General features: G+C 71.3%; 52 protein-coding genes, 1 tRNA gene and 2 pseudogenes (1 of these 55 only partly in view). 21 read left to right on the forward strand and 34 right to left on the reverse strand.

The features are described from left to right. Nucleotides 1-31: 31 nt before the first annotated feature. Together ACFYL6_RS12515 and ACFYL6_RS12520 are read left to right on the forward strand one after the other, a co-directional pair. Complete coding sequence (locus ACFYL6_RS12515; RefSeq protein WP_387170618.1) at nt 32-2914, forward strand: discoidin domain-containing protein; 2883 nt, start codon at nt 32-34, stop codon at nt 2912-2914. 189 nt (nt 2915-3103) lie between these two features. Continuing rightward, on the forward strand, nt 3104-6799 hold the full coding sequence (locus tag ACFYL6_RS12520; RefSeq protein ID WP_387170620.1) for a discoidin domain-containing protein: 3696 nt from the start codon (nt 3104-3106) through the stop codon (nt 6797-6799). 1 nt (nt 6800) lies between these two features. On the opposite strand, the gene ACFYL6_RS12525 is transcribed toward ACFYL6_RS12520, so the two are convergent. Beyond that, nucleotides 6801-7601, reverse strand: a complete 801-nt coding sequence (locus ACFYL6_RS12525) for a crotonase/enoyl-CoA hydratase family protein (protein ID WP_387170622.1) — start codon at nt 7599-7601, stop codon at nt 6801-6803. 185 nt (nt 7602-7786) lie between these two features. On the opposite strand from ACFYL6_RS12525, the gene ACFYL6_RS12530 reads away from it, so the two are divergent. After that, a complete protein-coding gene (locus ACFYL6_RS12530) occupies nt 7787-8641 on the forward strand; it encodes a DUF2231 domain-containing protein (protein ID WP_387170624.1) in 855 nt (284 codons plus the stop codon). 965 nt (nt 8642-9606) lie between these two features. Here ACFYL6_RS12530 and ACFYL6_RS12535 read toward each other — a convergent pair. The 12 genes and pseudogenes from ACFYL6_RS12535 to ACFYL6_RS12590 form a co-directional block, all read right to left on the reverse strand. Continuing rightward, nucleotides 9607-10674, reverse strand: a pseudogene (locus tag ACFYL6_RS12535) (LysM peptidoglycan-binding domain-containing protein); the annotation flags it as partial. Nucleotides 10675-10688: 14 nt separating this feature from the next. Beyond that, nucleotides 10689-11138, reverse strand: coding sequence for a pilus assembly protein TadG-related protein (locus tag ACFYL6_RS12540; protein WP_387170626.1), 450 nt, complete (start codon nt 11136-11138; stop codon nt 10689-10691). Further along, on the reverse strand, nt 11135-11602 hold the full coding sequence (locus ACFYL6_RS12545) for a TadE/TadG family type IV pilus assembly protein (RefSeq protein WP_387170628.1): 468 nt from the start codon (nt 11600-11602) through the stop codon (nt 11135-11137). Before ACFYL6_RS12545 ends, ACFYL6_RS12540 begins: the two co-directional genes overlap by 4 nt. Beyond that, nucleotides 11599-12042 (reverse strand): TadE family protein, encoded by a 444-nt coding sequence (locus ACFYL6_RS12550; protein ID WP_387170630.1) that lies wholly within the window; start codon nt 12040-12042, stop codon nt 11599-11601. Before ACFYL6_RS12550 ends, ACFYL6_RS12545 begins: the two co-directional genes overlap by 4 nt. A gap of 5 nt (nt 12043-12047) precedes the next feature. After that, nucleotides 12048-12251: a hypothetical protein gene (locus ACFYL6_RS12555; RefSeq protein WP_387170632.1), complete on the reverse strand. Its 204-nt coding sequence runs from the start codon at nt 12249-12251 to the stop codon at nt 12048-12050. Nucleotides 12252-12274: 23 nt separating this feature from the next. Further along, nucleotides 12275-13144: a type II secretion system F family protein gene (locus tag ACFYL6_RS12560; RefSeq protein WP_387171159.1), complete on the reverse strand. Its 870-nt coding sequence runs from the start codon at nt 13142-13144 to the stop codon at nt 12275-12277. A gap of 58 nt (nt 13145-13202) precedes the next feature. Continuing rightward, nucleotides 13203-14149 (reverse strand): annotated as a pseudogene (locus ACFYL6_RS12565) (type II secretion system F family protein). Then, nucleotides 14110-15651 carry a CpaF family protein gene (locus ACFYL6_RS12570; RefSeq protein ID WP_387170634.1) on the reverse strand — a complete coding sequence of 514 codons (1542 nt, stop codon included), beginning with the start codon at nt 15649-15651 and terminating at the stop codon, nt 14110-14112. Before ACFYL6_RS12570 ends, ACFYL6_RS12565 begins: the two are co-directional and overlap by 40 nt. Further along, entirely contained in the window at nt 15641-16441 is an 801-nt protein-coding gene (locus ACFYL6_RS12575; protein ID WP_387170636.1) for a ParA family protein, read from the reverse strand. Before ACFYL6_RS12575 ends, ACFYL6_RS12570 begins: the two co-directional genes overlap by 11 nt. A 2-nt stretch (nt 16442-16443) precedes the next feature. Next, a complete protein-coding gene (locus ACFYL6_RS12580; protein ID WP_387170638.1) occupies nt 16444-17106 on the reverse strand; it encodes an SAF domain-containing protein in 663 nt (220 codons plus the stop codon). After that, nucleotides 17103-18035 carry a hypothetical protein gene (locus ACFYL6_RS12585; RefSeq protein ID WP_387170640.1) on the reverse strand — a complete coding sequence of 311 codons (933 nt, stop codon included), beginning with the start codon at nt 18033-18035 and terminating at the stop codon, nt 17103-17105. Before ACFYL6_RS12585 ends, ACFYL6_RS12580 begins: the two co-directional genes overlap by 4 nt. After that, entirely contained in the window at nt 18029-18538 is a 510-nt protein-coding gene (locus ACFYL6_RS12590; RefSeq protein ID WP_387171161.1) for a hypothetical protein, read from the reverse strand. The genes ACFYL6_RS12585 and ACFYL6_RS12590 overlap by 7 nt, the downstream gene beginning before the upstream one ends. A gap of 788 nt (nt 18539-19326) precedes the next feature. Between ACFYL6_RS12590 and ACFYL6_RS12595 the strand changes: the two genes are divergently transcribed. Next, on the forward strand, nt 19327-20058 hold the full coding sequence (locus tag ACFYL6_RS12595; protein WP_387170642.1) for a prepilin peptidase: 732 nt from the start codon (nt 19327-19329) through the stop codon (nt 20056-20058). 40 nt (nt 20059-20098) lie between these two features. Here ACFYL6_RS12595 and ACFYL6_RS12600 read toward each other — a convergent pair whose 3' ends face one another. After that, nucleotides 20099-20728: a phosphatase PAP2 family protein gene (locus tag ACFYL6_RS12600; protein ID WP_387170644.1), complete on the reverse strand. Its 630-nt coding sequence runs from the start codon at nt 20726-20728 to the stop codon at nt 20099-20101. 173 nt (nt 20729-20901) lie between these two features. Here ACFYL6_RS12600 and ACFYL6_RS12605 point away from each other — a divergent pair, with 173 nt between their 5' ends. Next, nucleotides 20902-23301 carry a glycoside hydrolase family 65 protein gene (locus ACFYL6_RS12605; RefSeq protein WP_387170646.1) on the forward strand — a complete coding sequence of 800 codons (2400 nt, stop codon included), beginning with the start codon at nt 20902-20904 and terminating at the stop codon, nt 23299-23301. 99 nt (nt 23302-23400) lie between these two features. Here the strand turns inward: ACFYL6_RS12605 and ACFYL6_RS12610 are convergent, their stop codons facing one another. Next, nucleotides 23401-23865, reverse strand: a complete 465-nt coding sequence (locus tag ACFYL6_RS12610; protein ID WP_387170648.1) for a hypothetical protein — start codon at nt 23863-23865, stop codon at nt 23401-23403. Nucleotides 23866-24010: 145 nt separating this feature from the next. Between ACFYL6_RS12610 and ACFYL6_RS12615 the strand changes: the two genes are divergently transcribed. From ACFYL6_RS12615 to ACFYL6_RS12625, 3 genes are all read left to right on the forward strand, one after another. Next, the gene (locus tag ACFYL6_RS12615; protein WP_387170650.1) at nt 24011-24799 is read left to right on the forward strand and encodes an SAM-dependent methyltransferase; all 789 of its coding nucleotides are present in this window, start codon (nt 24011-24013) and stop codon (nt 24797-24799) included. A gap of 75 nt (nt 24800-24874) precedes the next feature. Further along, nucleotides 24875-26035 (forward strand): low temperature requirement protein A, encoded by a 1161-nt coding sequence (locus ACFYL6_RS12620; protein WP_387170652.1) that lies wholly within the window; start codon nt 24875-24877, stop codon nt 26033-26035. Nucleotides 26036-26062: 27 nt separating this feature from the next. Next, nucleotides 26063-26962, forward strand: a complete 900-nt coding sequence (locus tag ACFYL6_RS12625; RefSeq protein ID WP_387170654.1) for a GNAT family N-acetyltransferase — start codon at nt 26063-26065, stop codon at nt 26960-26962. Nucleotides 26963-27791: 829 nt separating this feature from the next. On the opposite strand, the gene ACFYL6_RS12630 is transcribed toward ACFYL6_RS12625, so the two are convergent. Continuing rightward, nucleotides 27792-28670 carry a LysR family transcriptional regulator gene (locus ACFYL6_RS12630; protein WP_387170656.1) on the reverse strand — a complete coding sequence of 293 codons (879 nt, stop codon included), beginning with the start codon at nt 28668-28670 and terminating at the stop codon, nt 27792-27794. 137 nt (nt 28671-28807) lie between these two features. Between ACFYL6_RS12630 and ACFYL6_RS12635 the strand changes: the two genes are divergently transcribed. Then, nucleotides 28808-29419, forward strand: coding sequence for a dihydrofolate reductase family protein (locus ACFYL6_RS12635; RefSeq protein WP_387170658.1), 612 nt, complete (start codon nt 28808-28810; stop codon nt 29417-29419). After that, complete coding sequence (locus ACFYL6_RS12640; RefSeq protein WP_387170660.1) at nt 29416-30357, forward strand: GNAT family N-acetyltransferase; 942 nt, start codon at nt 29416-29418, stop codon at nt 30355-30357. Before ACFYL6_RS12635 ends, ACFYL6_RS12640 begins: the two co-directional genes overlap by 4 nt. A gap of 24 nt (nt 30358-30381) precedes the next feature. On the opposite strand, the gene ACFYL6_RS12645 is transcribed toward ACFYL6_RS12640, so the two are convergent. The 4 genes from ACFYL6_RS12645 to ACFYL6_RS12660 form a co-directional block, all read right to left on the reverse strand. After that, nucleotides 30382-32418, reverse strand: coding sequence for an ABC transporter permease subunit (locus tag ACFYL6_RS12645; RefSeq protein ID WP_387170662.1), 2037 nt, complete (start codon nt 32416-32418; stop codon nt 30382-30384). Continuing rightward, complete coding sequence (locus ACFYL6_RS12650) at nt 32415-33845, reverse strand: extracellular solute-binding protein (protein ID WP_387171163.1); 1431 nt, start codon at nt 33843-33845, stop codon at nt 32415-32417. The genes ACFYL6_RS12645 and ACFYL6_RS12650 overlap by 4 nt, the downstream gene beginning before the upstream one ends. Nucleotides 33846-34282: 437 nt before the next feature. After that, nucleotides 34283-35089, reverse strand: a complete 807-nt coding sequence (locus ACFYL6_RS12655; RefSeq protein ID WP_387170664.1) for an IclR family transcriptional regulator — start codon at nt 35087-35089, stop codon at nt 34283-34285. A gap of 242 nt (nt 35090-35331) precedes the next feature. Beyond that, on the reverse strand, nt 35332-36180 hold the full coding sequence (locus tag ACFYL6_RS12660) for an SdrD B-like domain-containing protein (protein ID WP_387170666.1): 849 nt from the start codon (nt 36178-36180) through the stop codon (nt 35332-35334). Nucleotides 36181-36529: 349 nt separating this feature from the next. Here ACFYL6_RS12660 and ACFYL6_RS12665 point away from each other — a divergent pair, with 349 nt between their 5' ends. Further along, complete coding sequence (locus ACFYL6_RS12665) at nt 36530-36949, forward strand: hypothetical protein (protein ID WP_387170668.1); 420 nt, start codon at nt 36530-36532, stop codon at nt 36947-36949. Between the two features lie 147 nt (nt 36950-37096). Here ACFYL6_RS12665 and ACFYL6_RS12670 read toward each other — a convergent pair. Further along, a tRNA-Lys gene (locus tag ACFYL6_RS12670) sits at nt 37097-37168 on the reverse strand. A 207-nt stretch (nt 37169-37375) separates the two neighbouring features. Here ACFYL6_RS12670 and ACFYL6_RS12675 point away from each other — a divergent pair. Together ACFYL6_RS12675 and ACFYL6_RS12680 are read left to right on the forward strand one after the other, a co-directional pair. Next, nucleotides 37376-37678, forward strand: coding sequence for a hypothetical protein (locus tag ACFYL6_RS12675; protein ID WP_387170670.1), 303 nt, complete (start codon nt 37376-37378; stop codon nt 37676-37678). Nucleotides 37679-37826: 148 nt separating this feature from the next. Then, on the forward strand, nt 37827-38909 hold the full coding sequence (locus tag ACFYL6_RS12680) for an NAD-dependent epimerase/dehydratase family protein (RefSeq protein ID WP_387170672.1): 1083 nt from the start codon (nt 37827-37829) through the stop codon (nt 38907-38909). 132 nt (nt 38910-39041) lie between these two features. Here ACFYL6_RS12680 and ACFYL6_RS12685 read toward each other — a convergent pair whose 3' ends face one another. From ACFYL6_RS12685 to ACFYL6_RS12720, 8 genes are all read right to left on the reverse strand, one after another. After that, nucleotides 39042-40226 carry a hypothetical protein gene (locus tag ACFYL6_RS12685; protein WP_387171165.1) on the reverse strand — a complete coding sequence of 395 codons (1185 nt, stop codon included), beginning with the start codon at nt 40224-40226 and terminating at the stop codon, nt 39042-39044. Nucleotides 40227-40477: 251 nt separating this feature from the next. Further along, nucleotides 40478-41227: a ZIP family metal transporter gene (locus ACFYL6_RS12690; RefSeq protein ID WP_387170674.1), complete on the reverse strand. Its 750-nt coding sequence runs from the start codon at nt 41225-41227 to the stop codon at nt 40478-40480. Between the two features lie 54 nt (nt 41228-41281). Further along, complete coding sequence (gene eis / locus ACFYL6_RS12695) at nt 41282-42472, reverse strand: enhanced intracellular survival protein Eis (protein WP_387170676.1); 1191 nt, start codon at nt 42470-42472, stop codon at nt 41282-41284. A 68-nt stretch (nt 42473-42540) separates the two neighbouring features. Next, nucleotides 42541-43233, reverse strand: coding sequence for a hypothetical protein (locus ACFYL6_RS12700; protein ID WP_112637984.1), 693 nt, complete (start codon nt 43231-43233; stop codon nt 42541-42543). Then, the gene (locus tag ACFYL6_RS12705) at nt 43230-44075 is read right to left on the reverse strand and encodes an ATP-binding cassette domain-containing protein (protein ID WP_387170678.1); all 846 of its coding nucleotides are present in this window, start codon (nt 44073-44075) and stop codon (nt 43230-43232) included. Before ACFYL6_RS12705 ends, ACFYL6_RS12700 begins: the two co-directional genes overlap by 4 nt. After that, the gene (locus tag ACFYL6_RS12710; protein ID WP_387170680.1) at nt 44072-44410 is read right to left on the reverse strand and encodes a PadR family transcriptional regulator; all 339 of its coding nucleotides are present in this window, start codon (nt 44408-44410) and stop codon (nt 44072-44074) included. Before ACFYL6_RS12710 ends, ACFYL6_RS12705 begins: the two co-directional genes overlap by 4 nt. Before the next feature lie 102 nt (nt 44411-44512). Next, nucleotides 44513-45232 carry a PP2C family serine/threonine-protein phosphatase gene (locus ACFYL6_RS12715; RefSeq protein WP_238661850.1) on the reverse strand — a complete coding sequence of 240 codons (720 nt, stop codon included), beginning with the start codon at nt 45230-45232 and terminating at the stop codon, nt 44513-44515. A gap of 115 nt (nt 45233-45347) precedes the next feature. Further along, a complete protein-coding gene (locus ACFYL6_RS12720; protein WP_387170682.1) occupies nt 45348-45908 on the reverse strand; it encodes a helix-turn-helix domain-containing protein in 561 nt (186 codons plus the stop codon). Between the two features lie 55 nt (nt 45909-45963). On the opposite strand from ACFYL6_RS12720, the gene ACFYL6_RS12725 reads away from it, so the two are divergent. Further along, nucleotides 45964-47301 (forward strand): benzoate/H(+) symporter BenE family transporter, encoded by a 1338-nt coding sequence (locus ACFYL6_RS12725; RefSeq protein WP_387170684.1) that lies wholly within the window; start codon nt 45964-45966, stop codon nt 47299-47301. Between the two features lie 67 nt (nt 47302-47368). Here ACFYL6_RS12725 and ACFYL6_RS12730 read toward each other — a convergent pair whose 3' ends face one another. From ACFYL6_RS12730 to ACFYL6_RS12745, 4 genes are all read right to left on the reverse strand, one after another. After that, nucleotides 47369-47740 carry a hypothetical protein gene (locus ACFYL6_RS12730; RefSeq protein ID WP_387170686.1) on the reverse strand — a complete coding sequence of 124 codons (372 nt, stop codon included), beginning with the start codon at nt 47738-47740 and terminating at the stop codon, nt 47369-47371. Nucleotides 47741-48116: 376 nt separating this feature from the next. Further along, a complete protein-coding gene (locus ACFYL6_RS12735; protein ID WP_030486188.1) occupies nt 48117-48368 on the reverse strand; it encodes a hypothetical protein in 252 nt (83 codons plus the stop codon). Between the two features lie 81 nt (nt 48369-48449). Then, a complete protein-coding gene (gene mscL / locus ACFYL6_RS12740) occupies nt 48450-48923 on the reverse strand; it encodes a large conductance mechanosensitive channel protein MscL (RefSeq protein WP_387170688.1) in 474 nt (157 codons plus the stop codon). 39 nt (nt 48924-48962) lie between these two features. Next, nucleotides 48963-49679, reverse strand: a complete 717-nt coding sequence (locus tag ACFYL6_RS12745; RefSeq protein ID WP_387170690.1) for a FadR/GntR family transcriptional regulator — start codon at nt 49677-49679, stop codon at nt 48963-48965. Nucleotides 49680-49858: 179 nt separating this feature from the next. On the opposite strand from ACFYL6_RS12745, the gene ACFYL6_RS12750 reads away from it, so the two are divergent. Continuing rightward, nucleotides 49859-51010 (forward strand): MFS transporter, encoded by a 1152-nt coding sequence (locus tag ACFYL6_RS12750; RefSeq protein ID WP_387171167.1) that lies wholly within the window; start codon nt 49859-49861, stop codon nt 51008-51010. Between the two features lie 13 nt (nt 51011-51023). Here the strand turns inward: ACFYL6_RS12750 and ACFYL6_RS12755 are convergent, their stop codons facing one another. Then, nucleotides 51024-51380 (reverse strand): STAS domain-containing protein, encoded by a 357-nt coding sequence (locus ACFYL6_RS12755; protein WP_091395791.1) that lies wholly within the window; start codon nt 51378-51380, stop codon nt 51024-51026. Nucleotides 51381-51543: 163 nt separating this feature from the next. On the opposite strand from ACFYL6_RS12755, the gene ACFYL6_RS12760 reads away from it, so the two are divergent. The 6 genes in view from ACFYL6_RS12760 to ACFYL6_RS12785 are tightly spaced (at most 13 nt apart) and all read left to right on the forward strand, a layout consistent with a single transcriptional unit that may run on beyond the window. Then, nucleotides 51544-52404 carry an STAS domain-containing protein gene (locus ACFYL6_RS12760; protein WP_387170692.1) on the forward strand — a complete coding sequence of 287 codons (861 nt, stop codon included), beginning with the start codon at nt 51544-51546 and terminating at the stop codon, nt 52402-52404. After that, nucleotides 52404-52814: an STAS domain-containing protein gene (locus ACFYL6_RS12765; RefSeq protein ID WP_112586344.1), complete on the forward strand. Its 411-nt coding sequence runs from the start codon at nt 52404-52406 to the stop codon at nt 52812-52814. Before ACFYL6_RS12760 ends, ACFYL6_RS12765 begins: the two co-directional genes overlap by 1 nt. Further along, nucleotides 52811-53230, forward strand: a complete 420-nt coding sequence (locus ACFYL6_RS12770) for an anti-sigma regulatory factor (RefSeq protein WP_387170694.1) — start codon at nt 52811-52813, stop codon at nt 53228-53230. The genes ACFYL6_RS12765 and ACFYL6_RS12770 overlap by 4 nt, the downstream gene beginning before the upstream one ends. Beyond that, on the forward strand, nt 53227-54240 hold the full coding sequence (locus ACFYL6_RS12775; protein WP_387171169.1) for a SpoIIE family protein phosphatase: 1014 nt from the start codon (nt 53227-53229) through the stop codon (nt 54238-54240). The genes ACFYL6_RS12770 and ACFYL6_RS12775 overlap by 4 nt, the downstream gene beginning before the upstream one ends. Continuing rightward, complete coding sequence (locus tag ACFYL6_RS12780) at nt 54237-55598, forward strand: sensor histidine kinase (protein ID WP_387170696.1); 1362 nt, start codon at nt 54237-54239, stop codon at nt 55596-55598. Before ACFYL6_RS12775 ends, ACFYL6_RS12780 begins: the two co-directional genes overlap by 4 nt. Before the next feature lie 13 nt (nt 55599-55611). Then, nucleotides 55612-56762 carry the 5' portion of a SpoIIE family protein phosphatase gene (locus tag ACFYL6_RS12785; protein WP_387170698.1) on the forward strand. 379 nt of this gene lie beyond the right edge of the window, so the window shows 1151 of its 1530 coding nt (coding positions 1-1151); the start codon lies at nt 55612-55614; the stop codon falls past the right edge of the window.

The following is a 56762-nucleotide window of genomic DNA, read 5'->3' on the forward strand; positions in this document are numbered from 1 at the left end:
GGCCTGCCTGACGAAAGGGAGAGCGCAGCTCATGGCCAACCACACCACCGGCACCCCGCACCACCTTCGACACCCGGCCCGGACAGGGTTGGCCGCCATCGCCGCCACCCTGCTCGCCGCCACAACGGTGACCGCCCTCGCGGTCACCGGCACCGCGACCCCGGCCTCGGCGGCGGGGTTGTCCCCCTTCGACATCCCCAACCGGGGCGCCACCGTTCCGTTCGTCGAGCAGGAGGCGGAGGAGACCGCCCACAACGGCACGAAGATCGGCCCGGACCGGCGTTACGGCACGCTGCCGTCCGAGGCGTCCGGCCGGGAGGCGGTCACCCTGGACGCCGTCGGCGAGTACGTCGAGTTCACCCTCACCGCCCCGGCCAACGCGGTCACCTTCCGCTACAGCCTGCCGGACAGCCCGGCCGGCACCGGCCGCGACGCCGCCATCGACCTGCGGGCCAACGGGGCGCTGCTGAAGTCGGTCCCGGTGACGTCGAGGTACGGCTGGTACTACGGCGGATACCCGTTCAACAACAACCCGGGCGACACCAACCCGCACCACTTCTACGACGAGACCCGGGCGCTGTTCGGCAGCACCCAGCCGGCCGGCACGAAGATCCGGCTCCAGGTCTCCTCTACCGCGCAGTCGCCCACGTTCACCATCGACCTGGCCGACTTCGAGCTGGTCGCCCCGGCGATCACGAAGCCCTCCGGTGTGCTCGACGTGGTCACCGACTTCGGCGCCGACCCGAGCGGCGCGACCGACTCCACGGCCAAGTTCCAGGCCGCGGTCGACGCCGGCAAGGCTCAGGGCCGGGCGGTCTGGATCCCGACCGGCACCTTCACCCTCTGGGACCACGTGGTGGTCGACGGGGTGACCCTGCGCGGGGCGGGCCCCTGGTATTCGGTGCTCGGCGGGCGGCACCCCACCGAACGGAACAGGTCCGTCGGCATCTACGGCAAGTACGTCCCCGGTGGCGGCTACACCGGCCCGGTCCGCGCGCACGAGGCGAACGGGCCCAGCCGTAACGTCACGCTTCGGGACTTCGCCATCATCGGCGACATCCGCGAGCGGGTCGACGACGACCAGGTCAACGCCCTGGGCGGGGCGATGACCAACTCGGTGGTCGACAACCTGTGGTTGGAGAACACCAAGGTCGGGGCGTGGATGGACGGCCCGATGGACAACTTCACCATCCGCAACAGCCGCATCCTCGACCAGACCGCGGACGGGGTGAACTTCCATACCGGCGTGACCAACTCGACGGTGACCAACACGTTCGTCCGCAACACCGGCGACGACGCGTTGGCGATGTGGGCGCAGAGCGTGCCGAACGTCAACAACTCCTTCACCCACAACACCATCGGGGTGACCCTGCTGGCCAACCATCTGGTCAGCTACGGCGGTCGAGACATCAAGATCACCGACAACGTGACGGCCGACTCGCTGACCAACGGCGGCGGCATCCACGTCGCGAACCGCTACCCCGGCGTGCAGGGCGCCACCGGGGTCCAGGGCACCTGGACGATCGCCCGGAACACGTTGATCCGTAACGGCAACTCGGACTACAACTGGAACTTCGGGGTCGGCGCGATCTGGTTCTCCGCGCTCAACGAGGCGTTCCAGAACCCCACCATCAACATCACCGACACCGACATCCTGGACAGCTCCTACGCGGCGCTGCACTGGATCGAGGGCCAGACCAACGGGATCAACCTCAACAACGTACGGATCGACGGCGCCGGCACGTACGCGCTCCAGGTGCAGGCGAACAGCCAGGTGTCCTTCACCAACGTGCGGGCCACCAACATCGCGCAGAGCAACCCGATGCACAACTGCGTCGGCGCCGGGTTCCAGATCACCCAGGGCTCCGGCAACTCCGGCTGGTACACCCCGACGCCGTACTGCGGCCCGTGGCCGACCCCCCAGTGGGGTGGCGGACCGACCTCGCCGCCGCCGACCACCCCGCCGCCCACCACCCCACCGCCCACCACCCCACCGCCGACCACTCCGCCCCCGACCAGCGGGAACCTGGCGCTGGGCCGGTCGACGACCGCGACCAGCACCAACCAGAGCTACACGGCCGCCAACGTGGTGGACGGCAACGCGTCGACGTACTGGGAGAGCGCCAACAGCGCCTTCCCCCAGTCGGTCACCATCGACCTGGGCGCGTCCCGGTCGGTCGACCGGGTGGCGCTCAAGCTGCCCAGCGGTTGGGAGCAACGCACCCAGACCCTGTCGGTGCTCGGCTCCACCGACGGCTCGTCGTACACCACGCTGGCGTCGTCCGCAGGTCGGGTCTTCGCCCCCGGCACGGGCAACGCGGTGTCGATCGGGCTGCCCTCCGGCGACCGCCGCTACATCCGGGTCACCGTCACCGGCAACACCGGCTGGCCGGCCGCGCAACTCTCCGAGGTCGAGGTGTACGGCGGCACCCAGACCACGCCACCGCCGACCACGCCACCGCCGACCACCCCGCCCCCGACCACCCCGCCGCCCACCGGCAACCTGGCGGCCGGACGGTCGGTCACCGAGACCAGCCACTCCGACGTGTACGCCGCCGCCAACACCGTGGACGGCAACGCGAACACCTACTGGGAGAGCGCCAACAACGCGTTCCCGCAGTCGTTGACTGTGGACCTGGGGGCCGACCGGTCGGTGTCCCGGGTCGTGCTGAAGCTCCCACCGTCATCGGCCTGGCAGACGCGTACGCAGACGTTGGCGGTGCTCGGCTCCACCAACGGCTCGACGTTCACCACGTTGAAGGGGGCCGCCGGCTACAGCTTCAACCCGGCCAGCGGCAACACGGTCACCGTGACGTTCACGGCGACCACCCAGCGGTACCTGCGGCTGACCGTCACCGGCAACAGCGGCTGGCCAGCCGGCCAGCTCAGCGAGTTCGAGGTCTACTCCAGCTAGGTCGGGTGCCCCCGCCCGGACCGGGCGGGGGCACCCGGTCCGGGCGCTCCGGCGCAACGCCGCGCCGGCCGTCCGACCCCGTCCCCAACCCGCACCGTCCCCCACCTGTCGCGGAACGACGGGCGTACCCCTGCACCCGTCACCGGGCAACGCACCCACACCCACCCCCGAAAGAGGTGTAGCGACCCCATGTCCAGGACCGGCACCAGACGAGGCACGCCGCCAACCGGCGTGCCCACCACCGTCCCCCGCACCGCCCGCACGGGCCGCCGTCGGATGCTCGCCGGCGCGCTCGCCGGGATGCTCCTCGCCACCGCCCCGGTCGTCACCCCCATGGCGAGCGCGGCACCGGCGGCCGACCCGTCCGCGGCCGCCGCCCGCGTGGCCATGCTCGCCGGGCTCTCCGCCACCATGACCGCCAGCAGCTTCAACCAGAACTACGTGGCGAGCAACGCCAACGACGGCAACGCGTCGACCTACTGGGAGAGCAACAACAACGCGTTCCCGCAGTGGATCCAGGCGGACCTGGGCGCCACGGTCAGCGTGGACCGGGTGGTGCTCAAGCTGCCGCCCGCGTCGGACTGGCAGACCCGTACGCAGACGCTGTCGGTGCTGGGCTCGACCAACGGCTCGACCTTCACCACCCTGAAGGCGTCCGCCGGCTACACCTTCAACCCGAGCAGCGGCAACACCGCGACGGTCAGCTTCACCGCCGCCAGCACCCGCTACGTACGCGTGCAGGTCACCGGCAACACCGGTTGGCCGGCCGCCCAGCTGTCCGAGGTCGAGGTGTACGGCGCCACCGGCAGCACCGACACCCAGGCGCCAAGCGTCCCGGGCAACCTGGCCTACACCCAGCCGGCCAGCGGACAGATCCGGCTCGCCTGGTCGGCGTCGACCGACAACGTCGGGGTGACCGGCTACGACGTCTACGCCAACGGCGCGCTGCGCGGCAGCGTCAACGGCTCGACCCTCACGTACACCGACAGCCAGGCGGACAGCGCCACGGTGTCCTACTACGTGCGGGCCAAGGACGCGGCCGGCAACCAGTCGGCGAACAGCAACACCGTGACCCGGACCGGCACCGGTAACCCGCCCACCGGTTCCAACCTGGCGATCGGCAAGCCGATCACCGCCTCCGGGTACGTGCACACGTTCGTGGCCACCAACGCCAACGACAACAACGTGGCCACCTACTGGGAGGGCAACGGCAACCCGAGCACGCTGACCGTGCAGCTCGGCGCGAACGCCAGCCTCAGCCAGGTCGTCGTGAAGCTCAACCCGGACTCGGCGTGGGGCGCGCGTACCCAGAACATCACAGTGCTCGGCCGGGACCAGGGCTCGTCGAGCTTCACCACCCTGGTCGGCGCGGCGAACTACACCTTCAACCCGGGCAGCGGCAACACGGTGACCATCCCGGTCTCCGGGGCGGCGGCCGACGTACGGCTCTCGATCGCCTCGAACACCGGCGCTCCGGCCGGTCAGGTGGCCGAGTTCCAGGTCTTCGGCACCCCGGCGCCGAACCCGGACCTGACCGTGACCGGCATGTCGTTCAGCCCGTCCGCACCGGTGGAGACCAGCACCATCACGCTCTCCGCGACCGTGCGGAACGCGGGTTCGGCGGCCTCCGGTGCGACCAACGTCAACTTCTACCTGGGCTCCACCCGGGTCGGCACCGCGTCGGTCGGCGGCCTCGCGGCCGGTGCCTCGACCACGGTCAGCGCCAGCATCGGCACCCGGGACGCGGGCAGCTACCCGCTCAGCGCCAAGGTCGACGAGTCGAACACCGTCGTCGAGCAGGACGACACCAACAACAGCTACTCCAACCCCAGCCCGCTGGTGGTCAGCGCGGTCGCCACGTCGGACCTGGTCGCCTCGTCGGTCGCCTGGTCGCCGGGCAACCCGTCGGCCGGCAACACGGTCACCTTCTCGGTGTCGGTGCGCAACGCCGGCAGTGTGGCCTCGGCGTCCGGCGCGCACGGCATCACGCTCACCGTGCTCAACGAGTCCGGCACCGTGGTCCGTACCCTGACCGGCTCGTACTCCGGCGTGATCAACGCCGGCGCCACGGTCGGCCCGATCAACCTGGGCACCTGGACCGCCGCGAACGGTAAGTACACCGTCCGGGTGGTGCTCGCCGCCGACGGCAACGAGTTGCCGGTCAAGCAGGCCAACAACACCAGTGACCGTCCGCTCTTCGTCGGTCGCGGCGCCAACATGCCGTACGACATGTACGAGGCCGAGGACGGCGCGGTCGGTGGCGGCGCCACCGTCGTCGGGCCGAACCGGGAGGTCGGCGACCTGGCCGGCGAGGCGTCCGGTCGGCGGGCGGTGACCCTCAACTCGACCGGCAGCTACGTCGAGTTCACCACCCGGGCCAGCACCAACACGCTTGTCACCCGCTTCTCCATCCCGGACGCTCCGGGCGGCGGCGGGATCAACTCGACGCTGAACGTCTACGTCAACGGCACGTTCCACAAGGCCATCGACCTGACGTCCCGGTACGCCTGGCTGTACGGCAACGAGACCAGCCCGGGCAACTCGCCGAGCGCGGGCGGACCGCGGCACATCTACGACGAAGCCAACGTCATGCTCAACTCCACCGTCCCGGCCGGCAGCAAGATCCGTCTTCAGAAGGACCCGGCCAACACCACCACGTACGCCATCGACTTCATCAACACGGAGCAGGTGGCGCCGATCGCCAACCCGGACCCGGCCCGCTACACCACGCCGACCGGCTTCACCCACCAGGACGTGCAGAACGCCCTGGACCGGGTGCGGATGGACACCACCGGCAACCTGATCGGGGTCTACCTGCCGGCCGGCAACTACTCCACCTCGTCGAAGTTCCAGGTGTACGGCAAGGCGGTCCAGGTGACCGGCGCCGGCCCCTGGTACACCCGGTTCAACGCCCCGTCGGGCCAGGACAACACCGACATCGGCTTCCGGGCCGAGAACTCGGCGGCGAACTCGTCCTTCAAGAACTTCGCCTACTTCGGCAACTACACCTCGCGCATCGACGGCCCGGGCAAGGTGTTCGACTTCTCCAACGTGTCGAACATCGTGATCGACAACATCTGGAACGAGCACATGGTGTGCCTCTACTGGGGCGCGAACACCGACTACATGACCATCAAGAACTCCCGGATCCGGAACATGTTCGCCGACGGCATCAACATGACCAACGGGAGCACCAACAACCTGGTCAGCAACAACGACGCCCGGGCCACCGGCGACGACAGCTTCGCGCTGTTCTCGGCGATCGACGCGGGCGGCGCCGACATGAGGGACAACGTCTACGAGAACCTGACCTCGACCCTCACCTGGCGGGCCGCCGGTGTCGCCGTCTACGGCGGCTACGGCAACACGTTCCGCAACATCTACATCGCGGACACGCTTGTCTACTCCGGCATCACCATCAGTTCGCTCGACTTCGGCTACCCGATGAACGGCTTCGGTGCCAGCCCGCCCACCCGGTTCGAGAACATCTCGATCGTGCGGGCCGGTGGGCACTTCTGGGGCTCGCAGACCTTCCCGGCGATCTGGGTCTTCTCCGCCTCGAAGGTGTTCCAGGGCATCCGGGTCAGCGACGTCGACATCGTCGACCCCACCTACAGCGGCATCATGTTCCAGACCAACTACGTCGGCGGGCAGCCGCAGAACCCGATCACCGACACGGTCTTCACGAACGTCTCGATCAGCGGTGCCCGCAAGAGTGGTGACGCCTACGACGCGAAGTCCGGCTTCGCCATCTGGGCCAACCCCATGCCGGAGGCCGGGCAGGGGCCGGCCGTCGGGTCGGTGACCTTCAACAACCTCCGGTTGAGCAACAACGCGGTGGACATCCAGAACCCCACGACAACCTTCACCATCAACCGCAACTGAGCTAGCTCGCACCGGGCGCCGCCGGGAGGGTCCCCCCTCCCGGCGGCGTCGTGCCGTGTCGGCCCTCGCCCGCCGCGAACCGGGCCGCGCCGGCTGCCGCGTCCGTGGCCAGCGAGTTCATCCCGTACGCCAACTCTGTCGCCAGCGCCTCCGGCTCTCCTCGCCCCACGCCGGCCAGCAGCGCCGCCCGGTCGTTGCGCAGGCAGGTCTGCGGGTGCCGGGCGATCGCGGCCGCCAACTCCTCGGCCGCGGCCCGCGCCTGGCCGGGTGGCACCAACCGATTGACCAACCCCATCGTGTACGCCTCGTCGGCCGGCACCGGGCGGCCGGTGAGGATCAGGTCCATGGCCCGGCTCTCGCCGATCAACCGGGGCAGCCGAACGGTGCCGCCGTCGATCAACGGCACCCCCCAGCGGCGGCAGAACACCCCGAGGGTCGCATCGGACTCGGCGACCCGCAGGTCACACCAGAGCGCCAGTTCGAGCCCACCTGCCACCGCGTACCCGGAGATCGCCGCGATCACTGGTTTGCTGAGCGTCATCCGGGTCGGACCCATCGGGCCGTCCCCCTCCGGCTCGACCCGGTTGCCGCTCGGCGTGCCGATCGCCTTGAGGTCGGCGCCGGCGCAGAACGTGCCACCGGCACCCCAGAGCACGGCCACCGCCGCGTCCGGATCGGCCTCGAAGGCCTGAAAGGCGTCGGCCAGCGCCCGCGCCGTCGGCCCGTCGACGGCGTTTCGCGCGGCCGCCCGGTCCAGCACCACCGTGGTAACCGCCCCGACCCGCTCCACCCGCACACCCATCCCGCCAGCATGCCCGGCCCGCCCCACCCCCACAATCCCCGTCGATCTTGCACTTCCGGTTGCCGGTTCGCGGCGTGTGTCCCGAATTATCGGAGCAGAAACCGCAAGATCGGCGGCGTGGGCGCTGCGGCAGGTTTGTCGCCACCGACCGGTTTGCGACGACGATCGCCGGGAAGTCGGTACTCGTGCGAGCACTTTTGACGAAAGTTGAGCAGGACTCCCGGCTGGACCGCGCGGGTGACCGGTTGCAGAAGGTCGTGCTGGGGACGCTGCGTCCGCGCCGGCTGCGCGACCTGCTGCACGGGGTGACCCTCGGGCATCCGCTGCACCCGGCGATGGTGCAGGTGCCGGTCGGCGCGTGGATCAGCGCCGCCGTGCTGGACCTCATGCCCGGGCAGCGCCGCCCCGCCACCGTACTGGTCGGTCTGGGCACCGTCAGCGCGCTGCCCGCGGCGGTCGCCGGTCTGAACGACTGGGCGGCACTCGCCCGCGAGCAGCGCCGGGTCGGCCTGGTGCACGCCGCCGCCAACACCGTCGGCCTGACGCTCTACGCCGGCTCGTTGGCCGCCCGACTGTCCGGCCGCCACGGGATGGGCCGCGCCCTCGGTTTCCTCGGGCTCTCCACGGTGAGCCTCGGGGCGTACATCGGGGGCCACCTCGCGTACAAGCAGGGGGCACAGGTCAACCAGAGCATCTCCGAGCTGCGGCGGATGTCCGACGGCTGGCACTCGCTGGCCGACATGGCGACGTTGCCGCAACGCACCCTGATCACCCGCGAGGTGGACGACGACATCTCGGTGATCCTCTACCGGCACGGTGACGAGGTGACCGTGATGTTGGAGCGCTGCCCCCACCAGAGCGGGCCACTCGGCCAGGGCGAAGTGCAGGAGATCGACGGCCACGCCTGCGTGGTATGCCCGTGGCACGGCAGCGCGTTCCGGCTCAACGGCGGCGAGGTCGTGCAGGGACCGTCCGGCAACGACCAGCAGATCCTGCCCACCCGGATCCAGAACGGCGTGCTCCAGACCCGCCTGCCCTGACCCCGCCTGCCCTGACCCCGCCTGCCGTGACCAGCCCCGGGTGCTTCCAGCGTCGCGGTGCGCCCTCCATCGTCGCGGTGTACGACCGGGCGCCGATGCCTTCGGTGCCGCGGAGGCACTGACGCTATCGACGCTTATACCTCTGAGTCATTTCTATGACTCAGAGGTATATCGCTCTCCGACACAATGCCCCCCGGCTCCGGCTCCGGCGGCTGGGACCAGACCGCCGTGGCCGCGATCGGTGCGACCTGGAGGAACCGATCAAGCACGCGGTGGCCAGCCGAGTCGCCGGTCCGGCACACGGCACCCTCTGCCCGAGTGTGCGGAGCCTTCGCAGGGCGGACGGGACAGCAGGTCGTGCGGGCCGCTCAGGTGCGTCGGTGTCGGCCCACCGGCGGACCATCCGGTACGGAGTCCAGACCGTGCCCGCCGTCGAACAATCCGCCCTCGCCACCATCGCCGGCCCAGCCGTCGTGACCACTCCAGCCCCCAGCGGTCGCCATTCCGCCGCCGGGAGGTGCCGTGCCACCAGAGAGAGCCATCCCGCTGCCCGGGAACGCCGTGCTACCGGGGAAAGCCATCCCACTGCCCGCAGGTGCCACCCCATTTCCCGCAGGTGCCGTGCCGTAGCCAGTAGATGCCGACCCGCTGCCCGCAGGTGCCGCCTCGTAGCCGGCAGGTGCCACCCCGCTGCCCGCAGGTGCCACCCCGCTGCTGCGAGGTGTGAAGTTGTTACCGCTGGGCGCGGTGCCGCCGTTCGGTGGCGCGGGGGCTTCGATCGCCGCCGCCGCCCGGTTGGCAGCCCACGCGGCGCCGCTCCCGGCCGCCCCACCACTGGCCCGCCGGGTGGCGCCGCTCCGGCCCGTGCCGCTGCTGCTTCGGCCCGTGCCGCCGCCGCTCTGGCCCGTGCCACTGCTGCTTCGGCCCGTGCCACTGCTTCGGCTCGCGCCACCTCGGGGCGTGCGGGAGGAGGCGGCCAGGCGCGGAGCGCCCCCGGCGGTGGCCGGACGTCGGCGCAGCCCCAGGACTGCGCCGATCTGGGCACCGACGATGCTCGCCACGGCCAGGACGGCGGAGACCGCCAGCGGGCGGTTCACTCGATCGGCGGCACCGGCCCGGGCCGCGCCGACCGTCATCGCGGGCGGCTGGCCCGCTGACTCCGTACCGCTGGGGGGTGCCGGGGCCACCCGCGGCGGTGCGGCCCGCTCGGGCGCCGGCCGGGGCGCGGGCGGCTTCGGCGCCGCCGGCCGGTCGACGAGCCGGCCGGTGGCGTGCTGCCGGGCCCCCTGGTCGGCGGCCTCCGTGGGTAGTCGGAGCAGTTGGCCGGGGCGGATCCGGTCCGGGTCGTCGAGCTTGTTCAGCTTGGCGAGCTGTCGGTAGTCGCCGAACTCGTCCAGGTACCGCTCGGCCACCTCGCCGAGGTAGTCGCCCCGCGCCACCCGGTACACCGGCGCGGCCTCGTCGTTCGCCGCCGAGGCACCGTGTGCGGCGAGCCCGGTCCCGGCCATGCCGAGCAGCCCGCCCCGGGCCACCGGCGCGGCCGTGTCCGGTGTCGTCGCGGTGTGGGCCGGCGCGGCCAGGGTGGTGACGGCCGGCGCGCTGGGACTCGCGTACGCCGGGGCGCCGTAGACGGCGGCGGCGCTGGCGGCGGCCGGGCTGGCGACCAGGATCAGCGCCACCGAGCCGACCAGCGCGGCGGCTGCCTTCTGCTGGCGACCCATCCCGGGCAACTTCGGCGCCGGCCGGCGCAGGGTCTGCGCACCCAACTCGACGAGGACCGAGAAGGCGAACGTGGCCCAACCGAACCAACCGGCCACGGCCAGCGCCCGCAGGAAGAGCTGACCGTCGTCCCGGCTGGTCAGCGCGGTGCCCACCTCGCTGATCGCGGGAAGGTGATCGGGCAGGGGGTTACCGGCGAAGGCGAGCAGCGCGATCGGCGCGCCGACCAGCAGCACCAGGAGCACGGCCAGCGCGCCGATGCCGGTGAGGATCCGTCCGGTCCGCCGTACGACGGACCCACCCGATACGGGCATGGCTGCCTTCCTTCCTACGGTGTTGCGGTGATGGCACGCGCGGTCGCCTCGCCGGTGACGGTGACCGTCTTCTGCTGGACGAACGGTCCGAGCATCGAGCGCTGGTAGGTGATGGAGACGGTCACCCGGATCAGGGTTTCGCCGTCAACGTCGGGGAAGTTCACGGTGTGGCCGGCGGTGTTCACGGCAGCCAGGTAGTTGGCGACCGCCACCCGGGCCTCCGGCTCGTTGATCCGTTTCGGCCCGCCCTCGATGGCGGTGGCCCGGTCGATGGCCTGACCGCCGGCCCGGGCCGCCTCGGCCGCCAGGTTCTGGGCGCGTTGCAGGGTGCGGAGCTGCCCGGCGCCGTCGAAGGAGAGGCCGATGATGGCCAGTACGCCGACCATCGTCACCGCGAGGAAGATGCTCACCCGACCGTGCTCACCTGCCGGCGAGGACCTGACGGCCTTCGGAGTGGCCGTCATTGCCGGCTCCGGTAACGGTCGAGTGGCGAGGTGAACTGCGCGGTGACCAGCCGTTCGCTCATCATCCCGGGCAGGATGTCGAGGGTGATGTCCTGGAAGGACACCACGCAGCTGATCGTCACCGTCACGGTGGCGTCCGTACCGACCGCGCTGCTGAAGGCGTCGTCGAAGCTGGAGTCACTGCCGGCCTTCGAGCCGGTGAACGTCGGGTCCAGGTCGTTGGAGCAGGCCAGGCCGTGCCAGTCCAGTTGCTTCTGGGCGGCCTCCCGCGCGTTCTCCCGCGCGGTGTCGGAGTTTCGGGAGATCGAGGCCGCTCGGGCCGCGTCGTGCGCGGCCGCGTCGAGCGCCTCCGCGGCGACCGCGCTGCGTCCGACCACACCGGCCAGCACCATCAGCGCGATGAACGCGGGCGCGAGCACCGCCACCTCGATGGAGACCGAGCCCCGCTGGGCGGTACGGGTCATGGCGGGGTCACCCTCTCCACCGTTCCGTGGGCGGTCTGCCGTACCGCGAAGTCCACACCCGGCACCACCGACAGGGACCGGCCGCTCACCGTGCAGGTCACATCGGTCGTGGTGGTCACGCAGGTCGGGCCGGACTTGTCCCAGCCCACAAGCCAACCGCCGGCCGCCGTCAGGAAGCGGGAGGCGCTGTCCACCCCGGCGCCGTTGCTCGCCTGGTACGTCCGCTGCGCGTTGACGCCGCTCTGCGCGGCGTTCAACGCGGTGGAACGGGCGAGGAAGACGGCCGCGACCTGGATCGAGGCGAAGAGCAGCACCAGGATCAGCGGCATCATCACGGCGAGTTCCACCGGGTTGGCCCCCCGCTCCCGGTCGCCGGCCGCGAGGCGGCGCCGTGCGGCGGTGACCGCTCGGCTCCACCTCGGGTACGCGGCTCGACGCATGCCGGTTACTGCGGGTTGGTGTGGTTCGGGATGCCGTTCATCCAGTTGTTGGCCTTGGCCAGGGCGAGTGCGGTGACGGCCATGGCCACGGCGACCAGGCCGGCGATGATCACTGCGGTGGGCACCGGGCTGTCGCCGCGCTCACCGTCGTGGCGCAGCTCGGCCAGGCGCGTCGTCAGCACGACGTGCAGGTAGCTGAGGATGGACATGGCGTACTCCTTCAGACGAGGGGTCAGACACGGGCGATGAACGGATAGAGGACGAACCCGAGCAGTACGAAGACGAGCAGTGCGCCCGGAATGTCGAGCTTGCTGGTCACTGCCTCGGCTCGGGCGAGGTTGTCGGTGCGGATCTGGTCGCGCAGCGAGTCGGCACGGCTGCGCAGGGTCTCGTGCACCTGCGCTCCCTCGCTGCCCGAGGAGCGCATGATCGCGCCGACGTCGCCCAACTCCGGAATACCGATCTTGTCGGCGAGGTCGCGCAGCTCGTCCCAGGGCGCGTGCATCTGCATCTGGGCGATCCGCAGCGACTCCTGGAGCCGGTCGAACACCCAACCGTCGCAGACCGCCGCCGCCCGCTCCAGCGACTGCACCGGCCCGTGCGCGGCGGAGAGCTGCAACGCCACCAGATCGAGGTACGTGCAGACGGCCTGGCGGAACTCGTCGCGGGCGGCGTCGGCCTTGGTCAGCACGGCGCGGTGCGCCAGCAGGCCGGCCAGCAGCGCCAGGCCGAGACTGCCCAGCACCGGCACGACCAGCGGGAACGAGATGCCGAGCACCCACAGCGCCGCCCCGAGCAGCGTCGGTGTGGCCAACCCGATCAGCGCGGAGAGCAGCACCGACAGGGCGTACTGCTCGGAGGTCTGGCCGATCAGGGCGAGCTGCATCTGCGGCGGCCGCAACCAGCGGGACATCCCGGTCAGCCAGTCGAGTCGGCGGGACGCGGGCGTGGCGAGACGACCGGTGCCCGGCGGCTGGTGCAGTCGGCGCAGCGCCGGCCCCAGCGCCGGTGTCGCCGGCACCAGCTCCCGGATCACCAGGAACACACCCAGGCCGATCCCGGCACCACCGCAGACCGCGATGGCCAACTGCCAGTTCACGATCACTGGAGCCGCCTTTCGTTCGCGACTGCGGGGCTCCGCTGCGCTGCACTCCTCGCGCTCACGCGATCACCTCGGCCGGGTCGGGCGCCGGCAGGAACCGGGCCGGCCGTTGCGGCTGGCTCATCGACCGCACCCAGGCCAGCAGACCGATGAAGGCGGTGCCGAGGGCGGCCATCACCAGCTGACCCACCGGCGTGCCGTACGGCCTGATGTACTCGGAGTTGACCAGCCCGTACGCCAGGGTCGCCAGCGTCATTCCGGTGAGGAAGCGGACCGCGAACCGCGGCTGGGTGCGCTTGGCCTCGATCTCCCGACGGGTGGCCACCTCCGCGGACGCCGCGCCGGCGATCGAACCAAGCACGTCACCCAGCCGCTCACCCCGGTCGGACAGGTGCAGGATCAGCGCCGCGACCACCTGGTCGCAGACCGGGTCGGCGATCTCGTCGGCGAACGCCAGCAGCGCGGAGCGGGCCATCCAGCCGGCCTGTAGGCGGGCGGCGAGCAGCCGTACCTCGTCCTCGATGCCGGGTGGCACGCTCCCGATCGTCCCGATGATCGCCTGCTGGAGGCCCTGCCCGGTGCCGGAGACGTCCTTGAGTCGGCGGGTCCACTCGCCGACCGCCTCGATCCGGGCGATCGCCCGCTGTTCGGCCTTGCCCACCCCGAACAGCCACGGGGTGCCGGGCACCGCCACCGCCACCAGCAGGCCCACCACCGGCAGCCCGGTCAACAGGAACGCCAACGCGCCGGCGACCAGCGCGGCGACCAGCAGTGCCTGGTAGGCGCGTTGCTCGGCCGGAGTGCTGCCCGGCCCGCGCCACAGTCGGCTCAGCCCCGGCCCGCTGCCCGGGCGCGGCCCGGGGGGTCTACGGGTGCCGACCAGCGCGACCACGGCCAGCAGCAACCCGGCCACACAGGCGGCCCCGGAAACCACCGCGATCAACTCCAGGCTGCCGAGCATCAGGTCACCGCCGGGCCAGTCGGGTCTGCCGAGGCCGCCGCCAGGCACCGGCACCGGCCTCGACCCACCGGGTCAGCAACCGTGCGTCGTAACCCACCCGCAGCAACTGGTCGCGGACCCGCTCCGGCAGGTGCCGGGGGACCGCACGACCGTCCGGGCCGGGACCGAAGACCGTGGTGGTGGTGATCCGCCCGGCTTCGCCGGCCCCGATCACCTCCTCCACGTGGGAGACGAACCTGTGTTTCCGCCCGCCGATCGCGGTCTCGTCCTCGATGGTCACGTAGACGATCAGGTCGAGCGCGTTGCCGGCCATCCTGCGGGCCTGGTCGACGGTCATCTCGCGGCCGTGTGCCAGGGCCAGCTCGACGATCCGTTCACCCACCCCGGCGGCGGTACGGGCGTGGATGGTGCACATCGACCCCCGGCTGGTGGTCATCGCCTGGAGCATCGGCACGATCTCCCGGGACCGCACCTCGCCCACGATGATCCGCAGCACGCCCATCCGCAGCGACAGCGGGATCAGGTCGGCGATGGTCACCTCACCGGCTGGGCGGCCGTCGAAGCCGCGCTCGCCGTGGCCCTCCCGGGCCTCGAAGCTCATCACCGCCCGGTGTCGTTCCCGGCGACGGGCCGGGAGCAGCTCCCGACTCTCCTCCAGCAGCACGTACGGCTCGTCGGGCGGGATCTCGTTCATCAGCGCCCGGATGACAGTGGTCTTTCCGGCGCCGGCCAACCCGGCGACCATGATGTTCAGACCGGCGCGCATCGCCGCGCGGAGGAAGTCACGCAGCAGCGGGTCGATCATCTCGTCCAGGTCACCTCGGGCGCCCGCGAGGTCGTCGAGGCTCACGTCCAGGGTGTTGTGCTTGCGGATCACCGCGTACGGGCGGTGGCTGACCAGGAACACCGCGGCCAGCCGGCTGCCGTCGGGCAGTTGCAGGTCGAGGGTGGGCTTCACGGTGGAGAGGGACCGCTCGGTCGCGCCCGCCCGGCGGGCCGCCGCCTGGAGGATCTCCACCAGCTCGGCGTCGCTGTCGGCGATCGGCTCGGCCCAGTCCACCCCACCGCCGTGCCGGGTGATGCGTACCTGGTCGCAGCCGAGGATGTGCACCTCCTCGATCGTGTCGTCGACCAGCAGCGTCTGTAGCCGGCCGAGCCCGACCAGCTCGGCGGTCACCTGGTCGAGCAGCAGCCGCTCGTCGCCGGCGGCCATCGGCGTGCCGGCGCGGCGTACCGAGTCCGCGTACGCGGCGACCACCGTGACGGCGAGTCGGGCCCGCTCGGTGTCCTCCTCGTCGACGGTGAACTCCCGGCCGCGCTGCCAGAGGGTGAGCCGTTCGGTGAGTTCCCGACGCAGCTCCCGGACCACCTGGAAGTCCATCCGGGGCCGGGGCGGCGACTCCGGCGGCGGGGTGGCCGCGGGCGCCGGCTGCGGTTGTGGCACGGACTGGTGGTGCCGGCCGTTCGGCACGGCCAGAGGCGGCGCGGTCGAGGTCACGGCCGGTGGTTGTTGGCGCGGATCGGTGGAGACCGGCTCAAACCGCATCCGGCACCCCCTGCTGCACGGGCCACGCCAACCGGGCCCGTCGCCGCTCCAGGAGCGCCCCGATCGGGACCTCCAGCGCGGCCGCCGCGCGCATCAGCGGCCGTCCGGCCCGCACCGTCCCGCCCAGGGCGAGCACCCCGGCGGTACGCGGATCGTGCGGCAGCCGGGCGATGACCGGCAGTTTCAGGGCGCGGCTGATCTCGGCCCGCCCGTGCCCGCCGCCGACCAGCAGCAGCCGTAGAGTGCCCGGGGGCACCCGGTGCTCGACGAAGTCCCGTTCGATCGCGGTGACCACCGCGCGGGTGCCGGAGAGGTCCGGCAGGTGTGCCCGGGTCACCAACAGCACCACCGAGGCGGCCCGCAGCACCGGCCAGGGCGGCCCGGTCACGTGCAGTCGGCCGCAGTCGACCAGGACGTCGTAGCCGGGGGTGCCGCGGTCGAGGGCGTCGAAGTAGTCGGCGAAGCGCTGCCAGAGTGGGGTGACGCTGCCGCTCTGAGCCGGGTCGACGAGACCGGGCAGCAACAGCCGTTCCCGGCGGGGTGCGTCCAGGTCGACCAGCTGCGACCAGAACGCGCTCTCCAGGTTGCCGTCGCGCAACTCCCCGACGGCCAGCTCGCCGATGCCGCGCGGGCCGTCCAGCTGACCGCCGAGGTATCCGGCGAGGATCGAGCCGCCGGCCGGGTCACACTCGGCGATCACCAGCCGTCGGTGCCAGGCCAGCGCGCAGGCCAGCGCCGAGGTCGTGACGCCGGGCGAACCCTTCGCGGACACCAGCGCGATGATCGCCATGTTCAGGCCGCCTCGGTCAGCACGACGGCGAGTCGTTCCTGTGCGGCGAGCGCCACCACTGCGGGCACATCACGGGTGAGCAGCGCCAGGTACAGGACCTTGTCGTCGTTGGCCGGGCTGACCATGTCGATGACGGTGGCCGCGAACCGGGTGCCGGCGGCGGCGGCCGCGTCCCCGTTGGCATTGTTGTCCGGGGTGCTGACCAGCAGGACCTTGTCGCCGGGGTGCAGTTCGCGGGCCGGCACCTGGGCGGTCTTCAGGCCGAGCGCGATCTGCTGCTGGCCGGGGCCGAGCAGCGGATCGTCGGTGACCTGTCCGAGGGTCAGCAGCGTGCCCGGAAGCAGCGCGACGGCGGCCCTCTTCCCGACCACCTCGTCGAGCCGTCCGGCGGGCACCGGGCGTAGTCCCTGGCCGCCGGCAACCTGCACGGTGACAAGGTCGGCTGCGCTGATCTCGCGGCCCACCTCCACCGGTCGGGCCACCGCCAGATAGCTACCCGTGGCCCGTACGGAGGTGACCGCGAACGCGGCGCCCAGCCCGCCCAGGGCGATCAGGAGTACGGCGAGACCGAGCAACCCGGGGCGTACCCGGCGCTGCCGGACCACCGTGGGCGGGGTGACGGGCGCGTCCAGCGACGGGGTCCCGTTGCGCGTCGCGAGGCTCATCTGGTGACCACCTGGAGTTCGTTGATCCTGATCTGCACGATGCCGCTTCTCCGGGTCTGCGGGATCACCCGCCTAGTGGCGTCGCTGTTGGTCCACCAGTTCACCGTCCAGTGCGTGGTGGCGGTGACCTTGTAGGTGTCTGCCTTCGAGTAGCCCTCGTCGTAGCCGCAGTCCGGGGAGGCGGCACCCGCCCGCGTGCCCGTGGCCTCGTACTCGGTGCCGGCGTCGTAGCAGGTGACCTTCTTGCCGTTGCCCATGTCCCAGACGATCCGGTCGACCTTCGCTTCGATGTAGACGGTCAAACCCCGGTCGGACTCGTCGGCGTATAGCGGGCCGAAGTAGTTCTTGCCCGCGGTTGCCCACATCCACACGGGCAGGCCGACCAGGCCCGGACCGATGTCCTTACGGGGGGCGACCTTCAGCCGCGCCGGCAGCAGCTTGATCGACGCCAGGGCGCGACGGGCCAACTCCTCGGGGTCCGGCGGCGCGCCGAAGCCGGCCGGCGGATCGGCCAGCGGCACCACCTGCTGGGTACCCAGGTCGCCGCCGTTGCAGGTTTGCAGGTACCACTGGTGACCCTCGGGGGGGTCGGTCGGCATCTCGGTCAGCTTGTAGTAGCACCCGTTGCCGTTGTTGAACCAGCCCAGGTCCTCGTCGTAGCAGGGGATGGTCCGCCCGTTCCACTGGCAGCCGCCGCCACCGCCACCGCCGCCGTCGTCCCCGCCCCCACCGTTGTCCCCGCCCCCGGGATCACCGGGATTGCCGGGCTCGTCGTCCCAGACGCTGCAGTCGGGTTGGTCGGGTGGGCAGCCCGCTCCCGGGTCGGCCCGTAGGGCGGCGGCGGCCGACGGGGTCGCACCGACTACCAGCAGGAGCGTGAGGCCGATCCCGGCGAGCGCCCGTCGGGTTGTCGCGGCCCCGCTCAGCACGGCTGGTCCCGGTGCGTCGCGCCGTAGTTGATCAGCCAGCGGCCGTCGGGATAGCGGGCCGCGGTGGCGGTGGAGAGGTGTCTGCCGCCGCCGCTGCCCGGGACCGGGCGCCTGTCCTTCGCGTAGACCAGCCGGTAGCCGGTCGTGTCCAGGCAGTCCTGGATCTCCACGGTGGCCGGCTTCGCGTCCAGACTGACGGCGGTCACGGTCGGGTCGGACTTGAACGTCCCGGTACGCATAGCGCCGTGCTCCTTAGCCTCGCGAATGGACACGCGAACCCGAGTCAAAAGTGGATCACCGAGGAACCGGGACAGTTCCGGCGAACGCGGATCACTGCGCAGGCCCGCCGTGCGCGAGACCGCGAGATACCCGGAGTACGCGTCAAGTGCCGCCTTTTCGGCAGCGCGTCGTTCGACGTCGGGATCGGTCTGGGGCCTGTTGTCGCGAACTTCCGTCGGCCGTTCGGCCGTTTCCCGTCCGCTGGCGCAGGCGGTGACCGGCATCGCCGCCACGACCGCCAGCAGGCAGATTGCCGCTCTTCTGAGCTGCCGTCCGCGCACCGTCGAGCCTCCTCGTGGTCGCCCGGGGCGGTGACGGTTCACCGCCGTCGGGCATGCGGAAGCGCGCCCGGATCAGCACATCCGGAGCCGTTCATTGCGCTTCTGCATTCACCGTTACGGATCTTTTACGAATTCGGGGTCCTGTGTCGTCCGATGGTGAAGGTGAGGCTTGCGTCACACCCAAGGGGCGAGCATAGGCTGACGCTCGCCGATGCAACAGAGGCAATTCAAGCGAACACTCTGCGTGATGACAGGTGGTGGTGGCGGGTGTCCACACTGCGCCCCGAGCAATGGTCGAGCGAACTGTCGTTATTGATGGGGCGGCACCGGATCGGATGGCCTCACCGGAGTCCCACCACCGGTCCCGGGAGTGGGACATCGTGGCCTCATCCCGGCATTCGAACGGCCTTGTCAGCCGCTCGGCGGACCGCCTCGTCCGACTCGCAAGCGGTCGAGAGCGCCTCCGCAGGCTTCGGTCGGCACGTCGCTTTCTGCGCCATCCGCTACACCGCAGCGAGTGCTCGATCACGATCCGTGTTCGTCAACACGGGGGAGCGTCCGGCCGCACTGGAGGCGATATGGCGCTGACCGGTCCCCCAGCGGCCGTCCCCGGTCGGGAAAACCCGCCCGATCGGAGCCCGGCACCCCCACCGTCCGGCGGTACGACCGAATCCGCCCGTCGGGCAACGTCCTCTCCGCCGCCCGAACGGCCAGCGGGGCTCGTTCCGGGCGTGGCGGGCAACAGGGTGTCGACCGGGCTCGCGATCCTCGCGATCAGCCCGCTGCTGCGGTTGGCCGCGCTGCGCTACGCCGTACCCCCGGGCCTGCCCAGCCGGACCGCCTGCGACGCCTGCGGCGCGCCGGTCGGCCTGACCCGCCCCTGGCCGGCGCTGGGCCCGGCCGCCCGGTGCGTCCGCTGCCGTGCCCGGGTCGGCCCACCGCCGGGCACGGTCGAGCTGGCCGTGCTCGCGGCGGCGGTGCTGCTGGCGGTCGCCGGTCCGTCGGGCGGGACGCTGGCGGCGCTGATCTGGTGGCTCGGCTGGACCATCCCGGCGATCTTCGTCGACCTGGCCGTGCACCGGTTGCCGGACCGGCTCACCCTGCCCGCGGCGGCCGGGACCTGGCTGCTGCTCGGCGTGGCCGCGCTCGACGCCGAGCCCGGGCACTGGCTGCGGGCCGTCATCGGCGGCACCGGGCTGGCGCTCTTCTTCGCCAGCACCGCGCTGCTCCTCGGCCGGCGCGGCTTCGGGTTGGGCGACGCAAAGCTGGCGCTCAGCGTCGGGGCGCTGCTCGGCTGGTACGGCTGGCCGGTGCTGCTGTTCGGGTTGCTGCTCACCTTCGGGCTCTCCGCCCTGGTGAGTCTGGGCCTGCTGGCCACCCGCCGCGCCAACTGGAGCAGCCACCTGCCGTTCGGCCCGTTCCTGCTGCTGGGCACAACGGCTGCCCTCCTGCTGGCAACCTGACCCGTCGCCGCGCCGGCGGGCGGGGAGGGTACGTCGGTGGTCAGGGGCGGGAGCGGCTGGCCAGTTTGGGGACCGGGCTGTCGGAGCGGTTGGCCCGGCGGCGGAGCACCTCGCCGGTCGGGCGGGCCAGCAACGGGGTGACCACCACGGCGACCAGGGCACCGAACAACACGCCCGCGATCACGTCATGCGGGTAGTGCACGCCCACGAAGACCCGGGAGAAGGCGCCGAGCGCGGCCAGGGGCAGCGCGACCAGGCCGAGTCGGCGGGACAGCAGCAGTGTGGTGACCGCCAGCGCGCCGGCGATCGTGGCGTGGTTGCTGGGGAACGACCAGTCGCCCGGGGGTGGGCAGGCGCCCGCGATGATCTCTCGGCCGATGCTCCGGCAGGGACGGTCCTCGTCCACCACGGTCTTGAGGAACTCACTGCCCACGTACGCCAGGATGGCCGGCACCGGCGCGATCAGGGCGAGTGCCCGGTCGTGCGGGCCGCCGGACCGGCGGCTCAGCGCGGCCATCAGCAGCAACGCGCCGAGCAGCAGGATCACCCCCTCGGTGGCGTGTCCGACGAACCACTGCACCGGCTCTGGGCTGCCGGCCGCGGCGTCGACGACGTCGCTGTACCACTCGGCGCTGATCTCCGGAACGTCCATGCTGCCGTTGTCGAGCATGCATCACCTCACTCCACGTTCATACCCTGTTCACCTTGGGCACACCCTATGAACGCGCCAGCGGGCACCGCTCCTGTCGAACGTCGGACGCTCCACACCACCTTCGTCCAGGATTCGCACAGCCGGCTCTGGTTGGCTGGTCCAGGACGACGTCCGCATCCACGGGAGGCTTCGTGCAGACCGGTTCGACCACCGATCAACCGCAGCCCACCGCCGCGACGGCGGACGACGAGACCTGGCGGATCCGGCGTACGGAGGCCGACCTGGACCGGCTCGGCGAGACCGAGTCGATCTTCGCGTTGGGCAACGGGTGGATCGGCTGGCGCGGGGTGCTCGACGAGGGCGCCCCGTGCGGAATGCCGGGCAGTTACGTCAGTGGCTTCCACGAGCGGCGCGAGCTGAGTTATCCCGAGGAGGGGTACGGGTTCCCGTCGGCCAGCGACACCGTCATCAGCGCACCGAACGCCGCACTGATCCGACTCTGGGTCGACGACGAGCCGCTGGACCTCCGGACCGGGACGCTGCGCAGCCACGAACGGGTGCTCGACCTGCGTACCGGCGTGCTGCGCCGGGAGACCGAGTGGATCTCACCGGCCGGGCGGGGCGTACGCATCCGCAGCACCCGGTTGGTGTCCCTGCCGCGTCGCCCGGTGGCCGCCGTCCGGTACGAGGTCGAGCCGTTGGACACCGCCGTCGAGCTGCGGGTCTGCTCGGATCTGCTGGCCAACGAGAAGGTGCCGGAGCGTTCGGACGACCCTCGGGCCGCCTCGGTGCCCACCGACCCGCTGACCGCCGAGACGTACCGTGCGACAGGCCTCGACGGCGTGCTGGTGCACCGCACCGAGCGCAGCGGCCAGCGTGTCGCGGTCGCGGTCAGTCACCTGCTGGAGGGGCCGGGCACGGTGACCACCACAGGTGACTGCACCCCGGACCGGGTCCGGCTGACCGTGACGGGTCGCCTGCACCGGGGGGAGCGGTTGCGGCTGACGAAGTTCGCGGCCTACGAGTGGGCGGCGGTCGACGCGACGCCCGCCGACGAGCTGGCCGCCCTGGTCGCCGCCGAGGCGGACGCGGCCCGCGCGGACGGCTTCGACGCACTGCTCACCGACCAGCGGGCCGCCCTGGGCGCGGCCTGGCAGGTCGCCGACGTGCAGCTCGACGGCGATCCGGAGCTTCAGCAGGCCGTTCGGTTCGCGATGTTCCACCTGATCCAGGCCGGTCGTCCGGACTCCGACCGGACCATCTCGGCGAAGGGGTTGACCGGCAACGGCTACGACGGGCACGTGCTCTGGGACACCGAGAGTTACGTCCTGCCGGTGCTCACCTACCTGGCCCCGGCGGTGGCCCGCTCGGCGCTGAGGTGGCGGCACGCCCACCTACCCGAGGCGCGGGAGCGGGCCGCCGAGCTGCGGTTGACCGGCGCGACCTTCCCGTGGCGCACCATCGGCGGCCGGGAAAGCTCCGGCTACTGGCCGGCGGGCACCGCCGCACTGCACGTCAACGCCGACATCGCCGACGCGGTGTTGCGTTACCTGGCGGCCACCGACGACAAGCGGTTCCTGGCCGAGGCGGGGCTGGAACTGCTTGTGGAGACGGCCCGGCTCTGGCACGGCTTCGGCCACTGGTCGGGCGAGGGCGACTTCCACCTGCACGGCGTGACCGGCCCGGACGAGTACGCCGCGCTTGTCGACGACAACGTCTTCACCAACCTGATGGCGAAGCGCAACCTGCGCGGCGCGGCGGACGCCGCCGAGGGGCATCCCGAGCTGGCCGACCGGCTCGGCGTGGACCGCGACGAGGTGGCCGGTTGGCGGGCCGTCGCCGACGCGATGGCCATCCCGTACGACCCTGAGCGCGGGGTGCACCAGCAGGCCGCCGGCTTCACCGAACAACCCGAGTGGGACTTCGCGAACACCGGCGACAACGACTACCCGTTGCTGCTGCACTTCCCGTACCTGGAGCTGTACCGCAAACAGGTGGTCAAGCAGGCCGATCTGGTGCTGGCCATGCAGCTCTGCCCCGGCGAGTTCACCGCCGACGAGAAGGCCCGCAACCTGGCCTACTACCAGGCCCGCACCGTCCGCGACTCGTCGCTGTCGGCGGCCCCGCAGGCCGTGCTGGCCGCCGAGGTCGGGCACCTGGACCTGGCGTACGACCTGTTCGCCGAGTCGGTCCTACAGGACCTGGCCGACCTGGGCGACAAGACCGCCGACGGGCTGCACCTGGCCTCGCTGGCCGGCGCGTGGCTCGCGCTGGTGCAGGGCTTCGGAGGGTTGCGCGACGACCGGCGGGTGCTCTCCTTCGACCCCCGGCTGCCGCGACGGATCGACCGGCTGGCGTTCAGCCTGCGCTGGCGCGGCCACCGGCTGCGGGTCACGTTGACTCCGGCCGAGGCCCGCTACGAGCTGCCCGACGCCTCCGGAGATGCCGAGGTCGAGCTGTGGCACCACGGCGAGTCGCTGCGGGTCACCGGCACCGAGCCGGTCACCCGGCCGATGCCGCCGGTGCCCGACCCCGGCCCGGAGCCGCCCTCCCCGCCCGGCCGCCGCCCCACCCGCCGCTCGGCCGACTGAGCCGCCTCGGTCGGTCCAGGGCCCGACCACGGCTCGGGCTCAAGCCGACCGCGGCTCCGGGCCCTGGATCGCTGCGGCGTGGGCTGCTGCGGCCGGGGCTCAGGTCGGCGCGAGGCCGCCGGCCATCCGCTCGCGGACGGCCTCCAGCTCCTCGAAGGCGTATGCCCAGTTGTGGCACTTGAAGCTGCGCAGACCGTCGATCGCGGTGTGACAGTCGGAGCAGCGCACCCCGGCGATGGCATTCGGGATCTCGGTGTTGACGTACTTGCGCTCGCCCAGGATGACCGTGGCGATCATCGCCTTGTCGTGCAGGCCGGAGAGCGCCGACGAGACGATGTCGTACCAGGTGACCCGCCGGCGGCACTTCGGGCAGTCGGGTTCGTCGCCGCTGACCCAGAGCGGGGCGCCGATGCTGCGTGCCGGCATGCCCAGCAGTTTCTCCAGCCGCCGGACGTCCGACTCGGGGGTGGTCCAGCGGTGTCGGCCGGGCAGTGATGCGGGCGAGTCGTACACGGCGCGGAACAGGTCGTGATCGACCTGCACGGTCTCGCGCTGAGCCGTCATCGGCGTCCCTCCTCGTTGAGTCGGTGCCCCCACCGTGGTCAGCGGTGACCATGGGCGCAGCCGGATCAACGACACGAGGGGTCAGCGGGTCGTCGCCGCAGGTGTTAGACATCGGTTTCCGCTCCCGCCGCCGAAGGGATCCCGCATGACCGACCAGCCGGCACCTGACGTCACCACCCGACCCAACGTCGCCCGGATGTACGACTACTTCCTCGGGGGCAGCCACAACTTCCCGGCCGACCGGGCCGCCGCCGACCGGGTGCTGGAGATCTTCCCGGAGACCGGGGTCGCCGCCCAGACCAACCGGCGCTTCCTGCGCCGAGCCGTCCGGTACGCCGCCGAGCAGGGCGTACGCCAGTTCCTGGACATCGGCGCCGGGTTGCCCACCCAGGACGCCGTGCACGAGGTGGTGCGGGCCGTGGCACCCGACGCGCGGGTGGTCTACGTCGACTACGACGAGGTGGCCGTCGGGTACGCCCGGCAGTTGCTGACGGGCGTACCCGGCACCGCGGTCGTGCGGGGCGACCTACGACGGCCGGACGAGTTGCTGGCCGACCCGGACGTGCGGGCCACCCTCGACCTGGACCAGCCGGTGGCGGTGCTGCTCCTCGCGGTGCTGCACTTCGTGCCGGACCACGACGACCCGTGGGCGGCGGTCGCCCGGCTGCGGGACGCCACCGTGCCCGGCAGTCACCTGGTGCTGTCCCACCTGACGTTGGACGGCATCCCGCCGGAGTTGGCCGAGCGCGGCCAGGCCGTCTACCGCAACAGCAGCGCGCCACTGGTGCCCCGCACGCGCGCCGAGACGGCACGCTTCTTCGCCGGGTACGACCTGGTGGAACCCGGCCTGGTCGCCACCACCCGGTGGCGACCGGACGGTGAGCCGGAGACCGTGGACGCACACGGGTACGCGGGGGTGGGCGTCCGCCGCTGACCCCGCTTTCGCCTCCGGTGGCCGGCCTCGGGTGGTACGACGGACGCAGGGCGTGCGCCAGCGGGAGGAGCGCCGATGGCGAGCAGACCCGAGCGGCTGCTGCGGGGCGGTGACTCGCCGCTGAGCGCCTCGTTCCTGGAGCTCTTCTTCGATCTGGCCTTCGTTCTCGCCCTCAGTCAGCTGGCCACCCACCTGCTGCACGACCTCAGCGTCGCCGGCGCGCTCCGTACCGCCCTGCTGTTGACCGGGGTCTGGTGGATCTGGGTGACCACCACCTGGTTCGCCGACTGGTACGACCCGGAGAGCCCGGCGGTGCGGTGGTTGCTGGTCGGTGCCGCGCTGGGCAGCCTGCTGGCCGGGGTGGCGATCCCGCAGGCGTTGGATGGGCGGGGCCTGCTCTTCGCCGGCGCGTACGTCTTCGTGCATGTCGGCCGGAGCGTGTTCACCGTCCTCGCGCTGCGCGGTCACCCGCGGCAGAGCCGCGCGCTGCGCATCCTCTGCTGGTTCAGCGTCTCCGCCGTACCGTGGTTGGCCGGTGGGTTTCTGCCGGAGTGGCGGGTGCCGCTCTGGCTGCTCGCCCTCGCCGTCGACCTCACCGGCCCCCGACTCGGCTGGCCCACTCCACGGATGGGCCGGACCCGGCCGCAGGAGTTGCACCTGGCCGCCGAGCACTTCGCCGAGCGGTACCAACAAATCATGATCATTGCGCTCGGCGAGCTCGTCCTGGTCGCCGGCCTCTCGTACGCCGCCACCGACCTCGCCCTTGCGCAGACCGCCGCGTTCCTGCTGGTCTTCGCCACCGGGGTGCTGATCGGTCTGCTCTACGTCACGCCCGCCGGTCAGCGCCTCGGCCCGGCCATCGAGCGCGCCGACCCGTCCCGACTCGGCGTCATCACCGGATACCTGCACCTGGTGATGGTCGCCGGGCTGGTGGTCACCGCCGTCGGCGCCGAACTGAGCATCGCCCATCCCCTGCGGACCGGCGACACGACGGCGGTCCTGGTCATCCTGAGCGGTCCGACGCTGTTCCTCGCTGGGCGGATCCTCTTCTCGGCGGCGATCCACCGTCGACTCTCCTGGCCCCGGGTCGCCGCCCTGTTCGTGCTGATCGGTGCGGCGGCGGTCCCACGGCTGCCGCTGTTGGCGGTCAGCGCGGTCGCCACCGGCGTGGTGCTCGTGGTGGTCGTCCTGGACCACGCCGGAATCCTGTCCTACCGCCACCGACCTGGCGCGTAGGCAAGAAGCCTGACTAAAGTCAGGTATATGGACTCGGCTCTCATCGCCGCCGTGCGGCGGTTCAATCGGACGGTCACCCAACGGGTGGGCGCGCTCGACGACGAGTACATGGCCCAGGGGCGCCCCCTGGGGCAGGCTCGACTGCTCTGGGAGATCGGCCCCGCCGGTGCCGAGGTCGCCGCCTTGCGAGCCCGGCTCGGCCTGGACTCCGGCTACCTCAGCCGCCTCCTGCGCACCCTCGAGAACGACGGCCTCATCGCCGTGGGGTCGGCCGACCAGACCGGTGGCGACGGCCGCGTCCGCGTCGCCACCCTCACCGACGCCGGCCGGACCCAGTGGGCCGACCTCGATCAGCGGTCGGACGATCTCGCCGCCTCGATCCTCGAACCGCTCACCGAAGAGCGTCGCGAACGACTCGTCACCGCCATGGCCGAGGTCGAACGGCTGATCATGGGCTCGATGGTCGTCATCGAGCCGTGCCCGCCGAGCGATCCGCGAGCCCGTGCGTGCCTGCGGGCCTACGTCCGCGACATCGCACGACGACTCGACGGCGGGTTCGACCCCGCACTGAGCAAACCGCTCCCCGATGAAGCGCTCGTCCCGCCCAACGGGGTTCTCCTGCTCGCCACCCTCAACAGCGAACCGATCGGCTGCGGCGCGGTCAAACTCCACCCCGACGCGCCTGCCGAGGTCAAACGCGTGTGGGTGGCCGACACCGTACGCGGGCTCGGCGTCGGGCGGCGGCTGTTGGGCGAGCTGGAACGGTACGCAGCCGAGCGAGGTGCGACAGCGGTCCGGCTGGACACCAACCGCAACCTCACCGAGGCGATCGCGCTGTACCGGGCGACCGGTTACCAGGAGATCGAGGCGTACAACACCGAGCACTACGCCCACCACTGGTTCGAGAAACGGCTGGTGACGGCGTAGCGGTCGGGTCAGCTCTCGGGCGACGTCGGTCCTTCGGGTCCACCGGTTGGCCGGCGGCTAACCGACGAAGGGCTGCCGGCGTGGAAGTATCGATGGATGTTCAAGCGACTGTTCGAGGGGCGGTCGGAGCGCTGCCGCGGTTGCGGGCTGCAGATCCCGCAGGGCGAGCGGAGCGACGTCGAGCGCAGACACAGCACACCGTGGTGCAGGTCCTGCCTTGATCTGCTCGTCACGGAGAAGCGGAACAGAGAGGAACGAGAGCGCAACGAAGCCCGGGACCTGGTCCGCCGTTGGCTGGACAACGCCCCGACGTACGAACCGACCCACCCGGCCCGGGACTGGCAGCGGCATGAGGCGCTCCGGGACCAGCACCTTCCGCGAGGTGAGCCTCTGCTGCACGTCCTCGATTTCGGCGATGCGCAGGACGCCCTGACGGAGCTGCGGCTACAAGGGTCCCAACTGTCTGACCGGGAGTGGCCCGCGCCCTTCCCGGAGAAGCAGCGGATTGGTCTCATCAGTTTCGAGGATCGCGCGTTGCGTGAGTTCGACAGGCTCGCCGCGGACCCCTACGCCGCTGTGCCCGGGCACCTCGACGCGCTGTACCGCCTCTATCTGAGCGGATCTGCCACGAGCATGGAGGCGCGACAAACCACCTACATCGGCAGCCTTTACCGCAGCTGGGACCGCATTCACTGGTGTGGGTCGAAACGTTGCGGGAAACCATCTACGGGTAGTCGTCGCGTCCCCCACCGAACCCGCCGGCCGGGCCTTCCGCCCACTGCAAGCGTCGGCTGTCCGGGTGCCTGTCGGTCAGGTCCCTGCTCGCATTTCAGCGGGACGCTGTTGTCGCCGCGATGGCGGCGAACGATCGGATCAGTTCCGTCTCGTTGCCGGTGCGCCAGATCAGCCCCCACTGTGCCGGCGGGGCATCGCTGATGGGCACATAGGCGAGGTCCGGCCGGGCGTAGTAGCGGGCGGCCTGGGCGTGGACGGGCGAGACGGCCTCGCCGGTGGCGAGGATCGGGATCATCTCCTGAAAGTTGGAGACGGACGGGCCGATGCGGATCAGACGGCCACTGGGTGTGCGCAGGGGCACCAGGACCTCCCGCCAGTAGTCAGGCCGGGCCCCGCCCATCACCGTCTCGTCCGCCAGATCCTCGTAGGAGACCGACTCACGACTGGCGAACCGGTGACCTGCCCCGACGGCCAGCACGATGGATTCGGTGTAGATGACCGGGCCGACGGTGAGGTCCGGCTCCTTGACGGGCAGCCACACGATCTGCACGTCGATGTCGCCAGCGCGCAGCTGACCGAAGGGATCGCCGAAGTCGACATGCCGGAGCTGCACCTCGCACTCAGGGTGGTCCTTCGCGAACCCGTCGAACAACTCGCGGAAGTCGTGGAGGTTGACGGCGATCGACCCGACCCGCAGCACCCCGGTCTTGCCGTGGGCGGCGAGCCTGGCCCGGTCCATGCCCTCGTGCAGACCTCGGTACATGGGTTGGATGTCGTCGAAGAGCCGTTGGCCGATCGGTGTGAGTGCCACCTGCCGGTTGTTCCGCTCGAACAGGGCGGCGCCGATCCGACGTTCCTGCTTCTTGATCGCCTGGCTGACCCGGGCCTGGGTTACGTGCAGCCGCTCGGCGGTGCGGGTGAAGTGCAGTTCCTCCGCCAGGGTCAGGAAGATCTCGATGTCGCGGAGTTCCATGTACTGTTCCCGATCCACGCATTAGCGAAGGGTTATGGCACGTTACCAGTTGTGATCTTGTAGCCCGGTGCCCCGCCGGGCAGGCTGATGGACGCAGCCGCAGAACAGCATCCGGCAGCCTGAACGAGGAGATCGTCGTGCGCAAGCTCGTGTATTACATCGCCACCACCCTGGACGGCTTCATCGCCGGCCCCGACGGCGCCGACCCCACCGGCCCCGGCGGGTTCTGGCCCGTTCCAGACGACTACCTGCGGCATCTCGTCGCGGAGTACCCGGAGACCCTCCCCGGCCCGGCCCGGCAGGCGTTCGGCATCACCGATCAGGGCAGCCGGTTCGACACCGTGCTGGAAGGGCGTCACTCCTACGAGGTGGGGCTGAAGGCCGGCGTGACCGACGCGTACCCCCACCTGCGCCATCTGGTGTTCTCCCGCACCCTGGGCAGCAGCCCGGACCCGGCCGTCGAGGTCATCGACCAGGACCCCATTGCCACGGTACGAGAGCTCAAGCGGCACGACGGCAAGGACGTCTGGGTGATCGGCGGCGGCGCCCTGGCCGGTGCTCTCTACCCCGAGATCGATCAACTGATCGTCAAACTCGCCCCGCTGACCATTGGCGCAGGCATCCCGCTCTTCGGCCGCGACGCCGTCTTCGCCCCGCGCACCTGGCGTCTGACCGACCACACCGTTCTAGATAGCGGCGCCCTCTTCCTGACCTACACCCGCACCGAGGCCGGAGACGAGTCCGCATGAGCACATTCCCCGGCGTCACGATCCGTCCCATCACCGGGCCGGACGAGGTCGATCTGTTCAACCGCCTCCCGTACACCATCAACCACGAACTCGCCGACGACCTCGCCGACAAGCGCCGCCGGCCGGAGTGGATGTGGGTGGCTCTGCACGGCGACCGTCTGCTGGCCAGGGTCGCCTGGTGGGGCCGAAGCGGCGACAGCACCCCGTTGCTGCTGGACATCCTCGACGTCGACGACACCGCCGAGGATCTGACCGAGGTGGCACAGGCGCTGTACGAGACGGCCGCCAGGCAGGTTCTGCCGACCGGGACCACCCCTCCCGAGTACGGGCGCTTCATCCCGGCGGACTGGCGCGAGGACCCGGACGCGTACCGGGCGGTGCGACTGAGGATGGGCGTGCTGGAGAACGCCGGCGCACACCTGACTGTCGAACGGCTGCGCCTGGAATGGAGCCCGGCGGCAGGCGTACCGACGCCGGACCGCCGCCTGGCCTTCCGCCCGGTCGGCGACACCGACGAACTGATCGCGCTGATGACCCGCACCCTGGACGGGACCCTGGACGCGCACAGTCGTAGCGACCTGGCGGAGATGTCCCCGCACGAGGCCGCGGTCAAGCACTACGAGCAGGAGTTCGCCACGTACTCCAGCCCTCGTGAGTGGTGGCGCATCGGCACCCTGGGCGAGGACGGCGAGCCCGTCGGGTTCGTCGTCCCGGCCCGCAACGCCTACCACCCGGTGATCGCCTACCTCGGCGTCGTCCCGGAGCACCGGGGCCACGGGTACGTCGACGGGCTCCTCGCCGAAGGCACCCGGATCCTGGCCGAGGAGAACGTGCCACGCATCCGCGCCGCCACCGACCTGGGCAATGCCCCGATGGCGAAAGCCTTCGCCCGCGCCGGCTACGTCAACTTCGAGCGCGCCATCAACATGGCCTGGTAGCGCTGGCCGGCCGGCTGCCCCCGCTCAGCCCTTCACCGCGCCCGCGGTCAGCCCTTCGGTGAGGAAGCGCTGCCCGAGGGCGTACATGATCACCACGGGGATGCTGACGAGCAGCGACGCGGCGGCGAGTTGTCCCTGCGGTACGACGTCCCCGGCGATCATCGACTGCATCCCCACCGGGAGCGTCTTGTACTCGTCCTTGGTGATGAACACGAAGGCGAAGAGGAACTCGTTCCAGGCGTTGGTCAGGGTGAAGAGCGCGACCGCCAGCAACCCGGGCTTGGCGAGGGGCAGCACCACCCGGCCGAACGCCTGGATGCGGCTGCAACCGTCGACAAGCGCGGCCTCCTCCAGCTCGATGGGGATCGACGAGAAGTACCCGACCAGCAGCCAGGTCGCGAACGGCAGCGTGAAGGTCGGGTACGTCACCACCAGGGACCACAACGAGTCGGTGAGCCGGGCGCCGATGAGCATCTGGTACAGCGGGATGAACAACAGCGCGCCCGGCATCACGTAGGTGAGCAGCACCGTGACGGTGAAGCCCTGCGCCCCGCGGAACCGGAGCCGGGCCAGCGCATAGCCCGCCAGGGCGGCGCAGACCAGGGCCACCGCCGTGGACGCCGCGGACACCAGCAGGGTGTTGAGGTACCAGCGGCCGAACGGCTGGTTGTCGAACAGGGCGCCGAACTGCTCCAGGGTCCACGGCGTCGGCCACAGGTCGTCGGTGCGCATGACGACCTGGCCCTCGGACTTGAAGGCCGTGACGGCGATCCAGTACAGCGGACCCAGCACGAAGAAGAGCAACCCGGCCAGCGCGGCCCAGGACCCCAGGCCCGACACCACTGACGACGACCGGCGACCACCCCGGGACTGAAGGGTCGACACCACCCGGCCGACCGCCGCCGCGACCAGCAGGATCACACCGAGGACCACCGCCGCCTTCCAGAAGATCTGCGGTGATGCCCAGGCCAGCAGGCCGGTGACCAGCGCGGCGACGACCCACGGCAGCGCCTTCCGCGCCGTCCCGGCCCACCGTCGGGTCCCGATCCACCGTGCTGTCCGGCGTCGCCGCGGCAGTTTGATCGTGGTGTCCTGGCGCAACAACCGGACCAGGACGAACACCAGCCCGCCGATGATCGGCAGCATGACGAGCGTGACCGCCGCGCCCGCGCCGTACTGGAGTTGCAGGATCGCCTTCGAGTAGGCGATGAGCACGTACGGCGCGGTCACGTCGCCCGGGCCGCCCTGCGTCAGCAACCAGACGAGGTCGAAGTTGTTGAACGTCCAGATCGACGACAGGGTCACCGTCACGGTGATCACGTGGCGCAGGCCGGGCAGCGTCACGTTTCTGAACCGCTGCCACGCCGAGGCGCCGTCGATGGTCGCCGCCTCGTAGAGGTCCGCGGGGATGGCCTTCAAACCCGCGAGGAAACACACGGTGAAGAACGGCACCCCCTTCCAGACGTTGACCAGGATCACCGACGGCATGGCCAGCGACGCGTCGGACAACCAACCGGCCGGCCAGCTGTCGACCAGGTGCGCGCTGGCCAGCAGCGGCCCGATTCCGGTGGCGGTGAGCAGCGTGTTGACGCTGCCGAAGATCGGGTCGAGCAGCGCGCGCCAGCTGAACGCCGTCACCACCGTCGGCACCACCCACGGCACGAGGAGCAGCCCGGCCAGCACGGCCCGCCCACGCCGCCGATGGTGCAGCAGCAGGGCCGCCGCCAGCCCCAGCACGACCTTGAAAACCTCGGCGTACGCGGTGAAGACGAACGAGTTCACCACGCCGGTGTGGAACTGGTCGTCGCCGACAAGCGCGAGGTAGTTGTCCAGGCCGACGAAGACGGTGTCCTGCCCGTGCCGTTCGGTGGTGCTGGTGATGATCGACCGGGCGATCGGCACGAGGACGAGCCCGCCGACCAGCACGGCCATCGGCGCCAGGAACAGTGCCGCCAGCCGCCAGTCGCGCCCCAGCCGCCGCTGGACCGCCGTGAGGGAGCCGGGTCCCGGCGGCGGGGACTTCCTCGCCGCCGGGACCCGCGCCTGACGGACCGACCTCACTGCCGCAGCCCCTGCTGGTTGAAGATCTGCACCATCTTCGCGTGGGCGGCCGTCACGGCCTGCGCCGGCGCCGTGCCCTGGACGACCTGCTGCATCATGTCGGTGAGGACGTAGGCCGACCCCACCGCCTGCTGGCCCGCGCTTGCCTTCTGCGGGAAGGCCAGGCCGTTCTTCGTGGCCAGCGGCAGCTTCAGTTCAGTGATCTTGCGCAGCATGGGGAACGCCGGGTCGCCGCTGGTGAAGAAGGGGTCGGCGTCCCAGACCTTCTCCCAGGCGGGCATCACCAGGCCGGGCGCCTCCTTCGCCACCCCGAGCAGTGCGGGCGCGCTGACCAGGTACTGCGCCAGGAGCTTGGCGAGCGCCGGGTTCTTGGCGCCCTTGAAGACGACGAAGCCCTGCGACTGGCCGAGCAGCAGCGGATTGTCGGTCGCCGGGCCGATGCAGTCGGAGAAGACGTGGGTGTTCGCGTGTACCGGGTTCTTCTTGGTCCTGGAGTCCGCGTACACGCTGAACTGGTTGCGGGTGTAGCCGAGGATCCCGGCGAGCCAGTTCTCGTTGTTGCTGGTGTCGGTCCAGCTGGCGATCCCCGGCGGCAACATCGGCTTGTACTTGGGGTTGGTGTAGATGTCGCCGAGGAAGGTCACCGCCTGCACCGTCTCCGGGGAGTTGAAGGTGACCTTCCGGCCGTCGTTGGAGGCGATCGACCCGCCGTAGGCGTTGATAAGCGCCTCGATCATGCCGTTGCCGTCACCGGACCGGTTCACCGTCATGCCCCAGCCGAACCGGCGCTTGGTCGGATCGGAGATCTCCAGGCACAGGTCCCGCAGCTCCTCCCAGCTGTAGATGTCCTTGGGGGAGATGCCCTTGTCCTGCATCCAGTCCTTACGCAGGAACGACCCGATCCCGATGAAGTGGTACGGGATGGCGAACCATCTGCCGTCGAAGACGCAGAAGTTTTTCGCCTCGGCGCAGGGCTCGCCGTACTTGGCGGTCAGCGCCTGGACGACGTCCGTCACGTCCTCCAGGTCGCCCAGCGCCTGGAACTGCGCGACGAACCGCGAGTCGGTCATGAACGCCAGGTCACGGGCCACCCCGCCCTTGACCTCGGCGTCGATCTTGGCCACCACGTCACCGGCGTCGGCCTGGACCAGACTGTTCTCGATCTTCGTCCCGGTGGTGTCGGCGAACTTCCTGATCGAGCTGTCCAGGGCTTCGTTCGCCGCCGTCGAGTACAGCTTCTGCGACAGCATGCCCATCGAGGAGCCCTTCATCGCCGCCGCGGCGTCGATCAGCTCCTGCGGAACCTCCGGCTGCACCTTGCTGGGCGATTCGGAGTTGCCCCCACACGCGGCCAGGCCGGCCGCGCCGAGCACCCCCACCCCCATCCCCAGAAAGCCGCGCCGGGACCACACCGACTTGTCCTCCATGGACACCCGCCTCCTTCTTCTTCCGCGCACGGCTGCACGCCGAAGGCCTAGCTGGCGAACACCGCGATGGTTGTGTTGCAGTTGGTTTCTGCCGGCGTCCACCGAGGGGCGCCCGTCGAGATCAGTTCGTTACTGGGTTCCAACGGTGGTGAGCGGGCCTGCCCGTCACCGTGGGACGTCCGCTCACGCGCGCTTCGTCGGAGCCACCCGAGACATGTCGGGTGGCGCTCTCTGGGGAGCGCGACGAGGCTGAGGCGATCGGTGACCGGGCCGAGGCAGTAGCGCTGACGTTCCAGTTCGGTCGGGCCACAGGACCACCGCCGTTCGAGATTTCGAACTAGGTTCGATATACCGTATCGAGTGGTCGCGACGCTAGGGCAGTCCGACGAAGGATGTCAATGTTTCGATGTTGTTTCGAACCGAAAGCGGGAGGTTGCCTACCGAGGTTGCGCCCGGTAGCCCATGCGAGCCGACAACACAGCCGCGCCCTCGCGAACCAGCCCGGTCCACTCCACCTGTACCTGAGGCGTCCAACGAATGATCGGCGCGGACAGACTCATCCCAGCGATGATGGCGCCGGTATGGTCCCGGATCCCCGCAGCGACACAGCGCATCGCGGTGTCCGACTCGCCGATGTCGACCGCGACACCCTCCGCCCGGACACGGTTCAGATGCTCACGAAGAAGATCCGGGTCGGTGATGCTGTCCGGCGTCATGCCCGGCAGGGGGTCCTTCAGCAGGACGGCGTCCAGGTCCGCCTGATCAAGAGCCGACAGCAGTACCTTGCCGACGGCCGTGCAGTGCGCGGGCAGCCGCAGCCCGACCCCGGAAACCATCCGAACGGGGTGGGTGCTGTCGAACTTGACGAGATAGATGACATCGGCACCGTCGAGCACCGCCACATGGACCGCCTCGTCGCACGCGGCGGCCACGTCCCGCGCGACGCCCTGCGCCTCGCGTACCAGATCAAGCCGGCCCGCGAACGCCGCACCCAGCTGGAACAGCGGCATGCCGAGCCGGTACTGCACCGGCTGACCCGGTATGGAGATCAGGTACGCGCGAGCCTCAAGCGTCACGAGCAACTCGTGGACCGTGGTGCGGGGCAGGTCGAGCCGCTCCATCACCTGGCGGGCCGACAGCTGGGGGCAGTCCAGGAACAGTTCGAGGACGTCGAGCGCGCGGATGACCGCCGGTACCACACGGGGCATGTCGATAGTCCCTTCGCAGTGCCGGACCCATGTCAACGATCTCCACACGGGCCAGCACCTGAAGAGGATATCTACGTAGGCCCCCGGCGCCAGGCTCCGAACTCGTCGCCCTAGCAGGAGCCGCAGCGTCCGATGCGGTCATCGATCACGGCCTCCGGCAGCCGCTGCTGTCTATCCGGATCGCCGCCCGCCCGAAACATCTCGGGCGGGCGGCGGTGAGAGGCTCAGCTCTGGGTGACCAGGCCGGCGTCGACCACGTACTCTCCGCCATGCACGGCCTATAATTCGGCGCTGGCGACGAGCAGAGTCGGCTCGAACTGGTACGAGGTCACGATGTCCGAGTCCGTGGCGTCGTCACCCACGTCTGCGACAGTCCGGCCGTACGTGGCGGCTGCCTCCAGCCGGACCTCGTACAGCAGCTCGGTGCGGGCGGTGATCGACCAGGTTCCGTCCGGGTTGACGGTGGTCGAGCCACCGCCAATGGCCTGTCCCTGCCGATTCCACAGACTCACGTCCAACACGCCGTCCGGGCCTCCGGCGATGGCCGGCTCATCCGCCTCGCGCTGCCCATCCCGGTCAAGGTCGTGCCACACGCTGCCGCGGATGACGCACGTGCCCGAGATCGCCACCGTGACGGAGCCGGTGTTGTTGTCGGTGTTCGCCTCGCGACGTTGCGCGGTGATGCTGGTGGTGATGGGCACCCTGCTGCCCGGCGCCGCGCCGGCCACGACGAACGGCACGAACAGCCGGCTCGCCCGACCGCCAGCCGCCAGTTGCGGATGCGAGCACGTGTAGCTCGTCGTACTCACTGCCGTGCAGGTCCAGCCAGGGTCACCGACCGACGGGGTCGTGGTCCTGAGCCCGGCGGGCACCGCGACCGTGACGCTGATCGGGTCCGACGCTCCGGTGCCGTAGTTCCGGATGTCGATCTGGGCGTTGAAGGTCTCGCCCTCCGCCGGGTTCAGCACGTTGGTCATCATCAGATCGACGAGCAGATCGGGCTGGAGGCGCCCGGCCGCCACCGCGTCGGCCGGAGCGAGTGCCGCCGCGCCCCCGACAAGGGCGAGGGTGGCCAGCGAGGTGGAGAAGGTACGTCGGATCGAGCGGGAAAGGGAACGAGGGCGCATAGGTTCCTCACGTCGCAGGTGACGGCCCTCCCAGGACGGCGAAGGCCGGACTGGAGATCAAGATCTCCATTCATCCGGCGTCGCCGATCAACCTGACGTTACAAAGGTGGCGCCCGGCTTCATCGCCGACCTGTGTCGTCTATGCCGGTCGTTGCTGTTGCTCTCGCTGCCTCCGCGCGCTGCCCTCATACCTGGCGTTGGCCTGTCGGCGGCTTGGACCTGGTCTTCATCGACGCACTCCTGCCTGCGGCGTCTGTTGGCCTCGGGGCTCGCGTCGGTGGCGCCAGGTAGTTTGCCGAGAGTGAGTATGTGGCTCTACTTTCAAGGGCTCGAACCCTACGACCTGCCCGTGACCTCAGCAGGTTTTGACGCCCTATTCGATGTCGAGTTCGACGAGCTGCGCCGGCGGGTCCGCACAGGTACCGCAGCATGGCTGGAGAGCGGATTCTTCCAGCTGAATGAGCTTTACCTGCTCCAGTCGCAGTTGGGCGGCGACCGGGAACTTCCCGTCTTCGGCGGCCGGCACATACCGGACCCCGGCGGCGGGCCGGGCCACGTGGCGCTCGACCCGCCGGAAGTAACGCGGACCGCGGCGTACCTGGGACGAGTTTCGTTCCCGGACCGGTGGCAGGAGTGGCAACAACTGCCTTCGTCAGATTCCGACGAGGAGCTGCGGGAGCGCCTGGCTCAGTACCACGAGGACCTACGAGCCTTGTACGCCAGCTCCGCGGAGCGGGGTTGGGCGGTGGTCAAGCACTTCTCGTTCTAACCCGCTCGGGTTCAGGTCGTCGGCCGCAACTGCGACGACTCCTTGACCCCCAGGCAACCAACACGGCTCTGCGGCTACTGCTGCGCTGCTGCACCGGTCCGGTCACGGCAACAGTGGCCAAATGAAGGCTTGCTGACCTGTGGAAAGTGGGCCGCCAGGGACTCGAACCCTGAACCTATGGATTAAAAGTCCACAGCTCTGCCATTGAGCTAGCGGCCCGCGCGCTCAGGTTACCCGACGGTGAGCGTCGACGACTCTCGGCTTCCGGCCCACCGTCGATGGCTGAGGCTGGCCGGTGTCCGCGTACCTGATCATCACCTCGGCGACCCGGCCGGGTTCCGAGGCGCTCCGTCGGTGATCTGGAGTGAATCGAGCGACCTCCCACGGCGGTGCATGGGTGCGGGCCGGTGGGGAACCAGGACCGGCATGAGAGCAAGTCGCTCGCCGGCCGTGGCGGCCTCCGGGGAGGAGGTCGGGCGCGACGGCGTACGCCAGCCGGGCGGAGAGGTGCACGCCTGGCTGCCCGGCCAGAACCAGACGGTCTGCGGCCTGGCGCTGAGCCGGACCCGACTGCGTCGCTTCCCGCACGTGCCTTTCGACTACTCGGGTACCGATGTGCTCACCGAGGCGGACGCGGTGGGCTGGATCTGCCCCCGCTGCCTGGCCGCCACCACCGGCCGGCGGGGCAAGGAGAAGCACGGCTGGGTACGGGAGTCCCCTCGCCCTTGATCGACTCGGGATCCCGGAAGTCGGGCTGTCCTGTGCGCTCGGATACCGCGACTTCCAGGAAGTCGAGTGGATCAAGCCGCGCCCGCCGCAGGGCCCCCGCCGCGTTGGTGGGTGGTTGAGCTGCTGCTGGGCGGGTACGGGGTCGGGCATGCGGATCGTGGTGGTGGGGGCGAGCGGCAACGTCGGTACGGCGCTGCTGCGGCGGCTGCGCCGGGAACGGGGCGTGGAGCTGGCCGGGGTCGTTCGGCGGTTGCCCGGCCCGGATGCAGGCGAGCCGTACGACCAGGTGGAGTGGCACTCCTGCGACATCGGCGCGCCGGGCGCGGCCGGGCAACTCGCCGAGGTGTTCGCGGGCGCCGACGCGGTGGTGCACCTGGCCTGGCAGATCCAGCCCAGCCACGACCAGCGGGTGCTGCGCCGGACCAACGTCGAGGGCAGCCGGGCGGTGATCAACGCGGTGGTCCAGGCCGGTGTGCCGGCCCTGGTGTACGCCTCGTCGGTGGGCACCTACGCGCCAGGCCCGAAGGACCACCCGATCAGCGAGCGGTGGCCGGCCACCGGTGTGCCCGGCTCGTCGTACAGCGAGCACAAGGCGGAGGTGGAGGCGCTGCTGGACGGGGTCGAACGGGATCATCCGACGCTGCGGGTGGTACGGATGCGTCCCGGGTTGATCTTCCAGCGGGCCGCCGGTGCGGAGATCACCCGGTACTTCCTCGGCCCGCTGGCGCCGGTGCGTCTGCTGCGCTTCGGCCGTATCCCGCTGGTACCGACGAATCGCCGGTTGCGGATGCAGGCGGTGCACGCCGATGACGTGGCCGACGCGTACGCCCGGGCCGTGCTGGGTGATGCGCGCGGCGCCTTCAATGTCGCCCCGGACCCGGTGCTCACTCCGGAGCTGGTGGCCCGGCACTTCCACGGTTGGACGGTGCCGGTCGCCGCGCCGGTGCTGCGGGCGGCGGCGGCGCTGACCTGGCGGGCGCGGCTGCAACCGGTCGACGCGGGCTGGGTGGAGCTGGGTCTGAACGCCCCGCTGCTGTCCAGCGAGCGCGCGGAGACCGAGCTGGGCTGGCATCCCAAGATCAGTGCGCTGACGGCGCTCAAGGAACTCTTCGCCGGGATGGCCGACGGCGACCACACGGCAAGCCCACCGATGTCCGGCGCACGGGACCTACCCGGCCGCCCCGCCGCCCTCCTCCACGCCCGCCCCCCAGGCGAGGGAAACCCCTACTGACCCCATCCCAGCTCGTTGATCAAGAGCTTTCGGTCAGAAAACGCTGCCCCGGTGACCGAAACCTCTTGATCACCGACGCGGGCCGGGGGAGGGGGCGCGGGCGCACCAGCGCGGGCGCCGGGCGCGGGTGGGCTAGGAGAGCTTGGAGCCCGTCACCGTGGGGTTGCGGGCGCCTAGGAAGAAGATGCCGGGGAAGCCGCGGGTCTCGAACTTGGCGCTCGGGTTGCGGCGCAGGGTCGAGTTTTCGATCCTCATCGTGCCGGTGCGGTTGTTGCTCACGAAGAAGACGGCGCCGCCGCCCTCGTTCGCCTTGTTGTTCTCGATGACCGTGCCGGCGATCCGTACGGTGAACTCGTTGCCGTCGCAGTAGATCGCGCCGCCGCTGCCGCCACCCGGCATGCCGGACTTGGCTGGGTTGGCGCCGCTGCCGATCGCCTCGTTGTTCCGGAGCAGGCTGTTCAACACCACCCACGACACACCGATGCTGCTCAGCGCCCCTCCGTTGGAGCAGGAACCGCCGTCGAAGGTGCTGCTCACGACGTACACCGGCTTGTTCTCGTACTGGCTCAGTACCCGGATGGCTGCGCCACCCAGGTCGGGTCCGGTCCGGTCGCAGCGGTTGCGGACGAAGCGCGAGTTGACCACCTTCAGCCGCCCGCCGCGTACGAAGATCGCCCCACCGCCGCCGCCCTCGGCCTTCTCGCCTGTGGAGTTGCCGTCGGCGAAGGTGAGGTTCTGCACGGTGAGCTGCGGGTGGTCCTGGTTCTGGCAGTGCGAGGTGGTGAAGCCCTGGGCCTCGTCGCAGGTGTTCATGTAGAGGATGCGGCGCTGCCCCTGGCCGCTCAGCGTGACCTTGCCGCCGCCGTCCAGCACGATCTTCGGCCCGTTGGCGTTGCGGACCTTCGCCGTGGCGGCCATCTTGATGGTCACCGGGGCCGGTCCACAGTTGAACGTGATGACGCCGCCGGCCGCGACGGCCTTCACGACCGCCGCGGAGGTGCAGCTCGCCGGGGTGCCGGTGCCGATGGTCCGGGTCGGCTTGGCGGTGTCCACCGCCCGCGCCTCGGCCGGCACGGTGGCCCTGCCGTTCGGGTTGCCGGCGGCGAGCACCTTGTTGGCGGGCTTCGGGCTGGTGCTGGCGCCCGGGCCGCCGAGGCCGTCGCGGGCTCCCGGCGCGTCGCCCGGACCGCCGGTCGGCAGAACCGTCGGCGAGGCGGACGAGCCGGCCTCGAAGGCGGGGGCCGGGTCGTTGGGCGCGCAGGCGGGCAGGGTCGCGGTGGCGACACCGAGGACGAGGAGAGCGGCAAGCGACGTCATGCGCACCCCGTGATGCTAGGAGCCGCGACGGCGTCGCGACGAATCCGCCGGGCCGGTTTAACGCACCGCTAAGCCGCGCCGCCTGTCCGCCGCGCCGCCTGTCCGCCGCGCCGCTTGCCTGCCGCGCCGCTTGCCTGCCGCGCCGCTTGCCTGCCGCGCCGCTTGCCTGCCGCGCCGCTTGCCTGCCGCGCCGCCTGCCTGCCGCGCCGGGCGCGGGCCGCGCCGGGCGCCCGCCGCACCGGTCAGGTGCGTCAGGTGTGGGAGAGGGCGAAGGCGGTCAGGAAGCCGGCGACCGTGATCAGACCGACCAGGAGGTGCGCGTTCTCGAACGCCTCCGGGACCATGGTGTCGGTGATCATGGCGAGGATCGCTCCGGCGGCGAGCGCGGTGATGGCGGCCAGCACCTCCGGTGGCGCGCCACCCAGCAGCGTGTTGCCGACCAGTGCGGCGACGCCACTGATCAGCGCGATCCCGGTCCAGAGCAGGAACACGTACCGTCGGGTGCGGCCGGCCTGGCGCATGCCGGCCGCGCTGGACAGCCCCTCCGGAACGTTGCTGAGGAACACCGCCGCCACCGTGACCAGGCTGACCGCGCCGCCGCCGAGCAGGCTGGCGCCGATCACCACCGATTCGGGTACGCCGTCGAGCAGCGCGCCGACGGCGAGCGCCGACCCGGAGCCAGGCTGCTCGCTCTCCGAGGGTTGCTGGTCGCCGGACCGCTTCCGGTGCCGAGCGCCGTGCCGGGCGAGAGCCAGGTTGGCCAGGGTGTAGACCAGCGCACCGGCGGCAGCGCCGAGAGCGGTGGGCAGCAGCCCGCCCTGCGCGTGCGCCTCGGCGATCAACTCGAACGACACGGCGGAGAGCAGCACCCCCGCGCCGAACGCCATGATCGAGGCGATGAACCGCTGCGGCACCCGGGCGAACCAGCCGACCGCCGCCCCGACCAGCAGGGCCGACCCGGCCAGCAGCCCCCACCCACCCGCCTGTAACCACTCCGGCATTTGCGGGAGCGTACCCACGGTCGCCGAGGCGACAAACCCGATTGTGAGGAGGGCTCAGAAGTCGGCGAAGAGATACGGCGCCCGGCGGGGGAAGAGGCCGCGCAGCTCCGTGGCGGCGTCCACCGGCACCTCACCCAGACCGCGTAGCGGCAGCTCGGCCGGGTCCAGCACCCCGTACGCGAGGGCGGAGAGCCCGGCGGCGGTGAGCGTGGCGGCCGGCGCGCGGCCGGTGGCGTCGTCGACCAGTTCCAGCGCGCCGGTCGTGCCGTCGAGCAGGTGGGTGCCGGCCAGCCAGCGGTCCCCGGTCAGCTCGATCCGCACCCGGCCCGGGCCGGCGGGCAGCCCGCTCAACGCGTCCAGCGACAGCAGCCGGGCCATCGGCGCGGACGAACCCGGCACGGCCGTGCGGGCCTCGACGTGCACGTCCAGGTCGGTCAGCCACAGCTCGGGCAACTCGTCGGGCGGAACCTGGACGGTGACCCGCTCGATCTGGTCGACGTGCCGGGCGAAGAACTGCAACAGCAGCGCCCGCGCGAGCGGGTCGGTGACCAGCAGTTCGTTGCCGTGCAACGTGCCGCCGTATTCGTCGATCCGGTACGTCACCGCGCCGGTGACCTCGCCGTCCACCCGGGCGGTGAGCAGCCAGTACTCGTCACGGTCGCGCATGCCGATCGCCCGGTACTCGGGGAAGATCGCGAAACCGTGTCGTTCCTGGAGGTTGCGCTCGGTGAACGCGCGCCACACCGGATAGCCGGCGGCGATGCGTTCCCAGCTCACCTCGCCGGGCAGGTCCACCCGCAGCAGCGAGCCCAGGTTGGCCGGAGTGAAGGTGACCCGGCGTGGCTTGGGCAGCCCGGCGTAGCCGAACCGGGCGTAGAAGCTGGGCCGGAACGGATAGAGCGCGCTGATGAGGTGCCCCTCGTCGCGCATCTCGTCGAGGAGTTGGTGCAGCAACGTCCGGACGTGCCCCTGCCGGCGGGCCAGCGGATGTGTTGCCACCCCGGCGACACCGGCCATCGGCAGCACCACTCCGCGCAGGTTCTGTCGCATCGGAATGGCCGAGACCGCGGCCAACGTGGTGCCGTCCTCCTCGGCGATCAGCGTCCGGTTGCCCTGGTTGTAGGGCAGGTAGTCGCGGAAGTCGGCGGTCCGGGCAGCGCTGAGCGGCGAGGACTCGAAGGCGTACGCGGCCAGCGGGAAGCTGGTGGTGAGACGGTCGTCGTCGGTCACCCGGCGGATGGTCATTCGCCCATCTCAACGCGTTGCCGGGGTCGCAGCAACCGGATTGGCCCGATCCGCGGTGCCCGCGGCGGTCAGCCGACCGGCAGGTGCCGCAGGTGCCGGCGGCGGCGCAGGCGGACGCTGGCCACCGCGGCCACGCCCAGGGCCAGCAGGGCGGTGACGACGAGGCCGTGCAGCAGGCCACGGGAGAGGTAGCCCTGGTCGGTGTTGTCGACCGTCCAAGTGGCGATCTCCCGGCTCGACCAGAACGGCGTCAGCCTCGCCCCGGACCCGGCCGGGTCGATCAGCATCTGCACCGTCACCACGGTGAGCAGCAGCAGCGTGCCCTCCAACTCGCGGGGCAGCAGCGCACCGATCAGCATCCCGAACGGCGCCGCCACCGCGACGGAACAGAGCAGCGCCGCCGCCAGGCCGCCGTACCGCAGGTCCGCGCCGTCGATCATCGGCAGCAGGAAGAAGGGTACGGAGATGACCAGCCCCACCGTCCACAGGCCGAGCATCCGACCGAGGTAGAGGTGGTGTGGGCGGTAACCGGCCAGCCGCAGCCTCGGCTCCAACTCGCGTGCCGCGGTCGTGGCGAAGAGCGCGGCGGTGCTCACCGCCCAGCCCACGCCGAGCAGCAGCGACCGAACCGACTGCCCGAGGTAGGCGTCCCGCCGGATCAGGTAGAAGGTCAACGGCATCAACAACAACAGCAGGAGTACGCCCCGACGCCGCAGCAGCTCCCGCAGGGTCATCTCGGCGACGGTGACGAGCCGGTTCACGGGTGACCTCCCTGGATGCCGGGCGCGTGCCACCCGGTCTCTCGTGCCGGGGTGAGGTCGAGCACGATGTCCACCCGGTCGAGTTGGTTGAGCAGGTGGGTCACCACGACGATGGCCGTGCCGGCGTCGCGCAACCTGCTGAGCTGGTCCCAGAAGTTGACGTAGGTGCCCTGGTCGAAGCCCTGGTACGGCTCGTCGAGCAGCAGCACGTCGGGGGTGCTGAGGGTGGACATGGTCAGGTTGAGCTTCTGTCGGGTGCCGCCGGACAGGTGGCGGGCCTGCACGTCCCCGCCCGCCTCCCAACCGAGCTGACGGGCCGCCGCCCGACCGGCACGGCGGGCCGGCCCCCGGGCCACGCCCTGACCGGCGCCGACCAGCACGAAGTGCTCGTCGGCGAGCAGGAAGTCGGCGGTGCCGCCGGCCTGCGGGCAGTAGCCGAGCCGCCCGGAGACGGTCACCTCACCGGTGTCCGGTGACATCAGCCCGGCGCAGATCCGGAGGAAGGTGCTCTTGCCGCAGCCGTTCGCGCCCACGACGGCGGCGATCTGTCCGGCCCGGACCGTAAGCGTGGCGTCGCGCAGCACGGTTCGCCGTCCGTACCTCTTGGTGATGCCCGCCGCGTGCAGCCGGACCGGCCCGGGGCGCGGTCCGGGCGCGGTGCCGATGCTCTCCACGACCGCGCCCGCGTACTGCTGGGGTGGACCGAAGACGACCCAGGGGTCGCCGCCTCCCTCGCGCAGGTGCGTGGCGGCTTCGGCGACCACGTGCCGTGCGGCGTCCGCCGCGACCCGGCGCTGGTGCAACTCGGCCGTGAGCGTACGCAGCCAATCGTCGGCGTTCACCGGGTGACCCCCTTCGTGACGATGTCGTTCACCGGCCGGACGAAGGTGAGCCAGGCGCTGCCGCCGGCGCGCAGCGCCGCGTACCCGTCGTCGGTGAGCCGGTAGTACTTGCGGGCCGGCCCGGCGCTGCCCTCCCGCCACTGCGCGGTCACCAGGCCGGTCTTCTGCAGGCGCAGCAGCACGGGGTAGAGCGTGCCGCCCTGGATCGGCCCGACGCCCGCCGCGTCGAGTGCCTGGGCCAGTTGGTAGCCGTAGGACTCGCCTTCGGACAGCAGGGCCAGGACGCAGATGTCGAGCACCCCCCGCAGCCACTGCCCGCGCCGGTCGGAATCCACGCGTCGGACAGTAGCGGCGCAAGCTAGATGGCACAACCACCTACTGTGGCGGCAGCACCCGAACCGGGCGGTTCGGGTGAGCTGCCGAGTGCGCCGTACGGGTCAGCGGGCGACGACGTCGGAGACCACGACGGTGACGTTGTCCGGGGCGCCGGCGTGGTGGGCCAGCTTCACCAACTGCTCACCGCACTGCTGGCGGTCGGCGTACATGCCCAGGGCCGTCGCGATGGCCTCGTCCTCGACGTAGTCGGAGAGCCCGTCGCTGCACAGCAGCAGCCGGTCGCCGGGAACGACGGTGAGCACACCGATCGCGGGTGGGGTGTCGGCGCCCTGCACGGCCCGGGTCACCAGGGACCGCTGCGGGTGGTGGCGGGCCTGCTCGGGAGAGAGGGTGCCCTGGTCGACAAGCGACTGCACGAACGTGTCGTCCCGGGTGAGCTGGGTCAGCTCCCCGTCGCGCAGCAGGTAGCAGCGGGAGTCGCCCACCTGGGCCAGCACCAGCGTCTCCCCGGCCAGCAGCGCCGCGGTGAGCGTCGTCCCCATGCCGTCCCGGCTCGGGTCGACGGTGATCGCGGCGTGGATGCGCTGGTTGGCGGTGCTGACTACGGCACGCAGTGCGTCGGCGGCACCGTCGGGGTCGGTGGGCGGAGCCAGCTCGTCCAGGATCCGGATCACGATCTCGCTCGCCACCTCGCCCGCAGGCAGCCCACCCATGCCGTCGGCGACGGCGATCAGGCGGTCACCGGCGAGGGCGGAGTCCTCGTTGTTGGTGCGCACCAAGCCGATGTCGTTGAGGATGACCGAGCGGAGGATCAGCGTCATGGGGACAAGCTTGCCAAGAACAACCCGCATTCGTCTCTACGCCTCCTACCTAGGTCGAGAAATGATTGCGATTTTCGTCGACGGGTTCGACGGTCCGTGACCGATCGGCCGGGCCTCAGCGGCGCGGATAGCGCAGTAGCAGGCTGGCGGCGACCTCCTCGTCACCCACCGCCGCGTAGCTGTGTGGCACGTCCGACACCCAGCGGAGGTGACCGCCGGCCGGGGCGGTCAGCGGTGCGTCGGCCGGCCCGGCGCGCAGCACCCCGGCGAAGACGGTGATGTGTTCGGTGACTCCCGGCGCGTGGGCGGGGGAGAGCTGTACGACGCCGGGTGCGACCCGCATCCGGTACAGCTCGTAGGTCGCGTCGGTGTCGGTGAACACCTCCAGCAGGGTGGCGGTGACCGCGGTGCCGTGCACGGTGGGCTCGGCCGTTGGTTCGGCCAGCAGGGCGGTGAACGGTACGCCGAGCTGCGCGGTGACGGCCCAGAGCGTCTCCAGGGTCGGGTTGCGGGTGCCGTGCTCCAGGCCGGAGAGGGTGGCCTTTCCGACGCCGGCGAGCCGGGCCAGTGTGGACAGCGAGATTCCCCGCTCCTCGCGTAGGGCACGGACCCGGCGCCCGACGACGGCGGGATCCACGTCGAGGCCCGGGCGCGGGGCTGGTGGTGGGTGCGGCACCCGGCTATCGTGCTACACGCTTCCGTTCCGTAAACGGAACAGTCGGGAGGGTGGGGTGGCAGGACGCGTGCAACCGGTGCTGGCGGGGGTGGTGACCGCGCTGGTCGGCTTCGCCAGTTCGTTCACCGTCGTGCTGGCCGGGCTCCGGGCGGCGGGCGCGTCGGACGCGCAGGCCGCCTCCGGCCTGCTCGCTCTCTGCGTGGCGAGCGGGCTCGTCGCCGCCTGGCTGGGCTTGCGGTACCGGATACCGATGAGCGCGGCCTGGTCCACACCGGGCGCGGCGCTGCTGGTCGCGACCGGGCCGCCGCCGGGCGGATGGCCGGTGGCGGTGGGCGCCTTCCTCGTCTCCGGGGCGCTGATCGTCGCGGCCGGGCTGTTCCCGCCACTCGGCCGGGCGGTGGCCGCCATCCCCAAGCCGGTGGCCGGCGCGATGCTCGCCGGGGTGCTGCTGCCGCTGTGCACCGCCCCGGTCCGCGCACTGGTCGAGCTGCCGGTGGTCGCCGGCCCGGTGGTGGTCGGCTGGCTGCTGCTGCACCGGTTCGCCCGCCGCTGGGCGGTACCCGGTGCGCTGGTGGTGGCGGTGGCGGCGATCGCACTGACCGCACCGCCGGCCGGCCTGACCGGCGCCGCGCTGATCCCGTCGGTCACGCTGACCGCGCCGGCCTGGAACGCGTCCGCCCTGGTCGGGGTGGCCCTGCCGCTGTTCCTGGTCACCATGGCCGCGCAGAACGTACCCGGCATGGCGGTGCTGGTCGGCTACGGCTACCGTCCGCCGTTCGGCGCCGCACTGCGGACCACCGGCCTGGCCAGTCTGCTCGCCGCCCCAGCCGGCGGGCACGCGGTGAACCTCGCGGCGATCACCGCCGCCCTGGCCGCCGGCCCCGACGCGCATTCGGACCCGGAGCGCCGGTGGATCGCCTCGGTCACCGCGGGCGCCGGGCTGGCCGTGCTCGGCCTGGGCGCCGGCATGGCCACCACACTGGTAGCGGTCGCCCCACCGATCCTCATCGAGGCGGTCGCCGGGCTGGCGCTACTGGGCGCCCTCGCCACCGCGCTCGCCTCGGCGGTGACCGACCCGACGACCCGCGAGGCCGCCGTGGTCACCTTCGTGGTCACCGCGTCCGGGGTGACGCTGATCGGCGTTGGCGGCGCGTTCTGGGGCCTGGTCGCGGGCTGCCTGATGCTGCTGCTCTTCCGTAGCCGCCAACCCGCCCCCGCCCCGCCGGGCGAGCCCGCCCCCGCCCCGCCGGGCGAGCCCGCCCCCGCCCCGCCGGGCGAGCCCGCCCCCGCCCCGCCGGGCGAGCCCGCTCCCGCCGTGCCGGGCGAGCCTGCTCCCGCCGCGCCCAGCCAGCCCGCCCCAGCCGCGCCGGGAAGATCCACTCGGGTTCCATGAAGTCGCGGTGTCCGGAGGCTCCAGACGCCCCGATCTCCGTGAACCCGAGTCGATCGGGGCGGTGGGGTCACTCCTCCGGCGGCAGGTCTGCCACACCGACGGCCAGGAGGACCCGGCCGTCGGCCACCGACCCGATCCGGTCGGCCGGTACGTAGACCGCACCGGTACGGGTCAGGTCGGTCGAGACCTTCAGGTAGCCGCTGTGCAGCAGCCGCGCCGCCAGATCGGCCGGGACGTCTGGCTCCTCGACCGCGGTCGCCTCGATCAGCTCGTCCAGGCTGCTGCCCGGGTCGGCAGTAGGTGTCTGGACGGTCACCGCGTTCGGGTCGCCCCGCTGGACGAGGTCCACGGTGCCGACCTCGGTGCCGGCTGAGTCGATCACCGTCATCCCGGTGGTGATCCGCGAAATGGTCGCCTGCTGCTCGTCCTGCTGGTCCATCCCGCTGCGGTTCCCAGGGCGGCGCGACGCTAAACGCCGCCATTTACCCGCCCGGTGTTCAGCAACTGCGGCAGCGACAGGCCCGGAGACAGCTTGCTGGAGGCGACGGTCCCGGAGGCAGCGGGTCCGGAGGTGACAGGTCCGGTGGCGGCAGGTCCGCAGGCGATGGGCCGGGAGGCGATGGGCCTGAAGAGCGCTATGACTCTGAGGCATATTTATGCCTCAGAGTCATCACCGTCGAAAGCAACACCGCCTCCACGGCCCGCGCGAGGTGGCGGACAAACGGACCGCGACGCCAGCGGCACGCGGCGCCCAGCACGCGGCATTCAGCACACGCCACACGGCACCGTTGCGCCGTGCACGGTGTTCCGCCCACTCAGCTGTTCGGGAGGGTCCAGCCGCCGGGCGGGCGGGGGGACAGCTCCCGCCAGGTGTCCGGGCCGTCGAGCAGCGCCCGGACGGTGTCCTCGGCCTCGTCCGCACTGCCGTACTCGTAGAAACGGGAGATGCCCTCGGCGCCGCCGGCTCGCTGCTCGACGTGCCACCGGTCGGCGTCCACCCGTAGGAAGACGTCCCGTCGGGCCAGCCGCCCCCACTTCCCGTTCCACCAGTGCTTTCGCTGCTCCATGGCGGGACTCTATCGAACACACGTACGAGAAGGTGCGGCCCCTGCGGGAATCCCACAGGGGCCGATGTGCATCCGTTCCGGTCAGCGCTGCGTCGGCGGCTCGGGACGGCGGCCCAGCACGTCGTCCAGCGCCCCGCGCTGCTGGCCGGGGGTGGTGTGACCGGCGGAGACCAGGGCGTCCCGGATCTCGGTGAGCAGCTTGACCTCCTCGCTCGGCGCCGAGGGCGGCGGCTCCTCGCCCCGCTTGCGCCGCTCGGCCAGCCGGTTCATCGGGTAGACGACCAGGAAGTAGAGCGCCATCGCGGTCAGCAGGAAGGTGATGGCCGCGTTGACGAACGCCACCCAGTCGAACGGGATCTCCCGGAACGTGGGGGTCGAGCCACTGAGACCGTTCTCGTTCCCGGTGATCAGCACGATAATCACCCGGACCAGTGGTTCGAGGAACGACTTGGTGAGCTGGGTGACCACGCCCGTGAACGCGGCGCCGATGACGACACCGACCGCCAGGTCGACGACGTTGCCGCGCATGATGAAGTCTTTGAAGCCCTTGAGCATTCGTACTCCCGAGGTGTCCGCTTTTCTGTCCGGCACAACCTATGCCCGTTCGGCGGGTTCCAGAAAAGCGCCGGCTTCGAGCGCCGCCCGGCCGGGATCGCCGGCCCGGATCGCCTCGACCAGTCGGGTGTGGTCGACGTAGCGCTCGGGAGTGAGCGCGCCTCCCATCGCCTGGGCGACGGTGCTGCGCAGGGCGGTGCCCACCGAGGCGTACAGCTCGGCGAGCATGGCGTTGTGCGCGGCGGCGACCACCGCCGTGTGCAGTGCCGCGTCGGCCTCGACGAACGCGTCGACCCGGCCGCCGTGCCAGGCGGCCTCGCGCTGGGCGAGCGCGCCGTCGAGCGCCGCCAGGTCCTCCGGTGTACGCCTCAGCGCGGCTAGCCGGGCGGCCTCCACCTCGAAGGCGCGGCGTACCTCGATGACCTCGGTCATCCGGTCGTCGCCGAGCCGGCGGGCGACCACCGGTGCAAGTTCGTCGGTGGACACCACGTAGGTGCCGGAGCCCTGCCGGCACTCCAGCACCCCGGCGTGCACCAGGGCGCGGACCGCCTCGCGGACCGTGTTGCGCCCGACGCCCAGCGCGGCGACCAGTTGTGGCTCGGTGGGGATGCGCCCGCCGACGGGCCACTCGCCGCCCAGGATCCGGGCGCGGAGTTGCTCGGTGGTCTGCCGGACCCGGTGGCCGCGGGGCGGCACGGCGGGCTGGCCGGGGGGCGGCACCGGCGGGGCGGAGGGGAAATCAACCGACGGTGGCACTGGTTACATCACCGGTCCCAAATTCATCCCATGATTGTAGGTTAGAGGTCATGACCCCGCCACCAACCGCCGCTCCGGCGCTGCCCGCCCCCGTCGTCGTCGACCTTGGCCCGACGCGGGACCCCGGTGCCGGCCGGAAGACGCACCCGGCGACCGGTGGCGCGCTGGTGCTGGTCGGGATGCTGCTGGTCGCGCTCAACCTGCGTGCCGTGGTGACGAGCCTCGGCGCACTGCTCGACGAGGTCCGCGACGGGCTGGGCCTCTCCGGTGTCACCGCCGGCCTGGTCACCACCCTGCCGACCATCGCGTTCGCCGGCCTCGGCGCGCTCACCCCGTGGCTGGTCCGCCGGGTGGCGCCGGCCCGGGTGCTGGTGGTCGCCATGTTCGTCCTCGCCGTCGGCCAGGTGCTCCGGGTCGCCACCGACTCGGCCTGGATCTTCGTGCTCACCAGCGCGCTGGCGCTGTCCGGCATCGCGGTGGCCAACATCCTGCTGCCGATGCTCGTCAAGCAGCACTTCCCGCACCGCACCGGCCTGGTCACCGGGGCGTACACGATGGCGTTGACCGTGGGCACGACGGTGGCCGCCGCCTCCGCGGTGCCGATCGCGCACGCCTTCGGGTCGTGGCGGGCAGGGCTCGGCGTCTGGGCCGCGATGGCCGCGGTGGCCGTACTCCCGTGGGTGCCGCTGGCGCTGCGGACCCGCGCCGCGGCGCGGCGGGCGACCCCGACGGCGGCCGTCGCCACGCCGACGCGGGTCCGGCCGGCGCGGACCCGGCTCGGCTGGGCGATGGCCGTCTACTTCGGGGCGCAGTCGCTCAGCGGGTACGCGATCATGGGTTGGCTGGCCCAGCTGTTCCGCGACGCCGGTTACCACCCGGAGTCGGCCGGGCTGCTGCTCGCCGGGGTCACCGCGCTCGGCGTGCCGATCGCGCTGCTGATGCCCACCCTGGCCGGTCGGCTGGGCAGCCTGCGGCCGCTGGTGCTCGGGCTGACCACCGCGTCGGCGCTGGCCTACCTGGGGCTGGCGCTCGCACCGCACGGCGCCGCTCTGCTCTGGGTCGCCCTGCTGGCGATCGGTCAGGGCGCGTTCCCGATGATCCTGACCGCCATCGGCCTACGCGCCCGCACCGCCGAGGGAACGGTCGCGCTCTCCGCGTTCGCGCAGAGCACCGGGTACGTGATCGCCGCCCTCGGCCCGCTGATGGTCGGCATCCTCTACGAGGCCACCGGCGGCTGGACCGCGCCGATCGGGTTCCTGCTGGGCGCCCTCGCCGTGCAGACGACGGCGGGCATGGCGATCGCTCGTCCCCGCTACGTCGAGGACGAGTGACGCGCGCGGACGGTCAGGAGGAGGCCGGCGTCGATTCGCCGGCGACTGCCTCGTCCACCGTCGGGTAGGTGTGCAGCACCTCGACCAGCCCGCTCACCTCGAGGATGCGCAGCACACCGCGCTGCGGGGCGGCCAGCCGGACCACGCCGCCAGCCTCGTCGCAGCTGTTCTTGGCGCGGACGAAGACCGACAGACCGGTCGAGTCGCAGAACGAGACGTCCGCCAGGTCGAACACCAGCCGATTGCGGCCCTTGTCGAGCAGGTCGGTGATCTGGTCCTGCAGCTGCGGTGCAGTGGCCATGTCCAGCTCGCCCGCGACCGCCACGACGACCACGTCGCCGCGTTGTTCCGTGTGCACCGTCAACGACATTCGCCAGACCTCCTGTTATCGGGGGAACGGTATCCCACGACCATGGTCGGAGGTAGAACGGGAGCCGTGATCCGGTGGTCATCGTCATTCAGTTGCTACGGGGCAAGTAGTTGGTCAGGGCCCGGTGATAGAGTCCGCCCGGTCCAGGTCAAGGGGGTTCGAAATGGCGTTGAGCACCGAAGAGAGTGGTCGGCTCGCCGCGCTGCTCAGCGGGCAGGACGAACGGGTCACGGCTCGGTGGACAGAGATCGTCACCAGTTCTTTGCGAGGTCGACTGAGCCAGGCGGAGCTGCGCCGACAGGTCCAGGACCTGCACCGCGCCATCGTCGCCACCAGCGCGCAGGGCACCATCGACCTGTCCGCCGACGGCGCCGCCGAACTGCGCGCCGCGCTCTCCGAACTGTCCCGTGGCCGGGCCCGGCAGGGCTTCTCCGCCACCGAGACCACGATCAGCATCTTCGCGCTGAAGGACGTGCTGGCCGAGCTGGTGCAGGAGACCGGCGGCCCGAGCGCGTTGCAGGACTACGTCGCCTTCTCGAAGCTGGTCGACGAGATGGGCCTGTTCACCTTCGAGAGCTTCGTCCGTACCCGGGAGAGCCTGATCGCCGACCAGGCCGAGCAGTTGCTCGAGCTCTCCACGCCGGTGGTCAAGCTCTGGGAGGGCGTCGTCGCCGTGCCGCTGGTCGGCACCCTGGACTCGGCCCGGGCCCAGGTGGTCATGGAGCGGCTGCTGCAGACCCTGGTCGACACCAGCTCGCCGTACGCGATCATCGACATCACCGGCGTACCGGCGGTGGACACCCAGGTCGCCCAGCACATCCTGAAGACCGTGGTGGCCGCCCGACTGATGGGCGCCGACTGCATCATCTCCGGCATCCGCCCGCAGATCGCGCAGACCATCGTGGCGCTCGGCATCGAGTTCGGCGACATCGCCACCAAGGCGAGCCTCGCCGACGCCCTGCGCCACGTGCTGCGGCTCAACGGGGTGGAGACCGCCCGACGCCAGCCGCGCCGGGACGCCTGATGGAAAGGGTGCCGATCCTCAAGATCGGGGACATCCTGCTCGTCTCCATCCAGCTCGACATGTCCGACCAGACGGCGGTCCAGCTCCAGGAGGACCTGGCCGAGCGGATCGTCGCCACCGGCTGCCACGGCGTCATCATCGACATCACGGCACTTGACATCGTCGACTCCTTCGTCGGGCGGATGCTCTCCACCATCGCGTCGATCTCCAAGGTGCTCGACGCGGAGACGGTGGTGGTCGGGATGCGTCCGGCCGTCGCCATCACCCTTGTCGAACTCGGGTTGTCGCTGAACGGCATCCGTACCGCGCTGAACGTCGAGCGCGGCATGGAACTGATCGCGGCGGCCCACGCCGACGAGCTCGACTACCAGCTCGACGACGATCCGGACGCCGAGACGGCCACGCCGTGACCGCGGGCATCGACCTGGGCCAGCCACAGGCGCAGTCGGTCCGGAGCGATGAGGACGTGGTGCGCGTCCGACAGCTGGTCCGCACCGTGGCGGTGGCCAGCAAGCTGTCCCTCGTCGACCAGACCAAGGTGGTCACGGCGGCGAGCGAGTTGGCCCGCAACACCCTGGTGTACGGCGGCGGCGGTTCGGTCGAGGTGACGGTCGTGGACAACGGCCGACGCAAGGGCGTGCAGATCGTGTTCGCCGACTCCGGGCCGGGCATCGCCGACCTCGACCTGGCCATGACGGACGGCTACACCAGCGGCGGCGGCCTCGGCCTCGGCCTCAGTGGGTCGCGACGCCTGGTCGACGAGTTCGAGATCGAGACGTCGGCGGAGACCGGCACGCGGATCACGGTCACCAAGTGGTCCAGGTGAACGGCGACGCGGTCACCGACAGTGGCATCTGGTTTCGGGTCGAGGCCAGCAGCGCGGCGAGCGCCGTCCGGCGGGCCGCCGAACGCCTGGGCGCCCAGGTGGAGATGGGCGAGGCGCGCATCGCCGACCTCGCCATCGTCGCGGCCGAGCTGACCAGCAACCTGGTCAAGCACGCCGACGACGGTGTCCTGCTGCTCCGGCCGGTACGCCGCGCCGGGCAGGCGGGTGTGGAGCTGGTGGCCATCGACTCCGGGCCCGGCATGGCCGACCTGACCGTCTCGTCCCGGGACGGGCACTCCACCACCGGCACGCTCGGCATCGGCCTGGGCGCCATCGTCCGGCAGGCCAGCTGGTTCGACGGATACTCGCTGCCCGGCCGGGGCACCGTCCTCGCCGTGCAGGTCTGGCCGGGCGAGGCGGCTCGGCCGTCCTGGGCCGGTGCTCTCACCCGACCGCTGACCGGCGAGACGATCAGCGGCGACGGCTACGCCGTGCGGGTCGTCGACGGGCGGCACCAGGTGCTGGTGAGTGACGGGTTGGGGCACGGCCCGCTGGCCGGTGCCGCCACCGACGCGGCGCTGGCCGCGTTCCGCGACGCCCCGGTCGGCCCGCCGGCGATGGTGGTCGGTCACCTGCACCGGAGCATGTCGCACACCCGGGGCGCCGCGCTCGCCGTCGGCGAGCTGATGCCGGAGGCCGGCGTGCTGCACTACGCCGGCCTGGGCAACATCGCCGGCGTGGTCGTCGAGGGGGACGGCCGCCGTCGAGGGCTGGTGTCGCTGCCCGGCATCGCCGGCCACCAACGGCCGACGATCCGGGAGTACGACTACCCGTTCGGTCCCGGTGCCCGGCTGGTGATGCACAGCGACGGGGTGGTCGACCGGTGGCGGATGACCGACTACCCGGGCCTGGCGGAGAGGTCCCCGCTGATCATGGCGGCGACCCTCCTGCGTGACGCCGGTGTGCGACGCGACGACGCCTGCGTACTGGTCGCGAGGTCCTGGGCATGATCGGGGAGCCGGCCGCGGTGCCGCTGCTCCAGATGGCGTTGCGGGTCGAGCAGGACATCTTCGTGATCCGTCAGCGGGGGCGCGAGGTGGCCGCGGTGGTCGGCCTGGAACACCAGGACCAGGTCCGGGTCGCCACCGCGCTCAGTGAGGTCGCCCGGGACCTGCTGCGAACGGCCGGCGGGGCCGATGTCTCGTTCCACGTCGACGCGGGTGCCGACGGCCGATTCCACCTGCGCGCCGACCTGGCCCCGGTGTCCCCGATCCCGGACGGCCGCTACCAACCGCAGTCCGGCGCGGTGTCCCGACTGGTCGACACACTGAGCGTGTTGACCGTCCAGGGGGTTACGGTCGTACGGATGTCCCGACGAGTCCCGGCCAACGCGCCGACGCCGACCCCGGAGCGGCTCGCCGAGTTCCGTACCGAACTCGGCCGCACCGCGCCGGGCACTGCGCTGGACGAGCTGACCGTGCAGAACGGGCAGCTCATCGCCGCACTCGACGAGGTGCGCAGCCAACGCGACGAGCTGGCCGTGCTGAACGAGGAACTGGCCGAGACCAACCGTGGCGTGCTGGCGCTCTACAACCAGCTCACCGAGGAGCTGGAGGAGACCAACCGCGGCGTCGTCGCCCTCTACGCCGAACTGGACGAGAAGTCGGCCCAGCTCCGTGCGGCGAGTGAGTCGAAGAGCCGGTTCCTGGCCAACGTGAGCCACGAACTGCGCGCCCCGGTCACCGCGATCATCGGCCTCGGGCGGCTGCTCACCGACTCCGCCTCCGACCCGCTCACCGACGAACAGGGCCGCCAGATCGATCTGATCCGCTCGTCGGCGATGGACCTGCTCAACCTGGTCAACGAACTCCTCGACCTGGCCAAGGCGGAGTCCGGCCGGATCGAGCCGGACCTGGCCGACGTCGACCTGCGCCCGGTCTTCGGTCAACTGCGCGGCACCCTGCGCGCGCTGGCCACCCGACCGAACGTGGAACTGGTCGTGGAGGAGCCGGCCGCGCCTGCCCTGCTGCGCACCGACGAGGTGCTGCTCGGCCAGGTGCTGCGCAACCTGCTGCACAACGGGTTGAAGTTCACCGAGCGCGGCGAGGTGCGACTGCGGGCCAGCCAACACGGCGACCGTTGGCAGTTCGAGGTCAGCGACACCGGGCCGGGCATCGCTCCCGAGCTGCACGACCGGATCTTCGAGGAGTTCTACCAGGTGCCCGGCGCCACCCGGGTCGGCGGCACCGGCCTCGGTCTGCCGTACGCCCGGCGGTTGGTGACCCTGCTCGGCGGGACGTTGGCGTTGACCAGCGCGCCGGGCGAAGGCAGCACATTCACCCTCTCCCTGCCCACAGGCGGGGCGTGACCGCGTGGACGGCATGCCGACAACCATCCTGGTGGTCGACGACAGTCGTACCAAGCGTTACCTGCTGGTCAGCTGGCTGACCCGGGCCGGGTTCACGGTGCTGGAGGCCGAGAACGGCGCCGAGGCGTTGGCTCGGGTCGAGGTGGACCGGATCGACCTGGTGGTCCTCGACGTCCGGCTGCCCGACCTGAGCGGCTACGAGGTCTGCGAGCAGATCAAGGCGCGGCACCCGGCGATGCCGGTCATCCACGTGTCGGCGCACGCCGTGGACGTGGCCGACCGCGCCCAGGGGCTGACCCGGGGCGCGGACGCGTACCTGACCGAGCCGATCGAGCCCGAGGAACTGATCGCCACCACCCGGGCCGTGCTGCGCTACTACCAGGCCCGGCAGCGCGCCGAACTGCTCGCCGAGCGGCTGCTCGGTTTGGCCGACACGACCGTGGCCGTGCACGCCGCGCCGACCTTCGCGCGCCTGCTGGAGGCCGCCGCCGAGGGGGCCGCCCAGATCTTCAAGAGCCCGGCGGCGGTGATCGCCGAAACCTTCGACGGCGACTGCCTCGCCGGCGTCTGCGCCGGCCCCGGCGCGGTGGCCGCCGTGGTGCCGTGGGTCGTCGACGACACCGGAGTGCCGACCGGCGCCACGGTCCGGGTGGAGGCCCCGGCGAACTGGGCGCTCGTCGAATGGCCGACGGACGACACGGTGACCGTCGCCGCCGCCCGGCTGCGCGAGGACCGGGCCCCGCTGTACGTGGTGGTCCCGACCGCCACCCAGACCGCGCGGACCCCGGTGCTCAAGCAGCTGGCGCAGGCGGTGGCGGCGGCCGTGGAGGCACAACGCTCGTTCGACGAGGAGCACCGGATCGCGGTCACCCTCCAACGCAGCCTGCTCCCGCGCGGGCTGCCCACCGTGGCCGGCCTGGACCTCGCGGTGCGCTACGAGCCGGCCAGCGCGCAGACCGAGGTGGGCGGCGACTTCTACGAACTGGTGATGCTCGACGGGCACCTGCTGCTGGCGATCGGGGACGTCGCCGGCCACTCGCTGCACGCGGCGACCGTGATGGCCGAACTGCGGCACGCGGTGCGGGCGTACGCGGTCGAGGGCCACCAGCCCGGCGAGATCCTGCACCGGGTCAACGAGCTGATGCGGACGTTGCTGCCGAACGA

The organism is Micromonospora sp. NPDC007208 (assembly GCF_042869175.1).
GTDB classification, from domain to species: domain Bacteria; phylum Actinomycetota; class Actinomycetes; order Mycobacteriales; family Micromonosporaceae; genus Micromonospora; species Micromonospora foliorum.

Coding starts and splice junctions, on each gene's coding strand:
- ACFYL6_RS12755 (WP_091395791.1), bottom strand. CDS start 51,380: ATGTCGTTGACGGTGCACACGGAACAACGCGGCGACGTGGTCGTCGTG.
- ACFYL6_RS12630 (WP_387170656.1), bottom strand. CDS start 28,670: ATGGAACTCCGCGACATCGAGATCTTCCTGACCCTGGCGGAGGAACTG.
- ACFYL6_RS12570 (WP_387170634.1), bottom strand. CDS start 15,651: ATGCGGTTTGAGCCGGTCTCCACCGATCCGCGCCAACAACCACCGGCC.
- ACFYL6_RS12715 (WP_238661850.1), bottom strand. CDS start 45,232: ATGACGCTGATCCTCCGCTCGGTCATCCTCAACGACATCGGCTTGGTG.
- ACFYL6_RS12540 (WP_387170626.1), bottom strand. CDS start 11,138: ATGACGGCCACTCCGAAGGCCGTCAGGTCCTCGCCGGCAGGTGAGCAC.
- ACFYL6_RS12660 (WP_387170666.1), bottom strand. CDS start 36,180: ATGCGCCCTCGTTCCCTTTCCCGCTCGATCCGACGTACCTTCTCCACC.
- ACFYL6_RS12735 (WP_030486188.1), bottom strand. CDS start 48,368: ATGGAGCAGCGAAAGCACTGGTGGAACGGGAAGTGGGGGCGGCTGGCC.
- ACFYL6_RS12615 (WP_387170650.1), top strand. CDS start 24,011: ATGACCGACCAGCCGGCACCTGACGTCACCACCCGACCCAACGTCGCC.
- ACFYL6_RS12555 (WP_387170632.1), bottom strand. CDS start 12,251: ATGTCCATCCTCAGCTACCTGCACGTCGTGCTGACGACGCGCCTGGCC.
- ACFYL6_RS12550 (WP_387170630.1), bottom strand. CDS start 12,042: ATGCGTCGAGCCGCGTACCCGAGGTGGAGCCGAGCGGTCACCGCCGCA.
- ACFYL6_RS12610 (WP_387170648.1), bottom strand. CDS start 23,865: ATGACGGCTCAGCGCGAGACCGTGCAGGTCGATCACGACCTGTTCCGC.
- ACFYL6_RS12760 (WP_387170692.1), top strand. CDS start 51,544: ATGGCGTTGAGCACCGAAGAGAGTGGTCGGCTCGCCGCGCTGCTCAGC.
- ACFYL6_RS12515 (WP_387170618.1), top strand. CDS start 32: ATGGCCAACCACACCACCGGCACCCCGCACCACCTTCGACACCCGGCC.
- ACFYL6_RS12525 (WP_387170622.1), bottom strand. CDS start 7,601: ATGGGTGTGCGGGTGGAGCGGGTCGGGGCGGTTACCACGGTGGTGCTG.
- ACFYL6_RS12520 (WP_387170620.1), top strand. CDS start 3,104: ATGTCCAGGACCGGCACCAGACGAGGCACGCCGCCAACCGGCGTGCCC.
- ACFYL6_RS12690 (WP_387170674.1), bottom strand. CDS start 41,227: ATGCCGGAGTGGTTACAGGCGGGTGGGTGGGGGCTGCTGGCCGGGTCG.
- ACFYL6_RS12685 (WP_387171165.1), bottom strand. CDS start 40,226: ATGACGTCGCTTGCCGCTCTCCTCGTCCTCGGTGTCGCCACCGCGACC.
- ACFYL6_RS12730 (WP_387170686.1), bottom strand. CDS start 47,740: ATGGACCAGCAGGACGAGCAGCAGGCGACCATTTCGCGGATCACCACC.
- ACFYL6_RS12625 (WP_387170654.1), top strand. CDS start 26,063: ATGGACTCGGCTCTCATCGCCGCCGTGCGGCGGTTCAATCGGACGGTC.
- ACFYL6_RS12750 (WP_387171167.1), top strand. CDS start 49,859: ATGCTGCTGGTCGCGCTCAACCTGCGTGCCGTGGTGACGAGCCTCGGC.
- ACFYL6_RS12600 (WP_387170644.1), bottom strand. CDS start 20,728: ATGCTCGACAACGGCAGCATGGACGTTCCGGAGATCAGCGCCGAGTGG.
- mscL (WP_387170688.1), bottom strand. CDS start 48,923: ATGCTCAAGGGCTTCAAAGACTTCATCATGCGCGGCAACGTCGTCGAC.
- ACFYL6_RS12575 (WP_387170636.1), bottom strand. CDS start 16,441: ATGGCGATCATCGCGCTGGTGTCCGCGAAGGGTTCGCCCGGCGTCACG.
- ACFYL6_RS12640 (WP_387170660.1), top strand. CDS start 29,416: ATGAGCACATTCCCCGGCGTCACGATCCGTCCCATCACCGGGCCGGAC.
- ACFYL6_RS12580 (WP_387170638.1), bottom strand. CDS start 17,106: ATGAGCCTCGCGACGCGCAACGGGACCCCGTCGCTGGACGCGCCCGTC.
- ACFYL6_RS12680 (WP_387170672.1), top strand. CDS start 37,827: ATGCGGATCGTGGTGGTGGGGGCGAGCGGCAACGTCGGTACGGCGCTG.
- ACFYL6_RS12620 (WP_387170652.1), top strand. CDS start 24,875: ATGGCGAGCAGACCCGAGCGGCTGCTGCGGGGCGGTGACTCGCCGCTG.
- ACFYL6_RS12590 (WP_387171161.1), bottom strand. CDS start 18,538: ATGCCGGTCACCGCCTGCGCCAGCGGACGGGAAACGGCCGAACGGCCG.
- ACFYL6_RS12780 (WP_387170696.1), top strand. CDS start 54,237: ATGATCGGGGAGCCGGCCGCGGTGCCGCTGCTCCAGATGGCGTTGCGG.
- ACFYL6_RS12675 (WP_387170670.1), top strand. CDS start 37,376: ATGAGAGCAAGTCGCTCGCCGGCCGTGGCGGCCTCCGGGGAGGAGGTC.
- ACFYL6_RS12765 (WP_112586344.1), top strand. CDS start 52,404: ATGGAAAGGGTGCCGATCCTCAAGATCGGGGACATCCTGCTCGTCTCC.
- ACFYL6_RS12545 (WP_387170628.1), bottom strand. CDS start 11,602: ATGACCCGTACCGCCCAGCGGGGCTCGGTCTCCATCGAGGTGGCGGTG.
- ACFYL6_RS12650 (WP_387171163.1), bottom strand. CDS start 33,845: ATGGAGGACAAGTCGGTGTGGTCCCGGCGCGGCTTTCTGGGGATGGGG.
- eis (WP_387170676.1), bottom strand. CDS start 42,472: ATGACCATCCGCCGGGTGACCGACGACGACCGTCTCACCACCAGCTTC.